General features: G+C 43.3%; 44 protein-coding genes, 1 tRNA gene and 2 pseudogenes (1 of these 47 running past the window's edge). 10 read left to right on the forward strand and 37 right to left on the reverse strand.

Annotation, left to right across the window (positions count from 1 at the left end):
• From ACJV7B_RS04275 to ACJV7B_RS04305, 7 genes are all read right to left on the reverse strand, one after another.
• Positions 1-376, reverse strand: the 5' portion of a protein-coding gene (locus ACJV7B_RS04275) for a hypothetical protein (RefSeq protein ID WP_419389041.1). The gene continues 770 nt to the left of window position 1, outside the view; the window shows 376 of its 1,146 coding nt (coding positions 1-376); its start codon is at positions 374-376; its stop codon lies off the left edge, out of view.
• Between the two features lie 92 nt (positions 377-468).
• Entirely contained in the window at positions 469-966 is a 498-nt protein-coding gene (locus tag ACJV7B_RS04280) for a hypothetical protein (protein WP_410296090.1), read from the reverse strand.
• Positions 967-1,103: 137 nt separating this feature from the next.
• Positions 1,104-2,210 (reverse strand): hypothetical protein, encoded by a 1,107-nt coding sequence (locus ACJV7B_RS04285; protein ID WP_410296711.1) that lies wholly within the window; start codon positions 2,208-2,210, stop codon positions 1,104-1,106.
• The gene (locus ACJV7B_RS04290; protein WP_410296092.1) at positions 2,200-3,591 is read right to left on the reverse strand and encodes a replication-associated recombination protein A; all 1,392 of its coding nucleotides are present in this window, start codon (positions 3,589-3,591) and stop codon (positions 2,200-2,202) included. The genes ACJV7B_RS04285 and ACJV7B_RS04290 overlap by 11 nt, the downstream gene beginning before the upstream one ends.
• A 77-nt stretch (positions 3,592-3,668) precedes the next feature.
• Positions 3,669-6,197 carry a DEAD/DEAH box helicase gene (locus ACJV7B_RS04295; protein WP_419389042.1) on the reverse strand — a complete coding sequence of 843 codons (2,529 nt, stop codon included), beginning with the start codon at positions 6,195-6,197 and terminating at the stop codon, positions 3,669-3,671.
• 58 nt (positions 6,198-6,255) lie between these two features.
• The gene (gene der / locus ACJV7B_RS04300) at positions 6,256-8,448 is read right to left on the reverse strand and encodes a bifunctional cytidylate kinase/GTPase Der (protein ID WP_419389043.1); all 2,193 of its coding nucleotides are present in this window, start codon (positions 8,446-8,448) and stop codon (positions 6,256-6,258) included.
• Positions 8,445-9,218: a pseudouridine synthase gene (locus tag ACJV7B_RS04305; RefSeq protein WP_419389044.1), complete on the reverse strand. Its 774-nt coding sequence runs from the start codon at positions 9,216-9,218 to the stop codon at positions 8,445-8,447. The genes der and ACJV7B_RS04305 overlap by 4 nt, the downstream gene beginning before the upstream one ends.
• Positions 9,219-9,455: 237 nt before the next feature.
• Between ACJV7B_RS04305 and ACJV7B_RS04310 the strand changes: the two genes are divergently transcribed.
• Positions 9,456-10,403 carry an MIP/aquaporin family protein gene (locus ACJV7B_RS04310; protein WP_119521179.1) on the forward strand — a complete coding sequence of 316 codons (948 nt, stop codon included), beginning with the start codon at positions 9,456-9,458 and terminating at the stop codon, positions 10,401-10,403.
• A 3-nt stretch (positions 10,404-10,406) separates the two neighbouring features.
• Here ACJV7B_RS04310 and ACJV7B_RS04315 read toward each other — a convergent pair whose 3' ends face one another.
• The 15 genes from ACJV7B_RS04315 to ACJV7B_RS04385 form a co-directional block, all read right to left on the reverse strand.
• On the reverse strand, positions 10,407-10,724 hold the full coding sequence (locus ACJV7B_RS04315; protein ID WP_032841794.1) for a hypothetical protein: 318 nt from the start codon (positions 10,722-10,724) through the stop codon (positions 10,407-10,409).
• 141 nt (positions 10,725-10,865) lie between these two features.
• On the reverse strand, positions 10,866-12,581 hold the full coding sequence (gene purH / locus ACJV7B_RS04320; RefSeq protein ID WP_419389045.1) for a bifunctional phosphoribosylaminoimidazolecarboxamide formyltransferase/IMP cyclohydrolase: 1,716 nt from the start codon (positions 12,579-12,581) through the stop codon (positions 10,866-10,868).
• A 25-nt stretch (positions 12,582-12,606) separates the two neighbouring features.
• Positions 12,607-14,019, reverse strand: coding sequence for a cell division protein PerM (locus tag ACJV7B_RS04325; protein ID WP_419389046.1), 1,413 nt, complete (start codon positions 14,017-14,019; stop codon positions 12,607-12,609).
• Positions 14,020-14,109: 90 nt separating this feature from the next.
• A complete protein-coding gene (locus tag ACJV7B_RS04330; protein WP_004137300.1) occupies positions 14,110-14,691 on the reverse strand; it encodes an adenine phosphoribosyltransferase in 582 nt (193 codons plus the stop codon).
• A 119-nt stretch (positions 14,692-14,810) separates the two neighbouring features.
• Positions 14,811-15,242 (reverse strand): preprotein translocase subunit YajC, encoded by a 432-nt coding sequence (gene yajC, locus ACJV7B_RS04335; protein ID WP_004137302.1) that lies wholly within the window; start codon positions 15,240-15,242, stop codon positions 14,811-14,813.
• A 68-nt stretch (positions 15,243-15,310) separates the two neighbouring features.
• Positions 15,311-16,363, reverse strand: a complete 1,053-nt coding sequence (ruvB, locus tag ACJV7B_RS04340) for a Holliday junction branch migration DNA helicase RuvB (protein ID WP_419389047.1) — start codon at positions 16,361-16,363, stop codon at positions 15,311-15,313.
• Positions 16,364-16,400: 37 nt separating this feature from the next.
• Entirely contained in the window at positions 16,401-17,024 is a 624-nt protein-coding gene (gene ruvA / locus ACJV7B_RS04345; protein ID WP_419389048.1) for a Holliday junction branch migration protein RuvA, read from the reverse strand.
• 90 nt (positions 17,025-17,114) lie between these two features.
• A complete protein-coding gene (gene ruvC, locus ACJV7B_RS04350) occupies positions 17,115-17,696 on the reverse strand; it encodes a crossover junction endodeoxyribonuclease RuvC (RefSeq protein WP_004137308.1) in 582 nt (193 codons plus the stop codon).
• 6 nt (positions 17,697-17,702) lie between these two features.
• The gene (locus ACJV7B_RS04355) at positions 17,703-18,461 is read right to left on the reverse strand and encodes a YebC/PmpR family DNA-binding transcriptional regulator (RefSeq protein ID WP_004137310.1); all 759 of its coding nucleotides are present in this window, start codon (positions 18,459-18,461) and stop codon (positions 17,703-17,705) included.
• Between the two features lie 61 nt (positions 18,462-18,522).
• On the reverse strand, positions 18,523-19,179 hold the full coding sequence (locus tag ACJV7B_RS04360; RefSeq protein ID WP_004137312.1) for a CDP-alcohol phosphatidyltransferase family protein: 657 nt from the start codon (positions 19,177-19,179) through the stop codon (positions 18,523-18,525).
• Between the two features lie 288 nt (positions 19,180-19,467).
• Positions 19,468-21,498 (reverse strand): threonine--tRNA ligase, encoded by a 2,031-nt coding sequence (gene thrS / locus ACJV7B_RS04365; RefSeq protein ID WP_419389049.1) that lies wholly within the window; start codon positions 21,496-21,498, stop codon positions 19,468-19,470.
• Between the two features lie 172 nt (positions 21,499-21,670).
• A complete protein-coding gene (locus ACJV7B_RS04370; RefSeq protein ID WP_116794056.1) occupies positions 21,671-22,531 on the reverse strand; it encodes a metal ABC transporter permease in 861 nt (286 codons plus the stop codon).
• The gene (locus tag ACJV7B_RS04375; protein WP_419389050.1) at positions 22,532-23,464 is read right to left on the reverse strand and encodes a metal ABC transporter permease; all 933 of its coding nucleotides are present in this window, start codon (positions 23,462-23,464) and stop codon (positions 22,532-22,534) included.
• A 5-nt stretch (positions 23,465-23,469) separates the two neighbouring features.
• Entirely contained in the window at positions 23,470-24,192 is a 723-nt protein-coding gene (locus ACJV7B_RS04380; protein WP_116794058.1) for a metal ABC transporter ATP-binding protein, read from the reverse strand.
• 133 nt (positions 24,193-24,325) lie between these two features.
• Entirely contained in the window at positions 24,326-25,507 is a 1,182-nt protein-coding gene (locus ACJV7B_RS04385; RefSeq protein ID WP_419389051.1) for a metal ABC transporter substrate-binding protein, read from the reverse strand.
• A 317-nt stretch (positions 25,508-25,824) separates the two neighbouring features.
• On the opposite strand from ACJV7B_RS04385, the gene ACJV7B_RS04390 reads away from it, so the two are divergent.
• The 5 genes and pseudogenes from ACJV7B_RS04390 to ACJV7B_RS04410 all read left to right on the forward strand — a co-directional run bounded on the left by ACJV7B_RS04390 (position 25,825) and on the right by ACJV7B_RS04410 (position 29,955).
• Positions 25,825-26,829 carry an ADP-dependent NAD(P)H-hydrate dehydratase gene (locus tag ACJV7B_RS04390; RefSeq protein WP_419389052.1) on the forward strand — a complete coding sequence of 335 codons (1,005 nt, stop codon included), beginning with the start codon at positions 25,825-25,827 and terminating at the stop codon, positions 26,827-26,829.
• Between the two features lie 40 nt (positions 26,830-26,869).
• Entirely contained in the window at positions 26,870-27,520 is a 651-nt protein-coding gene (locus tag ACJV7B_RS04395; RefSeq protein ID WP_419389053.1) for an HAD family hydrolase, read from the forward strand.
• Between the two features lie 111 nt (positions 27,521-27,631).
• Positions 27,632-28,564: a LysR family transcriptional regulator gene (locus ACJV7B_RS04400; RefSeq protein ID WP_004129177.1), complete on the forward strand. Its 933-nt coding sequence runs from the start codon at positions 27,632-27,634 to the stop codon at positions 28,562-28,564.
• 317 nt (positions 28,565-28,881) lie between these two features.
• Positions 28,882-29,331: a Panacea domain-containing protein gene (locus ACJV7B_RS04405; RefSeq protein ID WP_419389054.1), complete on the forward strand. Its 450-nt coding sequence runs from the start codon at positions 28,882-28,884 to the stop codon at positions 29,329-29,331.
• Between the two features lie 342 nt (positions 29,332-29,673).
• Positions 29,674-29,955, forward strand: a pseudogene (locus ACJV7B_RS04410) (type II toxin-antitoxin system YafQ family toxin).
• A 201-nt stretch (positions 29,956-30,156) separates the two neighbouring features.
• On the opposite strand, the gene ACJV7B_RS04415 reads toward ACJV7B_RS04410, so the two are convergent.
• The 3 genes from ACJV7B_RS04415 to lepA all read right to left on the reverse strand — a co-directional run bounded on the left by ACJV7B_RS04415 (position 30,157) and on the right by lepA (position 33,881).
• On the reverse strand, positions 30,157-30,612 hold the full coding sequence (locus ACJV7B_RS04415; RefSeq protein ID WP_116794068.1) for an SLC41A family transporter: 456 nt from the start codon (positions 30,610-30,612) through the stop codon (positions 30,157-30,159).
• 69 nt (positions 30,613-30,681) lie between these two features.
• On the reverse strand, positions 30,682-32,004 hold the full coding sequence (gene hemW, locus ACJV7B_RS04420) for a radical SAM family heme chaperone HemW (protein ID WP_419389055.1): 1,323 nt from the start codon (positions 32,002-32,004) through the stop codon (positions 30,682-30,684).
• Positions 32,001-33,881, reverse strand: coding sequence for a translation elongation factor 4 (gene lepA, locus ACJV7B_RS04425; RefSeq protein WP_419389056.1), 1,881 nt, complete (start codon positions 33,879-33,881; stop codon positions 32,001-32,003). Before lepA ends, hemW begins: the two co-directional genes overlap by 4 nt.
• 239 nt (positions 33,882-34,120) lie before the next feature.
• Here lepA and rpsT point away from each other — a divergent pair, with 239 nt between their 5' ends.
• Positions 34,121-34,381 (forward strand): 30S ribosomal protein S20, encoded by a 261-nt coding sequence (rpsT, locus tag ACJV7B_RS04430; RefSeq protein ID WP_004127335.1) that lies wholly within the window; start codon positions 34,121-34,123, stop codon positions 34,379-34,381.
• Between the two features lie 134 nt (positions 34,382-34,515).
• On the opposite strand, the gene ACJV7B_RS04435 is transcribed toward rpsT, so the two are convergent.
• The 3 genes from ACJV7B_RS04435 to ACJV7B_RS04445 all read right to left on the reverse strand — a co-directional run bounded on the left by ACJV7B_RS04435 (position 34,516) and on the right by ACJV7B_RS04445 (position 37,495).
• The gene (locus tag ACJV7B_RS04435; protein WP_116794070.1) at positions 34,516-35,235 is read right to left on the reverse strand and encodes a trimeric intracellular cation channel family protein; all 720 of its coding nucleotides are present in this window, start codon (positions 35,233-35,235) and stop codon (positions 34,516-34,518) included.
• Between the two features lie 199 nt (positions 35,236-35,434).
• On the reverse strand, positions 35,435-36,604 hold the full coding sequence (locus ACJV7B_RS04440; RefSeq protein ID WP_004137340.1) for a branched-chain amino acid aminotransferase: 1,170 nt from the start codon (positions 36,602-36,604) through the stop codon (positions 35,435-35,437).
• Between the two features lie 270 nt (positions 36,605-36,874).
• A complete protein-coding gene (locus tag ACJV7B_RS04445) occupies positions 36,875-37,495 on the reverse strand; it encodes a 50S ribosomal protein L25/general stress protein Ctc (protein WP_415704168.1) in 621 nt (206 codons plus the stop codon).
• Between the two features lie 328 nt (positions 37,496-37,823).
• Between ACJV7B_RS04445 and ACJV7B_RS04450 the strand changes: the two genes are divergently transcribed.
• Complete coding sequence (locus tag ACJV7B_RS04450) at positions 37,824-39,875, forward strand: AMP-dependent synthetase/ligase (RefSeq protein WP_004135148.1); 2,052 nt, start codon at positions 37,824-37,826, stop codon at positions 39,873-39,875.
• Between the two features lie 284 nt (positions 39,876-40,159).
• Complete coding sequence (locus ACJV7B_RS04455; RefSeq protein ID WP_419389057.1) at positions 40,160-44,359, forward strand: hypothetical protein; 4,200 nt, start codon at positions 40,160-40,162, stop codon at positions 44,357-44,359.
• Between the two features lie 149 nt (positions 44,360-44,508).
• Here ACJV7B_RS04455 and era read toward each other — a convergent pair whose 3' ends face one another.
• From era to ACJV7B_RS04480, 5 genes are all read right to left on the reverse strand, one after another.
• A complete protein-coding gene (era, locus tag ACJV7B_RS04460) occupies positions 44,509-45,504 on the reverse strand; it encodes a GTPase Era (protein WP_419389093.1) in 996 nt (331 codons plus the stop codon).
• 142 nt (positions 45,505-45,646) lie between these two features.
• Positions 45,647-47,206, reverse strand: coding sequence for a hemolysin family protein (locus ACJV7B_RS04465; protein WP_119521218.1), 1,560 nt, complete (start codon positions 47,204-47,206; stop codon positions 45,647-45,649).
• A gap of 67 nt (positions 47,207-47,273) precedes the next feature.
• A complete protein-coding gene (gene ybeY, locus ACJV7B_RS04470) occupies positions 47,274-47,828 on the reverse strand; it encodes an rRNA maturation RNase YbeY (protein WP_004135153.1) in 555 nt (184 codons plus the stop codon).
• 136 nt (positions 47,829-47,964) lie between these two features.
• Complete coding sequence (locus ACJV7B_RS04475) at positions 47,965-48,342, reverse strand: histidine triad nucleotide-binding protein (RefSeq protein ID WP_419389058.1); 378 nt, start codon at positions 48,340-48,342, stop codon at positions 47,965-47,967.
• 113 nt (positions 48,343-48,455) lie between these two features.
• Entirely contained in the window at positions 48,456-49,253 is a 798-nt protein-coding gene (locus ACJV7B_RS04480; protein WP_102694700.1) for a 16S rRNA (uracil(1498)-N(3))-methyltransferase, read from the reverse strand.
• A 93-nt stretch (positions 49,254-49,346) separates the two neighbouring features.
• On the opposite strand from ACJV7B_RS04480, the gene ACJV7B_RS04485 reads away from it, so the two are divergent.
• Positions 49,347-50,393, forward strand: a complete 1,047-nt coding sequence (locus ACJV7B_RS04485; RefSeq protein ID WP_004137357.1) for a succinate dehydrogenase/fumarate reductase iron-sulfur subunit — start codon at positions 49,347-49,349, stop codon at positions 50,391-50,393.
• 1 nt (position 50,394) lies between these two features.
• On the opposite strand, the gene ACJV7B_RS04490 is transcribed toward ACJV7B_RS04485, so the two are convergent.
• The 4 genes and pseudogenes from ACJV7B_RS04490 to ACJV7B_RS04505 form a co-directional block, all read right to left on the reverse strand.
• Complete coding sequence (locus ACJV7B_RS04490; RefSeq protein WP_004137359.1) at positions 50,395-51,198, reverse strand: LOG family protein; 804 nt, start codon at positions 51,196-51,198, stop codon at positions 50,395-50,397.
• A gap of 85 nt (positions 51,199-51,283) precedes the next feature.
• Positions 51,284-52,522, reverse strand: a pseudogene (locus tag ACJV7B_RS04495) (Na+/H+ antiporter NhaA); the annotation flags it as partial.
• Positions 52,523-52,654: 132 nt separating this feature from the next.
• A tRNA-Arg gene (locus tag ACJV7B_RS04500) sits at positions 52,655-52,728 on the reverse strand.
• A gap of 120 nt (positions 52,729-52,848) precedes the next feature.
• Positions 52,849-53,087, reverse strand: a 239-nt coding sequence (locus ACJV7B_RS04505; RefSeq protein ID WP_419389059.1) for an ATP-dependent Clp protease proteolytic subunit, incomplete at its 5' end; no start/stop codon positions are given.

The following is a 53,087-nucleotide window of genomic DNA, read 5'->3' on the forward strand; positions in this document are numbered from 1 at the left end:
CGCAATTAAATATTGAATAACCATCTTTATTTATTGCAGCTGTTACAATCAACTCAGGAATTTTGTCATTGTTTATATCCCAAAGCGAATAGTAATATTTGAAAGAATCTGGGACATTTTTAAACTTATACTTTCCATGAATATTTTCAAGCACCTTTTTGTACTCTTTGCCTGCTTGAGAAAGAATATCGTCAGTATTGCGAGTATGCGGTTTCGTAATGGCGCTTATGGTATTGCTCGCAACATGATTCAGCGAAAAACCGCTGTTTTGCACAGTGTCTACAGTGAAGCGAACATACACAACCCATGCTGTAAGCATGCAAATAAGCACAAGTGTTGATACGCAATAATACAGAAAAGCATTATTCTTCTTCATCGCAAACATCTCTACTTTCGACAAGCTGCACAACAACTAATAGTTTTTATGCAACGCAGGTTATATAAGGTTTGTACGTGTTATACGTAAATTTAGTCACCGTAATTGGAAGAAACATCTTTCATTAAACCTGCCATAAGCGAGTTGTTGTCAATGTGAGAAAGATTACTAGCATCTCCAACAATCATCACATCGCCAGCAGTAGTTGGGAAAATTATTACAGAACATGGGTCACTAACAATAAAAATATGATTGTCATCACTCATATCGAAGGGGCTACCATTTTTGTAAAGTATATTCTCTAATTTTTTACGATTTTTTTCAGCGGACGGAAACTCATTTAGTACGCATGATGCATCTTTTTCAAAAGCGTCGCCTGTTCCAACTTTTACAATCGCTTTAGCCCCACCAAGAGCATAGCTATGCTTTATTGGCAGATTACACTTTTCGCTAATAGCGTTAAGATCTGGCTTTATATTAAGAGCATTTCGCACGCCACTAAAAGATCCATTGTGCTGAACGCAATAGAATAAACCGGCTAGTATTGCAATTACAACAAATCCACAAAAGTAACTTTTAGCTTTGCTCATAATAAACCTCCATCTTAAGCGTGATACAAAATAAGCATCGCTGACTCAGTCTTCGAATCAACCAATCTCTCTTAAGTAAAATTCTTAACCATGATTCTAGTAGCACGATTTGATAACGCGTAAACCTTCAGTTTCGTTTAGTCTGTAATGATTTTTAGAGCGTTGTAGCTAGGGTCTTCGTAATCTGGTTCTATGGTAAAGTGTATTGAAGTAGCTTTTTTAACTGCTATAGTTACGTTCTTTCCTACATAATCTTTCATTTCTCCGGCTTTAGGACTAACAAAGAAACGTTTGTAAACGTATGTGTCAGGAACTGGAGTACCTTTTCCATCAACTCCAACAGTTATGATGGTTTTGTACGGCATATTTACTGTATAAATAATTTTTTCATGAATATCGAAATAGTAAGAATAATCATCTAAAATCGCATCCGGTTGTGCTGTTTGCTTTACTTCGTCAATATTCATCTCTTGAACATTGCCTGTAAGAATGGTGTATCCATCATCTCGTAAATCTTGAATATACTTATTGTGTTTCTTCTCTTTTTCGCTAAGAGTCATATTATTTATGAGATTGTCTACAGGCTTAAGATTTTTAACATCAACAAACATTGCATCAAGATCGCCTACATTGCTAGGATCTGCCGAATTATCTTCAACACTTGAATCTAATTTAAACTTATAATCTTCAGTAAGCTTATAAGTATCACGACGAACTTTAAGCCCATCAAATAAATGATATACAACTATGCCATTGTGATTATGATCATACATTAATGTTTCTGAGAATTCGCCATCATGAGACGGTTCTAAATCTTCAATTAACTGCGACTCAAAAATTTTTTTGCCATCAAAAGAAAATACTTTAGTAAAACGCGGCTTATCATCATCGTAGCCTAATTTTTTCCTTGCAGTTACAATAAGTTCTGGAATCTTATCATTATCCAAATCCCATAAATCGTAGTAATATCCGAAGGAATCTGGAACATTTTTGAACTTGTATTTTCCGTGTAGATTTTCAATCACGTTTTTATAAGCACGACCTGCTAAAGCAAGAGCATTATCTGACTTATTTGGTTCAACTACAGCTGTTACAGCATTGTTGTTCATAACATTTTTCAGCGAAAAACCACTGTTTTGCACAGTGTCTACAGTGAAGCGAATATACACAACCCATGTTGTAAGCATGCAAATAAGCACAACTGTTGATATGCAATAATACAGAAAAGCATTATTATTTTTCATTACCAACATCTCTACTTTCTTTAGACTCATGAAGTATATTGCGAATTTGAGATAAGCGTTGAGTTAGCTCGTGCTCGTAGCCACGATTCGTTGGATGGTAGTATTCGCGGCCAACAAGCTCGTCTGGCATGTACTGTTGGGATGCTACAGCTCCTGGATAATCGTGCGCATACTGGTATCCTTCGTGGTTTCCCCAGCTTTTCATTAGTTTCGTTGGAGCGTTTCGCAAATGAAGAGGCACTTGACCAATATTTCCAGCATCAACATCTTGCAAAGCCTGATTTATAGCATTGTAGCTTGCGTTTGATTTAGGCGCGGTTGCTACAGCAATCACAGCTTCGGAAAGAATAATGCGCGCTTCCGGCATTCCGATTAAAGCTACGGCTTGAGCTGCTGCAACAGTTACTTGCAAAATTTGTGGGGCTGCCATACCAACTTCTTCGGCAGCAGCAATCATAATTCGCCTTGCAATAAAACGCGGGTCTTCCCCAGCTCGAAGCATTCGCGCTAAGTAATGCAAAGAAGCGTCAACATCGCTTCCGCGCATCGACTTAATAAAAGCAGAAATCACATCGTAATGATCGTCGCCATCTTTGTCGTAGCGAACTGTGGTAGTGTCCATTACATTAGACACAATATCTGCAGTAATAACAGGTTTCTTTTTGCCATGCTGCAGCGCTAAATCTCCTGTTATTGCTCCTGCCGCAGCTTCTAAAATAGTAAGAGTTTTACGAGCGTCTCCCCCGCTTAAACGAATAATTGAATCTATTGCGTCTTCGTCGATTTTAAGCTGATTGTTTAGCCCATTTTCGCTAGTTACTGCTCGTTCTATAAGAGTATGCAAATCTTCAACACTAAGAGAGTCAAGTTTAACAACAACAGACCTACTTAAAAGCGGCTTAATGATTGAAAAACTTGGGTTTTCTGTGGTTGCTCCAATAAAAGTTACGTCACGATTTTCTACGCTTGGGAGCAGAGCATCTTGCTGCGATTTAGAAAAACGATGAACTTCGTCAATAAACAGAACCGTTTCTTGACCTTTGCTAACTAAACGCTCATGCGCGCGGTCAAGCACGGCACGAACATCTTTAACACCAGAAGTTACAGCAGAAAGCTCTTCAAACACGCGACCAGACTGGCGAGCAACAATATATGCTAACGTAGTTTTTCCAACTCCTGGAGGGCCAAAGAGCACAACAGAACTTGGAGCAGTAAGAGAACCTTTCGACTGAGGATTCGCAAGCCTTCGCAAAGGAGAGCCTTCTTTTAGAGCGTGATTTTGCCCCAACACGTCTTCAATGCGGCTCGGTCGCATGCGCACAGCTAACGGACGCGTTACATCGCTAGGCGCGCTACTTGCTGCAAATAAATCCTGCTCCATAAATACCAGCTTACAATACGTATAGAACAAACGTTCGATTCTAGTTGTTGGTTACAAACTAAAACAAGTTTACAACACTAGACGTGCGAAACTTGGTAATCGAAGAACACAACTTCGCCTTCATCTTGCGTTGTATCTAAATCAACAATGCCAGTAATAGCCCAATTATGATCCCCGTCAGAATCGTCTATAATCTGCCGCACTTTCCACGAGTGCTCACTCTTCTCTAGCGAATCGTCAAGAATAAACAAGTCGCCGCTTCGAGCTTTGGCGTCTATTCCAACATACTCATGCTCGTCGTAATAGTCGTCAAGCACATCATTCCACTCGTGAACGCCGTAACCCCAAGCCTTGTCAAGCTCTCCTAAAGCTTCCGCATCTTCCAAATCCATAAGTTGCACACGTCGGAACATTGCGTTTCGAATCAAAACAATAAGTCCACGACGATCTTCAACTACAGATTCAGAAGTTCCAGGCGCAGCTGTAGTTACAGCATTAGCTTCAGCGTCCGATCCTCCTGCACTCTCCCACTCGTCAACAAGACTAGAATCAATAGAGCGCACAACAAGACGAAGCCACGAAATAATATCGCGCAATTCTTCGTTAAGCATGTCTTCTGGCACAGTGCGAGCGAGCGAACGGTAAGCGTCCGAAAGGTAGCGAAGAAGCGTTCCCTCACTTCTAGCAATGCCATAACGAGAAATGTAGCCAGTAAAATCAGAAGCCGTTTCAACCATGTCTCGAAGCACAGATTTAGGCTTAATCCAGTAGTCGTTCGCCCACGGCACGTCTTTGCGATACTGCGCAAAAGCAGGAGTTAGCAAGTCTTCAAGAGGCTTAGGATAGCTAACTTCAGCTAAGCGTTCCATGCGCTCCTCGTAGTCAATGCCATCGTCTTTCATACCAGCCATTGCAGCATCGCGAGCTTTGCGCTCTTGAGCACGAAGCACAGGCTTAGGATCATCCAGAGTTGCTTCAACCATAGAAATTACGTCAAGTGCGTAGCTTTGAGACTCTGGATCTAACAATTCCAAAGCAGCAAGCAAGAACGGAGAAAGCGGCTGATCCAGCGCAAAGCCTTCAGGCATTGCAACATCAAGCTCATAATCGCAAGAACCGTCCGCGCGCTCTATGCGTTCAATAACTTGAGTATCGAGCAGAGTTTGGAAAATATCGTCGCAACGTTCAAGAAGTTTTTCTTTATCTTGCGGCTTTTGAGCGCTATCTTCAATAAGTTTTTGCACACGCGCTTTAGCATCTCCACCTTGCGTAACTTCGTTCAAAATCATTGAGTGAGTTACAACCATATGAGGATTCAAAGTTTCAGGCGCGCTTTCAATAAGCTTAGTAAACGTTGGCTCGCCCCAAACTACAAAGCCTTCTGGAGCCTTCTTACGCTTAACTTTTTTAAGCTTTTTAGGATCGTTACCAGCTTTTGCAATAGCTCGCGCGTTTTCAATCTCAAACTCTGGAGCCTCGCTAACAACTAAGCCCTCGGTATCAAATCCCATTCTGCCTGCACGGCCTGCAATTTGATGAAACTCGCGAGCGCGAAGCTTTCGACTACGATTCCCATCAAATTTTGTAAGAGCCGTAAGCACAACAGAATGAATTGGCACATTAATACCAACACCAAGAGTGTCTGTGCCGCAAATAACTGGTAGCAGTCCTTGCTGAGCCAGCTGTTCTACGAGTCTGCGGTAGCGTGGAAGCATACCAGCATGGTGAACTCCAACGCCGGTTCTAAGTATTCTTTGCAAAATTTTGCCAAAGCCTGTAGTAAACTTTGTGCCTTTAATTGCTTGAGCAATTTTATCTCGCTGCTCTTTGCTTGAAACTCCCGTGCTTGCGAGCGCTTGCGCTGTTTCAAGAGCTGCATCTTGCGAAAAATGAACTACATAGATTGGCGTTAAACCCTTGTTGAATAAGAGTTCTACAGTTGTGGCAAGCGGCTTATCCGTGTACTCGTATTCAAGCGGGATTGGTCTTGGCGCATCTGCAATAATATCAACGCTTCTTTTTGTTGTTTTTTCTAAGCGTTCCGCAATCTCCGTTACGTCTCCAAGAGTTGCGCTCATAAGTAAGAATTGCGTATTTGGAAGCGTAAGTAGAGGCACTTGCCAAGCCCAGCCGCGTTCAGGGTCACCATAGTAGTGGAATTCATCCATTGCAACGCAGTCAACTTCTGCGTTTACGCCTTCTCTTAACGCTTGGTTTGCTAAGATTTCCGCCGTGCAGCAGATTATTGGAGCATCCGCGTTAATATGCGAGTCGCCAGTAATCATACCAACATTGTCTCGCCCAAAAATAGCAACCAAGTCGAAGAATTTTTCGGATACAAGCGCTTTAATTGGCGCAGTATAGTAGGAGCGTCTGCCTGTAGTGAGTGCAGCGAAATGCATGCCAAGGGCGACTAGAGATTTCCCGGAACCTGTTGGAGTGTTTAAAATAACATGGTCTCCTGCAAGCAAATCCATAATGGATTCTTCTTGATGCGGCCACAAATCTACGTGTTTGTTATCTTTAACCCAATCAACAAATGCTTGAAAAATCTCGTCTTCGCTAGCATGATGCAAATCAAGAGCTAATTCGCCCAATTCAGTCATACTACGCTCCTACTTTACTTACGCTTTAATCGCGCTTTACTTACGACTTAATTACGCTTTATTTGCGCTTCTTTTTATCTCGCACTTTTACGGAGATTTGAATAGGAGTTCCCTCGAATCCAAACTCTTCGCGAAGAGATCTCTCAATAAAGCGACGGTATCCGTGCTCTAAGAAGCCTGTTGCGAATATTACGAAACGTGGAGGGCGAGTAGATGCCTGGGTTGCAAACAATATTCGCGCCTGCTTTCCGCCTCGCAAAGGATGCGGATGAGCAGACTGAATACGACCTAAGAAAGCGTTGAGCTTTCCTGTTGGAATGCGCTTATCCCAGCTGTCTAAAGCTGTTCGCATAGCGCGAGCAAGTCGATTCGTATGCCAGCCTGTTTTTGCAGAAAGATTTACGCGCTCAGCCCAAGTAACGCGATCAAACTCAGTCTTCCACAAGCGTTCCATGCGCTGCCTGGAAAACTCGTCCATCAAATCCCACTTGTTAAACACAAGTACGATTGCGCGACCTGCGTCAACCGCTTGGCTCATAACTTTTAGATCCTGCTCCGCAATAGGAACGGAAGAATCAAAAAGAATCAAAGCAAGCTCAGAACGCTCAATAGCAGCCTGCGTTCGTAGCGAAGAATAATATTCGGCGCCAGTAAGCTTATGAGGCCTGCGCTTAATACCAGCCGTATCAATAAACAGCCAGTCTTCGCCGTCAACTCGCACAACCTCATCAACAGGATCTCGAGTAGTTCCAGCCAAATCGTTTACAACAGCACGCTCTTCGTGAGCTAAATGGTTCAAAAGCGAAGACTTACCAACGTTTGGACGCCCGACTAAGGCAACCCTACGAAGACCTTGTGGAGTTAAGAATCCTGAAGTTTTATTCGCTTTTTTCAAAGAGCTAATTGCCGCGTCAAGCAAATCTCCAACGCCTCTGCCGTGCATTGCAGAAATTCCGTACGGCTCGCCCATTCCAAGCTTCCAAAACTCTGCAGTCAAATATTCGCTTCTAGCGTCATCAACCTTGTTAACAGCCAAAGTAATAGGCTTTCCTGCAGCACGAAGCATTGAAACAATGCGCTCGTCGGTGGCTGTTAAACCAACTTGACCATCAACAAGGAAAATTACAGCGTCGCTTAAACGCACTGCTACTTGAGCCTGCTGAGCAATAGAAGAATCAATTCCTTCAACGTCTGCTTCCCAGCCGCCAGTGTCAACCAGCTTAAAGTTAGTTCCAGCCCACTCAGCATCGTAGCTTACGCGATCTCTCGTAACACCTGGAGTATCTTCAACAACAGCAACTCTGTGACCTAAAATACGGTTTACAAGCGTTGATTTTCCAACGTTTGGTCGGCCAATAACGGCGATTACACCAACTGCTTTAGTGTTTTTCGCATCGTCCTGATTTGCTACGTCACCTCGAAGAAGCGCGCGGTCTTCATCGTCAAGATCGTAGCCTTCAAGATTTGCAGCGTAACGATCGTACTCGTCCTGCTCAATAGCAGCATCGACAATCTCAACAAGCGCGTCAAGAGTCTGCTCAAAAGTCAAATCTGAATTATCGAGCGTTGTAACGCCGTCTGCAGCTTGAAGAAAATGCGTAACTTTAGCATCTTTAGCGTCACGAGCGCGAATATCATCTTCCTCTAAAGATTGATTATTTTGCAAACTTTCTTTAGAAATCTCCTGCTTGTTTCTGCGAGCTTGACGCACTTCCTCACGAGCTGTAAGAAGCACTCGAACTTGCGCATTAGGAGCTACAACAGTAGTAATATCGCGGCCTTCCGCAACAATGCCCTCACCTTTAGAGAAAGAGTCTTCTGTAGACTCTGCTGCAATATAGGCGCGCTGTGCTGCAATAAGCATGCGGCGAACTGCAGGAATTGAAGAAACGGTAGATACGTGCGAAGAAACTTCACAGCTGCGCAACTCTTCGCTAATATCCTCACCTTCGACAGTTACTACAGGATTTTTAGGATCCACACTAAAGTCGGCATTGCTTTCAGTAAATAATGCTCCAACGGCTTCAACAATTTGGTTAAAACGTTCGAAATCAGCATGATTTACAGACTGACCTTCATCGTCTAATTCAATCTGAGTGCTTAAATCAATACCCTGCTTTAAGCACCACCATGCAGCAGCTCGATACATAGCTCCCGTATCTAAATACGCAAAACCGTAGTATTGTGCTAAAGCGCGAGAAGTGGAAGACTTACCTACTCCTGCTGGTCCATCAATTGCTACACAAATCACAGGCCAACCTCCTTAGAAAGAGAACGCACTTCTGTTTGAGAAAGCACTCTGTAAGATCCAGCTTTTAAGTCCCCCAATTTAATAGGGCCGATTTGCGTACGAACCAAGCGCTTTACAGGGAATCCAACAGCTCCAAAAATTCTACGCACAATACGATTCTTACCAGAGTGCAAAACGACTTTTACCATAGTTGTGTCGTGATTTTGGTCGATTATTGCGCAACGGTCTAGCTTAATCCAACCGTCTTCAAGATTTACGCCTTGAGAAACCAAGCGGCGGCAAACCATGCCGTTAATTTTGCCTTCAAGCGTTGCAATATAAGTTTTTTCAACCTCATACTTTGGGTGCATAACATGCTGGCTTAACTCGCCATCGTTGGTCATTAAAATAAGACCTTCAGAATCGTAGTCCAAGCGACCCATGTGGAAGATTCGCTCGTACTTGTCACCAACAATATCCCTTAAAGTAAAACGACCTTTAGGATCGTCCATTGCGCTCAAAACTCGCTTAGGCTTATGCAATGCGAGAGTTACGAGCTGCGTGTTGAACTTTACTCGAGATCCATCAACGCGCACTTTCTGACGCTTCGGATCTACGCGAATACCAAGTGTTGTAACCAATTCGTCATCTACTTCAACACGCCCATCGAGAATAATCTCCTCACATTTGCGTCTTGAACCAAATCCCGCTTCAGCAAGCAGCTTCTGCAGTCGAATGGCGTTGTTGTCATCTGAATGCGCCTGATTGGCGCGGGAATATGCGTTTGGCATCGTTCTCCCAACGTGACCTCATGAATTGTTTAACAAAACATGCGCAAATAAGTTATTTTTAAGCGCTAAATCAAACAATTCGCTATTACTTATAATTTTGTATTACTTTCGCAATTTGTGATAAATAAGAAAATTACCACTTTTTCTATGCTACCGTATGGCATGGCCGTGATACTATAGCAGTTGTTTTAATAAGTTGCAAACTATACAGCAACACGTATTAAAGTAAGGAAAACTATGATTGAAGCACCGGAAACAACTTCTGAAGAAGCTAAAAGTGACTCTCCACTTGCTATTAAAATAGCAACCGAGTTTATTGCTACAGCGCTATTAATGTTCACAATTTACACTTTTTATTCACTATCAACAGCAATGTACGGCATTAATTTGCTTATGATTGCAGTAGGCACAGGCGTTGCGTATGCTGCAGCAATTTCTATTGCATCCAAAGTTTCTGGCGGACAACTTAATCCTGCTGTAACTATTGCATCCATGTTTACAGGACGCACATCGTATTTGGAAGGCCCTTGCTATATTATTGCGCAAGTTCTTGGCTCCATTTTGGCAGCGGGCGCTTTTGTGTTCATTTTGCCTCAAACAAAAATGGTGAAAGATGCTAACTGGTTCGCTCCTGTTGTAAACGGTTTCGAACAAGGCTCTATTTCTGCAACGCAGCTAAAGAGCGTAAACTCTTCCTTCGGCGTTATTACGGCCTTATTGGTTGAAGTAATTGCAGTTGCAATAATTGTTGCTACAGCAATGAATTACACAAAAGATAACGGCAAGACCAATTGCGGTTATTCCACTCACATGGGCATTGCTTACGCAGCTGCAACTCTTATTACCTACCAGATTACAGGTTCGGGTCTTAATCCTGCACGTTCTACAGGCATTGCGATTTTTGCAAACTTTAAAGAGCTTGAAGTTAAGCCATTAACTCAGTTGTGGGTTTTTTGGATTGCTCCAATTTTTGCCGCCGCGCTTGTTGGTTTTATTATTCTTTTAACAAAGCTTCTTGCTGTTTCGGAAGATAAAACTTTAGCAGGGTTTGAAAATGACACTAACGCTTTGTATCAAAAGCATCATTCTCTGTCCAATATTGAAGAGCCTGATGCTAAATACAGCGAACATGAAATCAATATTGATTTCGATAAAACTGCTGCTGAAGCAAACCAAAATAATTAGCTTTTACAGCAATAATGAGATTGAAGCATAAGTTATAAATAAACCAATGCCTAGCGCAATACTTATGAAAGAATCAAATCTAACAGATCTGACCTTCCAAGGACTGCGTTGACGCATTAATAAACGAATAACACCGAGAGTAACAGCCGTCACAGCAACAACAACTGTGGCGGCTGTTGCGTATCCAAGAAAAGCTAGTATTGCGCTTGTTGCAACAATAGCTGCAACAATCCACTCAGCGTAAGGTTTTCCTTCAGACTTTTCCGACACATACGGATGTTCAGTTTTACTATCCTTAGTCTGCTGCTCGCTATTTGTCATACTTGTATAATACATAACTTGCAATAATAAAACACAAGTTGTTTTACAGAAAAACAAAAAATGCAGCGCTTGAAGTTATCAAACGCTGCATTTTTAGAATATGAATTTACTTATTTTACTTACTTACTAAATTACGAGAATTTAGTGGAAGAAGTGACGAGTGCCAGTTACGTACATTGTTACTCCGGCAGAACGTGCAGCTTCGAACACTTCCTCGTCGCGAATAGAGCCGCCTGGCTGAACAATTGCACTAACGCCCGCTTCAATAAGAATCTGAGGGCCGTCAGCGAACGGGAAGAACGCGTCGGAAGCTGCAACAGCTCCCTTAGCACGCTCAACGCCGTCAGCCAAAGTGTTAGCGCGTTCAACAGCCAAATGGCAAGAATCCACGCGATTAACCTGACCCATGCCAATGCCAACAGTAGCATTGTCGCGCGCAAGCAAAATAGCGTTAGACTTTACGCAACGAAGCGAGCGCCACGCAAATTGCAAGTCGCGCAATGTATCAACGTCTGCAGGATCACCGGAAACCAAAGTCCAGTTTTCTGGATTGTCTCCAAAAGCATCAATCTTATCTGCCGACTGCACTAAAGCACCGCCGTCAATAGGATGCACTTGCAAATCCAAAACAGGTGGAGTTGCAACCTTAAGAATTCGAAGATTCTTCTTCTTAGTGCGAAGCAATTCCAAAGCTTCTGGCTCATAGTCTGGAGCCACAATAACCTCAGTGAAAATTGGTCGCACACTTTCTGCCATTTCCAAAGTCACTGTGGTATTAGCGGCAATTACACCACCGTAAGCGCTTACAGGATCGCAAGCGTGAGCCTTTTTATGAGCTTCAGCTGCAGTAGATCCAATTGCTAAGCCACAAGGATTATTATGCTTGCAAACAGCAACAGCAATTTGTGGAGCAAAATCCCAAACCGCACGCCAAGCAGCATCAGCATCAACGTAATTGTTGTAGCTCATTGGTTTTCCGCCAAGAAGCTCAGCTTGAGCGAGTCCACCCTTATGCAATGGGTCAACATACAATCCAGCTTGCTGGTGAGGATTCTCACCGTAGCGAAGCTCATGTTCCAAACGCCAGGTGCGCGTGTAGTTTGAAGGAAGCGAAATGCATTTCTTTGCTGCTTCAGTATTGCTTGCAACATTGTTTTCTGCATTGCTTTCAGTATCTTCCTTAATTGCGCTAAGACTTTCTGGCTTTGGCCATGCAGTTGTAGTCCACTGAGAAATAGCAGCATCGTAAGCCGCAGTATGCTCAAAAGCTTTTGCAGCAAGATACTCACGCTCTTGCAAACTAAAACCTTCTCCGGAAATAATACGGTCTGCAAGAAGCTGGTAGTCTTTAGGATCCGTAATAACTGCAACAGATTTGTGATTCTTAGCAGCAGCCCTAATCATAGAAGGTCCACCAATATCAATTTTTTCAATAATAGAATCTCGATCTGCGCCGCTCATTACCGTATCCACAAATGGGTAAAGGTTAACAACGACTGCATCAAACGGCTTTATATTAAGATTTTCAAGCTGCTTTACATGATCCGCATTATTCATATCCGCTAAAATTCCTGCATGAATATGCGGATCCAAAGTTTTTACCCTACCATCTAAGCTTTCTGGAAATCCAGTGACTGCAGAAACTTCGGTAACTTTTACACCAAGTTCTATAAGCTTTGACGCTGTTGAACCGGTTGACACTACTTGAGTACCTGCCTGAATAAATGCTTTAGCGAGAGTTTCAAGTCCTTCTTTATGAAAAACCGAAACAAGAACTCGTCGAACCGACCTTCCCCCTGTGGTTATCAGAACATTTGCATTTGATTCTTGGCTATGTGTCTGTTGCACGGCGGTCATCCTTCCTAAAATAGTAGTGAGGAATTTATTTTATTTTGGTCTTTGATGAAACCGTTCTAGGAGCGGCTTTTTTCAAAGACAAAGGTGATTTTCGTTGTATTAATTCGGTATCTGTTTTATTTGTATTATCTTCTGCAGGATCAGAAGTAGTTTCAGCTTCAACATTAAAAGTTTTGTTTTGCGCAGAATTTTTATTAAGCAGCATAGAAAAAAGGCAACGAATTGCGCAAGATAACAATATTCCAAGAACTGCAATAAGCCACGCTGCACAAACAGCATAAAGAGTAAGATGGCCTACAGCCCTAGTGCTTTCAACAATGTCAACTCCAACAAAAGAAAGCCTGTACTCTCCTAAAGATCCGTTGGCTAAAGCAAAAACAATAGTAAAAATAATTGTTATTAAAGAAGCGATGCAAATACTTACTGCAGCTGCCTGAGCTAAACCTATAGCGAAAGCTTTAAGCTCTTCTTTATCTTTAATATTTTTCAAACGCAAGCCACAACCGCGTTTATGCAATATTGCTAAAAGTATTACCGCAAAACAAATTATTGGAATAATACTCAATATTGCGTTTCGGTATAAAGAATCGGATACTGATTCGGGAAATATTCCAAAAACTGGCACAGGTGGCAAAGATTTATGCATTGAGGAAGCCAAAGTAAAATGCGCAACTTTCCCAATACTAAATCCTGCTCCGCAAATCCAAGACAAAGCCCAAATAGCTATATTTGGCAACCACACTAGGCATGCAATTGACGTAAGAATACGCGAACCGTTTTGCATACCGAGTTTTATGAAGAAAGAATTAACAGAACCGATATTCGTGCAGCACCAAACTATTACAGTTACTAACGCTACAGCCGAGTATATTGCAAATAAAATAACTGATGATCGTTTAATTATGCGAATATTTTTTTGCGCAAATTCAGGACACACTTGTTTATAACGCTGCTTAAGAGTTTTATAAACTAAGCTGCGAGGGAAAACAGCAATAAACAAAGATATTAAGTATATTAAAGCTGTTTTGAAAATAATAACAGGAACAGAATCAACCAAAGTTATATGCGTATTTTGCGAAAGAATTACGTTAATAGCAACCCAAAATACGGTACCTGTTACGTATGCTGTAGAGCCGCCTTCAACTTTTCTAATTAGGCTAGAAAGGGAAGCTATAAGCAAAATTGTTAAACCTAAAGGAGTTATTGTTAGCACACAATTGTCAAAAGTAAGACCAATTCCTTGAGCGAACATAAATACAGCCCAAGTCATAGACATTGCGGAATCAGAAAGATTACCGGTTCCTTCTTCAATAGAAACTATAAGTAAAGTAAGAGATAAGAAAAGTCCTATTGTAAGAGAAAAAACAAAAATTACAATAAACGGAGTAATTACACCTTTAGATACACTGATTAAGGATGACTTAAGTTTTTCAACCATAGCTTCTCCTTTCAGTACTATTTCAAACGTGCAAAACTAATCTTAGTAAAATAATCCTACTGCTTTAAATTGTTTATATTTTGCTAAACCCTACGCAGGCATAGTCATTAAACTGCTGCACGGATAATCCTCTAAATCGTTCATTCCACTAATGCCAGTAAGTTCAATCACGAAACTAAATCCTGCAACTTGACCTTTAGCTTTTTTAACAATATTTGCAGCTGCTTTAGCAGTTCCTCCAGTTGCAATAAGATCATCTACAATAAGAACACGCTGGCCAGGTTTAATAGCATCATTTTCGATTTCAATACTAGCCTGACCGTATTCAAGCATATAAGATTCGCTAATAACTGGAGGCGGAAGCTTACCAGCTTTACGAATAGCAAGAAAACCTTTGCCTAAACGTTCTGCTAAAAGTGGGCCGAAAAGAAAGCCGCGAGCTTCAAGACCTGCAATTAAGTCGATTGAATCAGGCTCAGTAGGCAAAGCGTCTACTAAAGAGTCAACAAGAATACGAGAAGCGCGTGCGTTAGAAAATATTGGTAGAAAATCGCGGAATATAATATGCGGATTTGGAAATCCCGGAACGGTACGAATTAATGAAGCAAGATAATCTGAATCATCTTTACTTACTGTTCTCAACGATTTTGCTGTAATATCCGTTGTTGTCATAATCCTAACGTTCTTTTCGTTGCAACCTGTTTTTAAGAATATGAGGAAAGTATACGCATGTTCGTGTGATGTGTGAAGCATGAACCGCATCACACATCACAACTTCAAGTATTACATAATTAATTTATAGCAGTCGTCATGAGAGCCGCTACTGCGCTGTCTTCTTCAGTGGACTCAGCAGTTGGCTTAGAAACATCTTGTTTATCAGTTTCTTCGATATCAGCTTTGGCTTCCATTTTTTCGTTTGCTTCAGCTTCTTCGTCGCTAATAAATGCAGGACGTACATACAACCTGTTTACAGCTCTAAAGGACACGCGCATTAAGCTACCTTCAGAATCAATAACGATTTCTTCGTACTGCATATCTACGCTTACAATCTTGCCAATAATTCCGCCGATTGTAATAACCTCAGTACCTGGCTGCAAAGATTCATGGAATGAACGCATTTCATTCTGACGCTTTTTAGCATTGCGAGTTTGGAACCACATCATAACAACCATTACTACGATAAGCGCAATAAGAAGACCGTACTGCTGGAAAAATTGAGGCACAATAAACTCCTTAAGTGTCCAACCATAAGACGGCCGAAATGCCGTCCAAGACAATTATTTTAAGCCATCTAGCTGACATTACTAGGAGCTTTCAAACCCAAATGCTCCCAAGCTTTAGCAGTTGCAACACGACCTTTAGGTGTACGAATTAAGAATCCTTCACGAACCAAATACGGCTCGCAAACAGTTTCAACAGTTTCCGCTTCTTCACCTACCATTGCAGCCAAATTATTAAGACCAACCGGTCCTCCATTAAATTGGCAAACCATTGCTTTTAGAACCGCAATATCGAGCCTATCTAAACCCTGAGTATCAATTTGATACAATGCTAAAGCTTCAACAACAGCATCTTGATTTACACAATCCAAGTCGTGAACAATCGCCCAGTCGCGCACTCTCCTAAGTAAACGATTCGCAATACGAGGAGTTCCACGAGATCGCAAAGATAATTCTTTAGCAGCCTGATCTTTAAGATTAATTCCAAGAACTTTAGCCGAACGTTCAATAAGCTTTTCTAGCTCTTCGTGAGGATAAAAATCAAGGTGAGCTGTAAAACCAAAGCGAGCGCGCAATGGAGAAGGAAGCATGCCTTCGCGAGTAGTAGCGCCAACTACTGTAAAACGTGGCAAAGTAAGCGGTATTGAAGATGCTCCAGGACCTTTACCAACCATAACGTCAACGCGAAAATCTTCCATCGCAATATAAAGCAACTCTTCGGCAGCACGCGGAAGACGGTGAATTTCGTCAATAAATAAAACTTCGCCAGTGTCCAAAGCGCTGAGAATAGAAGCTAAATCTCCAGCATGCTGAATAGCAGGACCGGAAGTAATACGAATAGGAACTTGAAGCTCGTTTGCAACAATCATTGCAAGAGTAGTTTTGCCCAAACCTGGAGGACCAGCCAAAAGCATGTGGTCAGGCGGAACGTCGCGCTTTTTGGCCGCATCCAAAAATAGTTGCAACTGTGCTTTAAGTAAAGGCTGGCCAATAAAACCTTCTAAAGCGCGCGGACGAAGCTCCTCATCACTAAGCTGCTCATTAGCTAAAGGAGCAGAAGAAACCATGCGCAAAGAATCTTCCGAAACACCAGTATTTAGTGCAGATGCATATTCATCACTCATTTCAACTCCCCCAATGCTTTATTTTTAAACAACATAATCATCTGCCCCTATCTAACAAAGTTAATGCCATGCGCAAAACATTAGGCATATCTGCTTCAGTTACAGGAGCAACAATATTATTTTCAGCGCAAACTTGTTCAACAGCTTTTTGAGCATCCGATTGACGCCAACCAAGAGAAACAAGACCATCAATTACGGCGCTAATACCAGTATCAATAGTTTTGCCGCTTGAAGCGTCAGAGACGTCTGCAGATAAACTGTTAAGATCAATAGAACCTTTAAGCTCCAGAATAATCTTCTGAGCACCTTTTTTACCCAAGCCTGGTGCGGAAGAAAGAGCAGTAACATCTCCTTCGGAAATAGCTTTCAAAAGACGATCAACATTAAGAGTAGAAAGAATTGAAAGCGCAACTTTAGGACCAATACCACTTACTTTTTGAACCTGCAAAAACATGCGTTTAGCAGCTTGAGTTGTAAAAGCGTATAAAGTTATTGAGTCCTGAGAAACCTGCATAGAAGTATAAACACGAACTTCCTGCCCCTCGTGCAAAGAAGATAAATCTTGAGAAGGCATATAAGTTTCGTAACCAACGCCTGAAACAACAATAAGAGCAGTGCGAGCATCAACAGACGCTACTTGACCAACAAGCATACCAATCATAAACGCTCACCTTCCAGCAATAAAAGCCCACAGCACAACGCAGCAAACAAGTCAAAAAACAGACAATAGAACATCTGTTCTATTGGTATCCTACATGCCTCGAGAGACAGAAGATACACCGCGAGCCGCACGCTGAGCTAAAGCCCACTGTTTTTGAGCTGGCGTTAAATGCTGCTCGCGCTCGCCGCCTTGCAAAGCCCCTTCCGGACGAAGAGCATGACAAATTGCCTGAGCTAAAGCATCAGCTGCATCAGCCGGAGTTGGAAGCATATTAAGACCAAGAAGACGAGCAACCATGCGCTCAACCTGAGGCTTTTGCGCCTTGCCGTTGCCAGCAACAGCAAGCTTAACCTCAGTAGGAGTATGCAAAGCGACTGGAATATTGCGTTGAGCGGCAGCCAGCATAGCAAGACCAGCGACTTGAGCAGTGCCTAGAACAGTATTTAGATTTTCCTGAGCGAAAACACGCTCAATAGAAACAGCATCCGGAGAAAAACGCTCAATCTTTTCAACTAAACCATTGTAAATCTTAAGCAAACGCAAATCTTGAGAAAGATTTGGATCAGATCGCAGTACATCGACGTGAATAAAAGAAAGCCGACGCGAAACGCCGGCTTCAATCACGCCGACCCCGCAGCGTGTAAGCCCGGGGTCAACGCCCAAAATCAACATATGAAATTATTCTGCTTCCTCAAGCTGAGCCATAACTTCATCCGATGCAGTCCAGTTGCTGTAAATATTCTGAACATCATCAAGGTCGTCGAGATTATCAATCAAACGAGAAACCTTCTGAGCATCTTCAAAGCTTAACTCAACTTCGTTATTTGGATGCATAATAATATCTGCAGAATCGTAGTCGAAACCAGCATCCTGCAAAGCCTTACGAACGGTAACCAAATCGCTGGAATCAGTGTAAACGGAGTACACATCACCATCGTCAGCCACATCCTCAGCACCTGCTTCTGCAGCAACTTCGAAAAGCTTATCGTAATCAACGCCTTCGGATGGAACTTCAATCAAGCCCTTACGCTCAAAGTTGAAGCTCACAGAACCGCTTGTTGCCAAAGAGCCGTTACCCTTAGTAAGAGTGGAACGAACGTCAGCAGCAGCACGATTACGGTTATCGGTAAGGCATTCAATAATCAAGCCAACACCTGCAGGAGCGTAACCTTCGTAAACAATCTCCTCGTAGTTAGCGCCGCCAGCTTCTTCACCAGATCCACGCTTCACCGCGCGCTTGATGTTGTCGGCAGGCATAGAAGCCTTCTTAGCTTTAACGATGGCATCGTACAACGTAGGGTTACCATCAGGATCTCCACCGCCCAAACGAGCAGCGATTTCAATGTTCTTAATAAGCTTGGCAAAAAGCTTGCCACGCTTTGCGTCGATAGCGGCCTTCTTATGCTTGGTAGTCGCCCACTTGGAATGACCTGACATGATACTCCTAAAATGTACAATTAATCAAACGAAACGATTTTATTGCGCTTTCGCGACAATTTTACTTATCTTTTTGTTGAAGACCGTGCTTTACTTCGAGAATACGCTGAATAACAGTCACAATACCACCAATAGAAAGCAATATCATTGCGCAACTTAACCAGAAAAGTTGATTAGTTATACCAGATAATCCAATAGCAACAAGAATTAGAGCCACACGATCTGCTCTAGTAATCAATCCACTTTTAGGATCAACCGAAATTGACTGACCGCGAGCGCGAGTGTACGAAGTTACGAAAGCAGCCATAAGCGCAATCAAACAAGTAAATAATCCAGCGTATTTTAACGACATTCCAATAACGGACGGCATCCAAATGCACACGTTTTTATTATTTGCACGCCACAAGCAAATGAACACTGCCATAAATAAAGACCAGTCTGCAATACGGTCAAGAGTTGAGTCAAGAAATGCGCCGAAACGAGTGCCACCAGTAGTTAGTGCAGCAACTGAGCCATCCAAACCGTCTGCAAGTACGAAAATCGTAAGAAATATTGCTCCTGCAAAAAGTTGTCCTGTAAAAGCCGTTACGAAAGATATAACAACTACTGCTAATGTGCCAACAACTGTTACAGCGTTAGCGCTTACGCCTAGGCGAACCAACAATTTTGCAACAGGATCAATAACACGCTTAAAACCACTGCGTAACGATTCCAACATTGAATCAACCTTCCTGCGCTCGCAAATAAAACTTGTGTTCAAACAACACTTTTATACTAACCATGCGGCTGTAAGAAGATACAAGCACCGTTACTAACTCAGCCAACCAACTGAGAAAATAACGGTAATAAGCAAAACACCGTTACTAACTCAGCTAACGAACTGAAAAAGTAACGGTGTAGAGATTTAGATATAAAGAAGCCCACACAACGTTAAGAAGTGTGGGCTTTTTAGTTAAAGATTCAGCTTACACCGAAACTTACGTTAGAACCTAAGTTATAACTTAAATCACTTAGTGTAACGTTCGAAATCTTCAGCAGTATTGACCTGAACGCGCTGCTTAATAATGGAAAGAATCCACTCTTTAGCTTGAGCAACAGGAACGCCGTTCAATTGGCTGCCATCGCGGAAGCGGAAGCTCACAGCATTGTTGTTCACATCCTCTTCGCCAGCAATCAAAGTGAAAGGCACTTTAGACTTGGAAGCGTTACGAATCTTCTTACCGAAGCGATCGTCGGAGCTGTCCATTTCGCAACGAACCATGTTCTCTTCCAAATCGCTAATAAACTTTTGCAAGTGTGGAGCGAACTCGTCTGCAACAGGAACGCCAGTTACCTGAACTGGAGCTAACCATGCTGGGAACGCGCCCGCGTAATGCTCAAGCAAAATCGCGAAGAAGCGCTCAATAGAGCCAAAGAGTGCACGGTGAATCATAACCGGGCGCTGGTGGCTACCGTCAGCCGCAATGTACTCCAACTTAAAGCGCTCAGGCAAGTTGAAGTCAAGCTGAATAGTAGAAACCTGCCAAGTGCGGCCGATTGCGTCACGAGCCTGCACAGAAATCTTCGGACCGTAGAATGCAGCTCCACCTGGATCGTCCACGAGTTCCAAACCAGATTCTTTAGCAACCTCAGCCAAAGTGTTTGTTGCTTCTTCCCAAATCTCGTCGGAACCAACGAACTTGTGCTCATCCTTAGTGGAAAGCTCCAAGTAGAAGTCGTTCAAACCGAAGTCTTTAAGAAGGCCAAGCACAAAGTTGAGCAAGCTCTTCAACTCGTCTCGCATCTGCTCGCGAGTGCAGTAAATATGCGAATCATCCTGAGTCAAGCCACGCACGCGAGTTAAGCCATGCACAACGCCAGACTTTTCGTAGCGATACACGGTACCAAACTCGAACAAGCGCAAAGGAAGCTCACGGTACGAACGCTGGCGAGACTTGAAGATCAAATTATGCATTGGGCAATTCATTGGCTTCAAGTAGTAATCTGCACCTTGGCGAGTTACGTTACCGTTTTCGTCGCGCTCTTCGTCAAGCTTCATTGCAGGATACATGCCATCCTTATACCACTGCAAGTGGCCTGAAGTCTCATACAATCCACCCTTAGTAATGTGCGGAGTTTGCACAAAGCTGTAGTGATGCTTGCGATGCTGCTCGCGCGAATAATCTTCCATCGCGTTAATAATTGCAGCACCCTTTGGATGGAACACTGCTAAGCCTGGGCCAATCTCATCTGGGAAGGAGAACAAATCCATCTCTTGGCCGAGCTTACGGTGGTCGCGCTTAGCGGCCTCTTCCATGCGAGTTGTGTAAGCCTTAAGCTCTTCCTTGCTAGGCCATGCAGTACCGTAAATGCGCTGAAGCATAGGATTCTGCTCCGAGCCACGCCAGTAGGCTGCAGCCACACGCTCAAGCTTAAAAGCCTTAATATAGCGAGTGTTTGGCAAGTGAGGTCCGCGGCACAGATCGCTCCAAACTTTATTGCCTTCGCGATCCAAATTGTCGTACATGCTAAGCTCGTGCTTGCTAATTTCGCCAGCAGCAGCTGGATCAAGAGCAGCTTCCTTATCTCCAATCAACTCCAACTTATAAGGTTGATTTGCTTCTTCAGCACGCGCCTCGTCTTCTGTTACAACGCGGCGGCGGAAGCTTTGAGATTCTTTAATAATGCGCTGCATATGCTTTTCGATTTGCTTCAAATCGTCTGGCGTAAATGGAGTATCAACATCGAAATCGTAGTAGAAGCCGTCTTTAATTACAGGACCAACGCCCAACTTTGCGTCTGGTCTAATTTCTTGAACAGCTTGAGCCATCACGTGAGTAGCGGAATGACGCATGATTGCGATGCCATCTTCACTATCAAGTGCTACTGATTCCACGGTATCGCCGTTATGAAGAGGCGTGTACAAATCACGCAACTCGCCATTTAAACGCACGGCAATAATATTCTTATCTTCCGCGAAAAGTTCAACGCCAGTGAAGCTTGCATCCACCTCCTTGCGTTCCTCGTTTACGGTGATGGAGATGGTATTTTCAGCCATAATTGTCCTTTTCTATCGGGGTCTTGCGTTACTAATGTGCAGACCTGGACTTGTGTGGCGTCGAATTTCATGCGGTTAAAATTTTATTAAATTAAACGCAAAAAACGACGTCAATCGCGCGCATTTTTCACGCGCAATTCATTGATACTTTAGGACACTCGTAAGACTTCAACTATGCTGTAACAGATTTGCACTTGCAAATGCCGTAAACAATCCGCTCAACAAGTTTAGTTAGAAGGAAGAAAGCTCCAGCGCAAATAGCAATAGTTCCTCCTGCTGAAAGCTTTAATATTACGGCAAGAGCTAAGCCAGTGAGCGCAATTAAAATAGACGAAAGTACGCAAGCTAGCACAAATTTATTGATAGAGGCGATTCTTGATTTTAAAGCTGCGGCAGGAGCAGCAATAAGAGATACTGAAACAACCGTTCCAACAGCTGGAATAATAACAGAAACTGTAATAATGATTAAAGCTAAAACCATGCCTTGTATAAAACCAGATTTTCCGCCTGCAGCGCGGTAATTGATAGGATCAAAAGAGCAGTGCACAAGATTAGCAGAATTAAAAATCCACAATCCTAAAGCAAGCAAGAAAGCTACAGAGGCTGAGGCAACGTCTGCAGGAGTGCAATTAAGCAAAGATCCGGTTAAAAATCCTTCAATACGAAGCGGTAGAGGCGCAAACCACTTATTCAAAAAATATCCGCTAGCAAAACCAACAGTAAGAGTAATTCCAGCAGCAGCCTGAGAAGAAATACCTTTAATATGCGAAAGTGCGTGCATTACTAACGAAAGAAATACGCACGCAATTGCAGCCCCAATAAATAATCCTAAGGAAAGCACATTCTGATCGATTGTATATAAAGATGTGCAGACTACTCCAAGAACAGCTCCAGGAAAAGCTGCGTGCGTAATAGATTCAGTAAAGAATATGCGCTGATTTAGAAGAGCTAAAGACCCTACGAAACCACATAATGCGCCAACTACAATCGCCTCAACAATCGGGAGCGCAATAATTTGCCAAATACTTACCATTTAAGCTCCCTGCTTTTTTAAGATTGATTTATTTGATTCATGCGCCGGAATTATTGAGGAAATAAAGCGGAAAGCCCATCGCAATATAAGCACAACAACAAACATTGCACACATGCTTAAAGCAATTGCAGCCTGCGGAGAAACAGGATGATCCAGCTCAAGATTCATAGCGTACATTCCAAGAAAAACGCCTGCAATACCAACAACAATACCAACAGCTACCATGCCAGAAACAGTGCGCGAAACTAATCGAGCGCTAGCACCCGGAATAACAAGGTATCCAATAACAAGAAGAACACCAACCGCAGAAGATGCTGAAACAACAACTGCCGCGATTCCAACGTTTAGCACAATGTCAACAAGCAAAGTGTTAGCGCCCATAAGAGGAGCGCTTGCGCGATCAAAAGCAACTATAATCTGCTGCTTCCATGTGGCTAACATAACAATAATTGCAAAAATACAAATCAACATAGCTTGAGTCATGCGCTCGTCTGTGACGTCAAGAAGTCTGCCAAACATAAGTGCTTCAAGCTGCCCAGACATATCGCCTTTTTTAAGCGAAATTACTACGCCGAGCGCAAAGAAAGTCGTAAGAACAGTAGCAATAACAGACTCGTTAATTCTAGCCGAGCGAGAAGCCCATACAAGAGCTGCAACTAAAAATATTGCGCAAATTGCAGCACCCGGAATAATACGATTAATGCCACCGTATAAAGCTCCGACCACAATTCCGGGGAAAATGCCGTGAACTATAGCTTCCGCATTAAATTCTGCACAACGAAGATTTACAAATACTCCAACAATTCCGCTAGCTATGGAAAGAACTATAAGAAGACAGAATGGGCGGAAAATGTAAGGAGCAGAAGCAATAAAATCAAAGCCTGGAATTGATTCCAACGATTGTCTTAATAACTCGACTAATTGGGCAAGCATTTAAATCAGCCTTCCGCAATTTCCGAAAAAGTAAGACCTGCAGAAGCAGCAGGCATGCTTCCGCCGTATGCGCAAGTAATATTTTCTTTAGTCATAACTTCTTTAAGCGGACCAAACGCAACTTGGCGACCAGCCAAAAGTAACGCTTTTTCGCAAATAGCATCCGCAATTACCAAGTCGTGAGTAGAAACAACAAAAGCTATTCCCTCTTGCTTAGCGGCTTTCATAATATTAAGAAGCTCACGACGATTTGGCTCATCTAAACCGTTAAATGGTTCGTCAAGAAGAATCAAAGTTGGCTTGGCAACAATAGCACGCGCAAGTAAAATGCGCTGGCGCTGACCGCCAGAAAGATCACCAAAACGAACATCCGCACGGTTAAGCAATCCAACGTGATTAAGAGCGTCCTCAACGGCTTGTTTTTGATCTTTTTTAAGCAAACCGAGGAATCCAGTTTTTCTGCTCAATCCCATGGCAACAACCTGACGAGCAGTAATCGGGAAAGTCAAGTCCAAATCAACCTGCTGAGGCACATAGCCAATAGACAAAGCTTTTGGCATGCTAAGTTCGCCGTGACTTACGCGCACAATCCCAATAATGGCTTGCAAAAACGTTGTTTTTCCAGAACCATTAGGCCCTATTAAAGCCAAAGCCTCTCCAGGCTCAACACTACCGTTAATACCTGTAACCACGGTTTTATAACCGTAAGCAAGGCTGCAATTTTTCATTGCAAGGACGCTCTTATTCACTATAATTCCAGTCTTTTCAGTTTATTAATAATAAGTATTCGTAACAGTAACTTCTTGCTTTCGCGACTAAAGTTACTGTTACGATACTGTTATTTTTACTGTTATTTGTATGTTACTTCTTCAATGCAGTTTTGACTGAATCTGGAAGTTCAGGAACCTTACCGTTCCAAGCCTTCACCAATGTTTCAACATTGTGAACAATGGAACCGATGTAGGTTTCACCAGCAGATCCGACTGGTCCAAGAGAATCTCCATAAAGTGCATCGTCGCCAATAACAGCCTTTACACCTGCAGCGGAAGCCACAGCCTTAATTGACTTGGAATTGTTGGAGTTTTCGGCAAAGATTGCCACAGCGCCAGACTTTTTAACATCTTCTGCAGCCTGCTTAATATGATCTGCTGTTGCATCCTGCTGGCTGTTAAAGTCAGAAAGTGCTGCACCAATAAACTTCACATTATAGTCACGAGAGAAGTAACCGAATGCGTCGTGAGAAGTAAAGAGTACGCGATGCTCTTGTGGAACACTGTTCAAAGCTTTAGTTGCCCAAGCGTCCAAATCCGTCAAAGCCTTAACGAACTTTTCAACATGCTCGTCGAAAATCGGCTTGCTTGCAGGAAGAGCCTTGCCTAAGAATGCACCAATATTCTTAACCTGAATCATAGTATTCTTGGTACTTGTCCAAATATGCGGATCGTACTGGAATTCTGGCTCCTTCTCGCCTTCTTCTGGCGGGAATGGCCACTTTTCGGCATGAACTTTAGCAATACCGCGGTCAACCTTATAAGGAAGATTCTTTTCTTTAGCAGCTTGCGCCTTTGGATCTTTGATTTCGTCTGCGGTAAGAATACCGGATGTGACGCCCATTGTTCCCTTAAATCCGGTTGCTTCTACAGCCTGATCCAAGAAGTGCTCAAGATCAACGCCAGAAACAAGCATCAAATCAGCCTTTGAAAGAGCCTTAGACTGCGCTGGAGTCATTTCGTGCTCGTGAGCAGAAGCATTTGGTGCAAGCAAGCAAGTCAAGTTAATTGTTGACTTTGCTTTGTTTGCTGGAGCTCCAATTACAGACTTTTTGCCCTGAGAATCGGTTTTATTAAGGCTTAAACCAGAATTTGCGTCTGCAGTTGACGCGATTTGGGTTACGTAATCGCAAATTTGCGTTGTTGTTGCCACTACGTTTACTTGATTGCCTTTTGTATTGTTTTCTGCAGTTTTAGAAGAGCCGCAAGCGCTCATAGAAGTAGCTAAAAGTGCAACCGCAGCGGCAGTTGCGAAAATTCGTGAAGTTTTCACACTCGTTCCTTTCGGGAATCTTTACTGTTATTGCATGGGTTGATTGCGTAAAGTAGCCATGAAAAATTGTTCATGAGAAAAATAATCATTCGCAATAACGCTTATAGCTTAAATAAAATATGCACGAGGGTCAACAATATTTCAAAAATTTCTTTATATTTTTTATAAAAGCGCGTGTCGCAAAATTTTTGTCTGTTATAATCACGATTTTTCTTGCATTCTGACGGCACATAGTGTATACACAAACGAATTACAATCGAATATACAATCGATAAAACATAGCGCACCAATCGCAAATACTTACTACAATCATATATATGAGCTCACTTGTAAATTTAGCAACAAAAGATGCTAGCAAATGCCTAAAAATACCGGATCAGTCGAGCAATAAGTATTCTAGAGGAGTTTTAGGCGTAATCACTGGATCTAACGAGTATCCGGGAGCTGCTGTATTAAGCACTCGCGCAGCGGCATATTCAAATATTGGAATGGTTCGTTATTCAGGCCAGCTTCGCGCACAAAACTTAGTATTACAGGCTTCACCAGAAGTAGTAGCATCGCAAAATTTGCAAGGAAAAATTGACGCAATAACAGTCGGCTCTGGCATACCTGACGCCGAACATTGCAACAGCGAAAGCGCACAAGAACAAAGAGAACAAATTGCGAACATACTTAAAAACTATGAAAGCGAAAGCCAATCAAGCAATATTCAATCGCAATCACAATCGCAATCACAAAGTGCACTCCCCCCAATATGTGTAGACGCTGGAGCTTTAGATTTACTTCCTAAAAAAGTTTGCACAAAAGTAGTTTTAACACCACACGCAGGCGAATTAAGCTCACTGTTTAAAAGATACGATTTAGAAATAAGCGCTCAGGAAATATTGCAAAATCCTGTTGAGTACGCTCAAAAAGCAGCAGATCTTACTGGAGCAACCGTGCTTGTTAAAGGCGCTAAAACAGTCGTTGCCTCTCCAAGCTACACTCATACGCCAATATACGTTGCTCAGTACGGCCCAACTTGGCTTGCAACTGCAGGATCTGGGGATGTGTTAGCAGGAATTTTAGGGGCTCTACTTGCACAGCGCGAAAAGCAAGACGAAAGCCGCACAAACTACGCATTTATTGCAGCAAGTGCAGCAGTAATTCACGGAATTTGCGCAGTATTTGCTTCTAGAAGCAGCGGAGGAAATAGCTACGCTCAGCTCGTGCAAGATATGTTAAAAGCAAAAAAGCCGTTGGCTTTAGAACACCCAATTGTGGCAAGCGACATAATTAGCGCACTTCCCCACGTACTTGGGATTCTTATAAATATAAAGTAACTTGCAAACTAGAAACTACTAAAAGAAAGCACATATCAGTATGAACAACACAAAACCGTTTAAAATTCACGACGTTATGTTTGATTATTGCCGAGTTCTACTCGAATGGAATTGCCGCAATTGCTTGCAAAAACAGTTCCCGAATTTAGTTGACACAATCTGCCCTAACGGAAGCTTTGGAAAAAATGATTTAGCAGGATTCTACGAGTTTGAAGACCGCATGGACGGTGGCGAGCTTTTGAAAGATCTTATGCCAGAATATGAACGCAGATTTGGAAGCGAGCTTGCCGAAGCATTCCGTTGGTATTGCGCAAATTATGATCAGGTTTTAACGCGAATGATGCCAGGAATGGTTGATTTACTTCACGATTTACAAAAAGCAGGCTACGGAGTGTGGGGACTTACGAATTGGTCGAGTGAAACTTTCCCACTGGCCCTTAGAAAATTCCCGGAACTTTCAACGCTTTTGCAGGGCACTATTATTTCTGGAGTTGAACATTTACACAAGCCACAGCCGGAAATTTTTGAGCTTGCAATGAGCAGATTTAATCTCGAAGCCGAACACACAGTATTTTTTGACGACAAGCCTGCAAATATTGACGGAGCCCACGCTGTTGGCATGCACGGTTTTGTTTTTACAACAGCCGAGCAGGCGCGTAAAGATTTAGCATCAATTGGCGTTGAACTTTAATTTTTGCAAATTCGCATGGCGATGCCTTTTGCTAAATTCGTTACCGGCTCTTATTTAACTCACTACTACTACTACTACTCAACTTACAAAAGTTTATAAAGGAAGCTCAATATGACTTTGCTACAGCTGAAATATATTGTGAAAATCGTCGACTGCGGTTCAATGAACGAAGCAGCGCGAGCACTTTATATTTCACAGCCTGCACTGAGTTCATCTGTAAAAGAGCTTGAACGTGAGCTAAATATTGAGATTTTTACAAGATCAACTCAAGGAATTGTTTTAACTTCCGACGGTGCAGAATTTTTAACATACGCACGACAAGTCATTGAGCAAGCTGATTTGCTTGAGGAACGCTACAAAAGCACAAAGCCACGCCCACAATTGTGCAGCGTTGCAACACAACACTACATGTTCGCTATTGAAGCATTTGTTGATATGATTCGTAGCATAAATTCCGACGAATACGAGTTTTCTATTCGTGAAACGCGCACAAAAAATATTATTAAGCAAGTAAGCGATATGCGCGCAGATCTTGGACTTTTGTACCTTTCGGACTACAACAAGGATGTAATTGGCAAGCTGCTTCGCGAAAAACATTTGGAATTCCACCCTCTTTTCCGAGCAAAATTGCACGTTTTTCTTTCCAGAAACAATCCTCTTGCAGCTCACAAAAGCCTGAGCTTGGAAGACTTGAAACCATACCCGTTCATTCAGTACGAGCAGGGAGAAGAAGGAAGCTTCTTCTTTGCAGAGGAAGCAGTGTGGCCAACTCGTCCGCCGAAAAAAATCAACGTTTCCGACCGCGCAACAATCCTGAACTTTATTATTGGACTAAACGGCTACACAATTTGCACTGGAATTAACAACGGCGACTTGAACAACGAAAAAATCGTTACAATTCCGCTAGAATGTGACGACACTATGCTTGTTGGCTGGATTACCAACGAAAGAACTAAACTTTCTAAAGCCTCACTCGCCTACCTTACTCAGCTTAAGTCTGTAATAACAAGGCATGGCTACACGCTTATTGATTCGCAAAATTAGATATAAACATATGCATTGCGCAATCAATTACATTTACATTGCGCAATCAATGCAAAACAAAGAGAAGCAACTCAAAGTAGTGTAATGTATTGTAGTGTACGCAGCGCGAGGTTAAGACGCACAACACATAAATACGCTCGCAGCTAATACGTTATGCGTTAACTGCGCGCGATTAATTTTAGCAATCAGCAATCAGCAATCAGCAATCAGCAATCAAAAACGCTAAAAGTTATCCACATTTCTTTAATCGAATTGACGCCCACTTTTGCTATTCATAAAATCTCTATTAATTCGCTGCAAAGAAAAGGAGGTGCGCGATGAGCATTATTAACGTAGCGGCAAAAATATTGGAAATTATGGGGCCAATGACAACCATGAAACTGCAGAAGCTTGTATATTATTCTCAAGCGCACAGCTTAGCAACAACTGGATTGTCACTATTCCCTGAAGATTTTGAAGCTTGGACGAACGGTCCAGTTTCATTGGAATTATTCAACAGGCATCGTGGAAGATTTACAATTCATAGAGAAGAACTACTGATTTCTCTTCCAGAAAGATGTGCAGATTTGGAAGATGAGCAGGTGAAAATCATAAAGGAAGTGTGTGCGAAGCTTGGACATTTTACAGGAAATCAGCTCAGCGAAAGAACGCACAGTGAAGACCCGTGGATTCGAGCAAGGATCGGCATACCAGCAAATCAAGGCAGCGAGGAAATAATTTCCAAGAAGTCTATTCACGACTATTACGTAAATCATCCTGTTGTGTAGGCGTGGTTTGGCGAGGAGCGGTTTGCGAGATGAGTGGTTTGCGAGATGAGCGGTTTTCGAGATGAGCGGTTTGATGCGTAGACATTGGCGGCTTAGTGCGTAGCGCGGTTTGGCGCGTAGGCGTACTTATCACGAGACTTAGTTTGCTGGATACACAAAGTTTTTAACGTGAGATTCAAAAACTTGCCAAAATACAAAAGTTTTTAACGTAGGATTCAAAAACTCGCCAAAATACAATAAAGAAACAATCGCCGCGTTTAAGGAATATGACTACATGAAAGCGCATCCAGAAGAGTACAAGCGCTACGACAATGTTACCGAAGCATTGGAGGACGCACTAAAATGAGCCTAAAAGTCGTATTATTAAATTCATTCAAAAGAGATCTTAAACGTATGAAAAAGCTCGGATACGATATAAGACTCTTAGATAGCGTCGTGCGAATGATTGCATCACAAGAAAAGCTTGCTGAAAGATACTGCGACCACGCACTTACAGGAAACTATTTAGGATTCCGTTAATGTCATGTAAAACCCGACTGGCTGCTTATATATCGCATAGATAACGATGACGTAGTGCTTGTACTTTCGCGCACGGGAACACACTCCGACGTATTCAACGAGTAAATTCTTAAGAAGCAACAAAGCGGAATACAAAATAACAAGGCATAGAAAAAACAACAAGACACAGAAAACAACTAAGGCGAGCACGTTGTGTTACGAGTGCCCGCCTTAATTATTAAAAATAGTTTTATTTATTTATTTATAAACGCGCCTAAATTGACCTAACTTAAATCAACTTAAGTCAACTTAACAACCTAAATCAACCTAAAGCGCAGTTCCATGCTCGTCAAGATGAGGATTTTGCTTAGCGTTGCTAAAGCTAAAGAACAGCCCAAATACGCCCAAAGCAAACAGCACTGCAATAGTTATAACGAGCGCAATCGGCTGGCTTGGGAACCACATAATCACCAAAAATGCTAATGCAGAAATCAAAATCACAGCCCAAGAGCAAACGCCAACAACCTTGCGAACTGCGTTCCAAGTGTCGTCGCCTGATTCAGCTCGGCGAATGTTTCGTGCAATTTTTTCTTCTTCAGCCGTCACGTTAGAAGTTGGCTTCCAAGGGCCAGCACCCTTTTCTTGAAGCTTGCGTGAACGCTCTTGAAGATTATATTCGTCAATCATTCCGCCGCGAGCGCGACCCTTTGTTTCATCATACTGCGAAGGAATACCCCTACGATTCTGCTTATCCCTTGCGCGACGCTCCTTGCGGTTTGCCATGATTGTTCCTTTCTACGCTGAAATTTTCGCATACAACGCATCTATTGCACAAAACTTACACAATACGCACTATTTTAGCACGGTAAGACCTTCTTCACACGCGTCAACAATTCTTTCTATTAATAAATCGTTGAGCAGCCTACCTTTGCGTGTTGCAATAATGCGATTTTCGTGCAACACTGCCAAATCTTCATTGCATACTTCGCGTATCACTTTTTGCAAATGCGAATCGTCAAATCCGCGATTAGTCTTTCGCATCTTTGCGCACAATTCATCAACACTAAGCCCTTGACTAATACGCAACCCAAGCATTACTTCTTCTATTAGCGCGTCTTCAACGTTTATGCACTCATAGTTTTGCCACGGCACGTTACCTGCGTTAATCGCCTGAGCCCAGCGTTTTGGGTGCAAAATATCCCATGCGCGCAAATTGTATTCTTGATTAGGATTCGCCTTTTTAGCATCCGAATCAACACTTTGCTTGCTAAGAGCGCTTGCCGCATTGTAGTGAGAGTGCGCTCCAGGTCCAATTCCAGCCCAATCAATGTTCTTCCAATATCCAAGATTGTGACGGGACTCAAAACCTGGGCGCGCCCAATTAGAAATCTCATACCACTCTAGGCCAGCAGAACTAAAAAGCTCGTCTGCTAACTCGTATTTTGCTGCTTCATCATCGTCGTTTGGTGCTTGAATTGTTCCAGCAGCAATTTGACGACCCATTTTTGTGTGCGGCTCTACCGTTAGCGCGTATGCAGAAACGTGGTTTACGCCCAGCTTCAAAGCCATTTCTACCGACTTTCGCCAATCGTCTAAACTCTCCCCCGGAGCGCCATAAATCAAGTCAACACTTGAACGCAAACCACAAGCATTTGCAGCTTTAACTCCGCGCTCTACGTTTTCCGGAGTATGCGTGCGATCAAGCGTTTTTAGCACATGCGGCACAGCTGATTGCATTCCGAAAGATATTCGCGTAAATCCACCTTCTGCAAGCTCCTGAATATAAGACTCATCTGCAGTATCTGGGTTTGCTTCAGTAGTGATTTCCGCACCAGTTTTCAATCCCCACAAGTTTCGTATTTCTTGCAAAATTCGAACTAAATCTTGCGCTTTAAGAACAGTTGGAGTGCCTCCGCCGAAGAAAACAGATTGCGCTTTAGGCTCGAAAATTCCGTGAAATTCCTGCCATTTTTTTACAAGACGCATCTCTTGAATCGCAACATCAGCATAACCTTCGCGACTTGCTCCCTCACCCAAATCGAGCGCAGTATACGTATTAAAATCGCAGTAGCCGCAGCGGCGCAAGCAAAACGGCACGTGCACGTACACTTCAAAAGACATACTTGTAGTTTGCGTAGCTGATTTATTTAATTCAGCATCCAACTCTAAACTCATCCTTCAGACTTTTGCGCTGCGCGAATCTTATCTTTAGTATCTCTGTCATTTGCACTCTCATCAGTAGCCAAAGCCGCAACGAATGCTTCCTGCGGAACTTCAACATGTCCGAGCATCTTCATGCGCTTCTTACCAGCCTTCTGCTTTTCCAAAAGCTTGCGCTTACGCGTAATATCGCCACCGTAGCATTTTGCGAGCACGTCTTTTCGAAGCGCGCTAATAGTTTCGCGAGCAATAATACGCGAGCCGATTGCCGCCTGAATTGGAATCTCAAACTGTTGACGAGGAATAAGTCCGCGAAGCTTCTTCGTCATCATAACGCCGTAAGAATAAGCCTTATCTCGGTGCACAATCGCACTGAAAGCGTCAACCTTATCTCCCTGAATAAGAATATCAACCTTCACAAGGTCAGCAGCCTGCTCTCCATCCTCGTGATAGTCAAGAGAAGCGTAGCCTTTTGTGCGGCTTTTAAGCTGATCGAAGAAGTCAAAAACGATTTCCGCAAGAGGAATCCTGTAGTGCATTTCCACACGGTCGGCACTAATGTATTCCATTGTGCCCATTTCTCCGCGATGCTCCTGGCACAAATCCATTACAGCACCAATAAATTCTTTAGGCGTAATAATGTCAGCCGCAACCATTGGCTCAATAATGCGCTTAATTTTGCCTTCTGGAAACTCGCTAGGATTCGTTACGTGATGTTCGCTGCCGTCTTCGCTAGTAACGTCGTAAGTTACGTTTGGGGCGGTAGAAATAAGATCCAAGCCAAACTCGCGGCTTAAACGCTCGGAAACAATCTCCATATGCAAAAGACCCAAGAATCCACAACGGAAACCAAATCCCAATGCAACCGACGTTTCTGGCTCGTAAATAAGAGCAGCGTCGTTAAGTTTTAGCTTGTCAAGAGCATCTCGAAGTTCCGGGAATTGCGCGTTATCAATTGGGAACAAGCCTGCATAAACCATAGGCTTAGGGTCGCGGTATCCATCCAAAGGTTCAGATGCGGGATTTACTGCGCTGGTAATGGTGTCGCCAACTTTAGACTGGCTAACATCTTTAGCGCCTGTAATTACGTAGCCGACTTCGCCCGCTCCAAGCGCCTTTGTTGGAGTCATATCTGGGCTAATAACGCCGATTTCAATAGGATCGTGCGTCATGCCGATGCCCATCATGTGCAACTTTTCGCGCGACTTAAGTTCGCCATCAACCATACGAATATAGGTGACGATTCCGCGATACGAATCGTAGACGGAGTCAAAAATAAGTGCGCGAGCAGGAGAATCAGGATTTCCGCTTGGTGCTGGAACTTCCAGAACAATTTGGTCAAGTAAGTCTTTAACACCTTCGCCGGTTTTGCCAGACACGCGTAGAACATCTTCCGGCTTGCAGCCGATTAAGCCCGCGATTTCTTCAGCATGCTTGTCTGGCTCTGCGCTTGGCAAGTCGATTTTGTTAAGCACAGGAATAATCGTCAAATTGTGGTCGATTGCCATATAAAGATTAGAAAGCGTTTGCGCTTCAATGCCCTGAGTTGCGTCAACAAGAAGCACCGCACCTTCGCATGCTGCCAGCGCGCGCGAAACCTCGTAAGTAAAATCGACGTGACCAGGAGTATCAATCATGCCGAGAGAATACTCTTTGCCCTCAAAAGTCCACGGCACTCGAACAGCCTGAGATTTAATAGTAATTCCGCGCTCTTGCTCAATATCCATGCGATCAAGGAAGCGGTCTCGCATTTCGCGCTCTGGCACGATTCCGGAAAGCTGCAAAATGCGGTCAGCTACGGTAGACTTGCCGTGATCAATATGCGCAATAATGCAGAAATTGCGTATCACCGATTGATCCGTAAATCCTGGCTGGTTATGCGGTGTAATCAAAGCAAGCATCTCCTTATTAAATACGAGGATAGTATTAAATTGCGCAAGCTACGCAAGTAATTAATCTTACCAACTCTACTACCCTAGTCTAGTAAAACAAACGCCGAAAAATTACGCGGCAAATGTGGTCAAATACAGCCGAAACGACAACAAACGCCATCGACAGTAAAGTTATCCAATAATCATGATATGCTTACGCTTTGTATGTCCTTATATAGCAAACGTCGTTTGGAGTAACAGTGGCAAACATTAAGTCGCAGAAGAAGCGCGTGCTCACCAACGAGAAAGCACACAAGCGTAACGTAGCAGTAAAGTCTGCTTTGAAGACCGCTATTCGTGCAACTCGTGAAGCCATCACCGCTGGTGATAAGGCTGCAGCACAGGCCGCTTTCGCAGTAGCCGCTCAGAAGCTTGACAAGGCTGCAGGCCGTGGCGTGATTCACAAGAATCAGGCTGCAAACCGCAAGTCCGGTCTTGCTGTAGCGATTAACGCTCTGTGAAGTTTGTGCAGGTAACTGCATAACACAGCATGTAAGGAAAATCCCCAGTACCAACAGGCGCTGGGGATTATTTTTATTCGCAATTAAAACTCATTTAGATTATTCGCACTTAAGATATTTAAGACTATCTAAAACTATCTGCGCTTGCGATTATTTAAGTTTAAGCGGCGAATGCGCGGACGTCGCACTTTAATCGGCTCAGTGCGATTCATTGCTCCGAATAAAGTCAAGTCAAATTTTACAGATAGCAAACGCATTGCAACTACCAGCGCAACAATAAGCACATCCAAAATAATCTCAACAGTTACGCCAAATAAACCAGCGTGTTTTGCTTTAAATACAAAAACCGTAAGAACGCAACCAGCTGCAGCCGGAACAGCATACCAATGTTTATCTCGCACAATAACCGGAACCTGATTCAAAATCATGTCGCGAATAAGACCGCCTCCCAAAGCGGTTGCCATTCCTAAAAATACTGAAGTCGTGCCAGACATATGAAAATCTAAGCCTTTTGCCGTGCCGTTTACAGCAAACAACCCCAATGCGAGCGCGTCAATCGTAAGCATAAACCAACGCCACTTATCAATCTCTGGATGCGCAATCGCAACAATTATGCCGGAAAGTAGGCCAGCAATCACAAAACCATGATCCGCAATTCCAACTGGCGGTAACGCTCCAAGTAAAACATCGCGCACAATTCCGCCGCCCAACGCAGTAATCCAAGAAGTGGTAATAATGGCAAAAACATCGTACTTTTTACGAATAGCCCACAGTCCGCCAACCATTCCGCAGCATCCCACAGCAACATATTCAACAATTAGAAAGAAGATGTTATCCCCTAATGCGCCTTCCACAGAATATCCCTTCAAAAAATAATTATTACGATTACGCAAAACAGATTGCGAAAAACAGATTACGCAAATAAGTGACGCGCCGTACCTTATATGAATCTACATACATAGAGCACGACGCGCCACACGCAATTATTTATATTAAATTATTTGCAACTTGCGTAAGCGTTTGCAAACTATTTATTAGCTTATTATTAGCTAATTAGTCGCAAACTTTCCACATCCAGTTGTGCTTGTCTTCAACATCGCCAAGCTGAATGCCAAGTAACTCGTCGCGCAAAGCCTGAGTCAACTCACCAACGCCACCGTCAGAAACCTTAAGATCGAAGTCGTCTGACTTAAAGCGACCAATTGGCGTGATGATTGCAGCAGTACCGCAAGCAAAGACTTCAGTTACCTCGCCAGAACGAATGTCGTCAAGCAAGCCTTGAAGCGGAATCATAGTTTCAACAACATCATGGCCAGCCTCTTTAGCAAGCTGAATCAAAGAACGACGCGTAACGCCTGGAAGAATGCTGCCAGTAAGAGATGGTGTTTCCAAATGACCGTCCTTGTGGAGCGCAAACATGTTCATGCCGCCAAGCTCTTCCAAATAAGTCTTAGTTGCAGCATCCACGAAGCAAACCTGCTCGCAACCATGCTCAATACCCTTGTATTCACCAAGCAAGGAAGCAGCGTAATTTCCGCCGCACTTAGCAAAACCGGTACCACCAGGACCAGTGCGGAACCACTGGTCTTCAACCCAAATGCTAACAGGCTTCAAACCACCCTTGAAGTATGGGCCGGATGGAGAAGCAATAACGCAATATTCAACCTCGTGAGCTTCACGCACACCAAGGAATGGCTCGGAAGCAAACATGAATGGACGCATGTAAAGCGTATACTCGCGGCGGCTTGGAACCCACTGCTTATCTCGCTTTACCAAAGCTGCAACAGAACCAATAAAGTCGTCAATAGAAAGATCTGGCAAATACAAACGCTTAGCAGAATTCTGGAAGCGAGCAGCGTTAATATCTGGACGGAACAGCCAAATTGAACCGTCGGCACGCTTGTACGCCTTCAAACCTTCGAAGCATTCCTGAGCGTAATGCAAAACGGATGCGCCTGGATCCATTTTCAATGGTCCGTAAGGCTCAACGCGACGATCCGACCAGCCTTCGCCTTTAGTCCAAGACATGTGAACCATATTGTCGGAGAAAATCTGACCGAAAGCAGGCTTATCAATAAGTTCGTTGCGCTTTGCGTCCGAAACAGGATTATCGTTAGGCAGAACTTCAAAGTTGCCAGCTAATTTGTTCAACAGAGCAGGATTGCTATGATCATCGGATTCATAGGCGTCCGAAAACTCTGGAGCGATTTCTAAATCAGCCATTATGTCTCTTTTCTATCTGTAATATTTTTTATTGCCTTTTAACGCAATTAACGTATAGGATAATACGATTCTTGCGTTTAGCAAAACTTACACGCCAAAATATTTTAAGAAATATTTCAAAAAATATGGTTGAAAGTAAAAATTATTTAGCAAATTTATTGATTTTATACAAAAAAGCCGCATAAGTCAGTTCTTATGCGGCTTAAAATTTTAAACTATTTATAAGTTATAAGTTAATTCGTAATTAAATACGATAGCTTACTTTATAACTTACTTTTCTTCTGCAGCTGGAGCATCAGCTGGAGCGGCGGCAGCATCAGCAGCAGGAGCAGCAGCTTCGGCTGGAGCAGCATCTTCAGGAACGGTGACGCTAACAACAGACTCTTCGCCATCCATGTCGAGCACAACGCCCTTAGGAAGCTTAACGTCCTTAGCAAACACCTTGGTGCCGTCGGTCAAGCCGTCAACGTTAACAACAACACGCTCTGGCAAGTTGGCAACGTCTGCGCGAACCTTGAGTTCCTGAACGTCAACGAATGCAACAGCAGCACCCTTTGGAGTACCTTCAACGAAGACTGGAACTTCAACATCAATCTTTTCGCCAGCCTTAACCTCGTAGAAGTCAATGTGCTCAACAATGCGCTTAACAGGATTGCGCTGAACATCCTTAACAACTGCAATACGAGATTCCTTGCCAAACTTAATAGTGAACAAAGCATTTGCGTGACGCAAAGCCAAAGTGGTCTCACGCATTGGAAGAGTGACGTGCACTGGATCAGCACCGCCAGCGTAAAGGCTTGCTGGAATCAAATTTGCAACACGCAAGCGGCGAGCAACGCCCTTGCCAAACTCGTTGCGAACTTCGCCTTCAAGAGTAATCTTTGTAGCCATATCGGTCTCCTTATGGTCTGGATAGTTTTGTTTGTTAATCCAGCTTCAGGCGCACCGACGCGCCGAAAACCATAAGTGGCTATCAGCCCAGTCGATAACGGAACTTTGCCAACAATCAGTCAGCATATTCCCTCGCCAAAGCAACTTTTCTAGTGTAACCACAGAGCAAGACTAATTTTAAATCTCAATTATTTAATAAATAAAATAAAATAATATGCAAACACTTACACAACTTGAGCACACAAACGATTATTATAGATAACAGCACTAAGCGCACTTTGAAACTGTGCGCTTTTAAGAGCCGCTAAGGCATGATTAAGGAGCAGATGTGTCCGTCTTTAATGCACTCCAACAGCAAGCGTTTAATCTTGCACGTAAAGCATTGCGTATTGGCAGCAATTTCGCACACCCAGTCAGCGACGATCGCGCAGGCGAACCAGGCTACCCAAATGAAGAACAAGAATCTTCAACAAATACTCTACTTTCGCAAAATAAGCGTCTTCCACTCGTAGAAGAGTGGGGCGCAGGAATGCCAACAACCACGTTTATTGACCCAGAAACAGGTTTGCTTACCACAAAAACGGAAAGCGCTGCCCCACTGGACGAAGGCACAAGCATTTACGACTTGTACGCAGACCGTGCTGCACGAATGGGAGACGATCCGCTTTACACTTACAAAGAAAACGATAAGTGGGTTACTAAAACAGCAAATCAGTTCCTTAAAGAAGTTAGGGATGCAGCAAAAGGCTTAATTCACTACGGTTTGCACAAGGGAGACGCTATTGCTCTTATGTGCAAAACGTCGTACGAGTGGGATGTTACAGATGCTGCTGTTATGGCTTGCGGCGGCGTACTCGCCACTATTTACGACACGGATTCTGCAGAGCAGATTCGCAACATTGTTAATAATTCCGACTCGCGTTTCCTTATTGTTGGAACTACAGAAATGCGAGATAAAGCAGACGGCGCTATTGAAGAATGCCCAAGCTTGGAACGTATTATTTGCTTAGAAACCGGCGGATTGGAAGAGCTTAAAGCTTTTGGATCTACCGTTAGCGACGAAGAATTGGACGCGCGCATTGATTCTGTAAAGAAAACAGACTTGTGCTCAATTGTTTACACTTCCGGCTCCACAGCCGCGCCTAAAGGCGTTGAAATGACACACGAGCACTACTGCACAACCGCACTAAACCTGCCAATCTACCTGCCAGATTTGTTAAGCGAAAAAGACGGTTCTGTGCTTCTGTTCCTTCCACAAGCACACTCTTTTGCGCGCGCAATCAACTACATTGTTGTGGCAAGTACATTGCGAATTTACATTGCTCAAGGAATTTCTACTTTAATTTCTGATTTGCAGGTTGCAAAACCTACGGTTATGATTGTTGTTCCTCGAGTTCTTGAAAAAGTTTATAACGCGGCTTCACAGAAGGCCGGTCACGGCGCTAAAGGCTTGGCTTTCCAGGGTGCTGTTGTGACGGCTCAGCAGTATATGAAGGAAGTTCAAGAGTTTGGTGATGCTAAAGCGCTTACCAAGGCTCGCCGAACTGCTTACGATCCGCTTGTTTACCGCCCGCTTCGCCAGGCTCTTGGCGGACGCGCGCACTGGATTGTTGCCGGCGGCGCTCCACTCGACCCTGAACTACTTTCATTCTTCCGCGGCGCAGGAGTTCCAGTGTACGAAGGCTACGGTCTTACTGAAACCACTGCCCCATGCGCGTTTACACCAATTGGAGTTCCTTTCCGAGAAGGCTCTGTTGGAATTGCGTTCCCAGCCTTTACTTTGCGCATTGCAGAAGACGGCGAAGTGCAAATTAAGGGCACATGCGTGTTCCATAAGTACCATAAGAACGACGAAGCAACTGAAACTTCGTTCACCAAAGACGGCTGGTACGCAACAGGCGATTTGGGAAGAATTGACGACGAAGGCATGCTTTATATTACCGGCCGCAAAAAGGATTTGATTATTACGGCTGGCGGTAAAAACGTTGCGCCTGGACCTATTGAAGAGATGATTAAGAGATGCGAGATTGTGTCTCAAGCATTAGTACTTGGAGATAAGCGTCCATTTATTTCCGCACTTGTTACTTTAGACGAGGAGATTTTGCGCAACTGGCTTAAGCTTAAGGGATTAGACGAAACCATGAGCATGAGCGAAGCCGCAAATAATGCTGTTGTGCGCGCCGAAGTACAGAAGTTTGTTGACAGTGCTAACGAGGGCGTGTCTCGCGCAGAATCCGTGCGAAAGTTCATTATTTTGCCAGAAGAGTTTACGCAAGAAAATGGCTTAATGACAGCATCTATGAAGATTATTCGCCCACGTGTTATTAAGCATTACGCAACGCTGCTTAATACGCAGATGTACACTTCGCGAAAGAAGTAAGCGTAAGCGCTCGCAAGAAGCGAACGTTTGCAAGTTTTGTATGTGGATTCGCGTATGTTTAGTGCGACTTGCGCGAATCCATAAATTTTTCTTAATAATCTATGGGTATTTGATAGAATTACCGTGAAAAAACTTGATACCCCCCCCCCGTTGGAGAATAAAATATTTTCTTAGCACAAGTTAAAAGAAAAGCTACATTCACAGCGATGCTGCTTTTCTAAAAAGCTTGGCAAGAGATATGAAAATCTTCTGATTTCCATTAACAATTAAGAGGAGAGGTTAATATGAACGCCAAACTCGCAGTAGCAATCTCATTAGGCGCAAGTTCCCTTGCATTATTCGGCATGGCAAATGTGGCCAATGCTGCAACAGTAACAACTACCGACACTGGCGCAAATCAGCCTGTTGTTAAGCCAAGCACTGAGAATCCGGTAGAAAAAGCTAAAGGCGAAGCTAATAAAGCTATTGAAGATGCTAAAACGCAGAAAGAAACAGTTACTAAGGAAGTCGAGGATGCTGAAAGCGAAGTTACTGATGCTTACAGCAAAGCCACTGATGCTAACAATGAAGTAACTGAAGCTCAGAAAGACTTAGAAAACAAGCAAAAAGAAGCTAAAACAGCTGAAGAACAGCAAAAAGAAGCCGATAAGGAATTAGCTGAAAAGAAGACTGCGGCAGAAAACGCTGACAAAGAGGTTAAAGATACGCAAGCTGCGTTTGATAAAGAAACAGAAAATCAGAAAGCTGCTGAAAATAAGCTGAAAGCAACTCAAGAAGAAAAAGATACAAAAACTACAGAGCTTGGAACTGCAGAAAAAGAAGTTCAAACTAAAACAACAGAACAGACTCAAGCTGGAGAAAAAGTAAAAACTGAACAAGGCAAACTAGATGACGCTAATACCCAGCTTGAAAAGGCTAAGAAAGATAAGGAAACAGCTGAGAATAAAGCTAAAGAATTAGAAAATGATGCAAAGCAAAAAGAGCAGAAACAAAAAGAAGCAGAGCAAGCTGTAACGGATAATGAAAACCAGCAGGAAGAAAAGAACAAAGAAATAAAGCGTTTGCGAGAGCATAAGTCTGCAGACGAAGATCCAAATGTAAAGAAGCTCAAGGGCGAAGCAGAGCAAGCTCATGAAGCTTATACTAAAGCTCAAGGCGAGTTAAATCAAAAAACAAATGACATTGCAAATGATAATAATACAATACAAAGCGAAACTGAAAAGCTAAATAATGCGAAAACTGCTCTTGAGCAAAATGAAGACGGAAAGAAGTTCAAGAACGCCCAAGATAAAGTAGAAGAAGCGCAAAAAGAAGCAAAAGAAGCTGAAGACGCCTATAACAAAGCTAACACCGAGAAACTCGATGCTAATGTTCAAAAAGGTTTCGACGGTTTCCTAGATTACATAATCTCCAAATATAAGAATGATGATTCTGTAAAAGGTAAAGCTATATACGCGGATGCTTTAAGAGCAAAGGATATACTTACTGGAAAAGATGTTGTTATCCCTGACACGGTTACAAAAACTGCAGATGGAGGAGAAATAACACATAAAGGACGCACAATTAAAGCGCCAATGTGGTATAAGGATTTGGTGAAGCTTAAGCGAGTAGGTGGTGCTGATTCCTTAAAGAATTTGCAAGATGCTGAAACGTATTATGAACCTCTTAACGAAGAACGAAGAAAAAACAAACTAAATCCTCTTAATGTGAACCTTAGCATGATTGCTGAGAGTATTGTGAATTCATACTATTCAGGAGCTGTTATTGAACATTCTGCAAACCATGATGATTACAATTCAGCTTCATCTATGAATACTCATCCTTATTTGGATTCGTCCGAAAATCTTGCATGGGGTTCATTCGATAAGTATGATTCTTCCACACGCCTTAAGAGAGAGCACACTAGAAATGATTCTAACAACGTTGGCAACGCAATGGACGGCTGGTATGATGCCGAAAAAGCGATTTATGACAATGCTATAGAAAAAGGAACCTGGTCTAAAGGCGGAGTTACTTACACTCTTACAAACAACGATAAAGAATTCTTAAAAAATCATCGATACGACTTTACGCATCAAACATATAGTTCTGATGCAGTTAACAGTGATTTTGAATTAGCAGTTGGCCATTACCTAAACTTTGTTGATAATAAAATTAATTCTTGCGGTTTTGCTGACAGCAATAATTCCGTCGCATTGAAACAGAGTGGCGAAAATGTTGTTGTATGGCATGGCAGTAAGCAAGAATCACAGCTTAGTGTAAAAGAGTTTACAGAATCTCTAAATGATTACATAACCAATATTACTGGTACGAGAGATTCAGCAAAGAAACTTGAGCCATCAAATGCAGAGAATTTGAAGTCTCTATCTGCAACGATTACTGAGAAAAATAAGAAGCTATTTGACGCTAAGTATGAGCTTCGTAAAGTTCAGTATGATTTGAATATGACTCCTGATGGAGAAAATACTCCTTTGCAAACTAGAGAAAAGGATGATTTACAAGCTCAAAAAACAAAGATAGAAAATGCTAAAAAAGATTTAGATGATAACATAAGCGAGATAGAGAAGTTCGTTCAAGAATATGAAGCAAATCCTAATGGCAATTGGCCACCAGACACAAAAAAGAATTACGAGCATGATGTGAAGTCGTATCTTCCTTGGGCTAAAAACAAGTCCGAAGCTTATGCTGGAGAGATTAGCAGCATTAGCTCTGAACTCGAAGAACTGAACGCAAAAATTGCTTCCTCTAGCGCAAAAGGCAGTGTTGTAACATCTCTTGTAAAAAACATTAAAGACGCAAACACTAAACTTACAACTGCTAAAGCAAAATTAGCTGAAGATACAAAGGCTAAGGAAGAGACAGTTGAGAAGGCTACTGAGCTAAAGAGCGCTTGGGATACTGCTCAGCAGAAATATCAAGAAGCTGAGCAGGCAGCAACTCAAGCATCTCAAGAAGACCAAAAGACTCGCGAGCAGAAGATTCAGAAGCTTCAGAACGACCTTAACGGCTTGATAGCAAAAGCAGTGACTTTGAAGTCACAGGCTGAAACTGCAAAGCAGACTGCTAAAGCAGCTCGAACTGCTGCCAAGGCAAAGCAAGAAAAAGTTGATGACGAACTTACCAAGGCTGTTAACGAAGCTCAAGTAAGGTTTGATACAGCAACTCAGGCTGTTAAAGAAGCCAAGGCAGATAAAGCTAAGGTTGATCAAGAGCTTAAAGCGGCTAATGAGAAGGTAACTAATCTGAAGCAGACGATTCAGACTCTTGAAGCGCAGATTGCAGCTGAGAATCAGAAAGTTACTGAAGCTAATGGCAAAGTTCAAGCTGCTCAGATCGCTCTTGATGGTGCTAAAGATACTCAGAACACAGTAACAGCACAGCTTAAAGCATTGAAAACAAAAGCTAAAAAGGCTGCTGAAAAAGTTGATGAAGAAAAGGCTGCGGTTAAGACTGCAACCGATGCTGTTGTTGAGAAGATTCAACTTGCTCAGACTGCTGTAGCAAATGCTCAAACTAAGGTTGCTGAGGCTCAAAAGATTGTTGAAGCTGCTAAAATCAAGATTGAAAATATAAAGAAGAATCTTGAAACAAAGAAAGCAACTTTAACTGCAACTGTTACAAATGAAGAATCTAAAACACAGCTTAACGCAATCTTCATGTCAGCTACTGGAGAGCTTGACACATTCATACAAAAAACTCTGACAGGAAAAGTTACTGCGCTGCAAAGTACTGCTAAAACGCTTACACAGTCTGCAGCAACACTCGCGACACATCTGCAAACAGTTGCACCAGACTCTGTCACACCACCAGCTCCTGCTCCAGAGCCACCAGTACCACCTGCACCAAAGCCACCGGTTGTTGAACCAAGTCATGAGGGAGAAAGTGACCACGGCAACACTGATAATACTGGTAACCCTGGCAACACTGGCAACACTGAAAACGGTGGTAACACTGGCAACAGTAATGTTCCATTCATTCCACAAACACCACATGTTAGTGTTCCTGCTGTTGATGTTGAACAACAATCTAACGAGTCTGCTTCAACTACCGCAGAAAATCACGCTACAAAGGCTGTTTCCAAGAGTGAAGCTGGAAAGTCTACTAAGGAAGAACGTGCGAATGCAAAGAACACGAAGCACGCTAACCACACTGCTTCTGCAAATGCGGCAGCAACTTCTAACTCTGGCGTAGCACAAAGCAAGAACGCTAAAGATTCTAAGAATGCTGAATCGAAGGAATCTGCAAAGGAAGACTCCGCAAAGCAAGAAACTCAGGATTCTAATAGCAATAGCAGTGATCAAAACAGCACGCCAAACAGCACTCCAAGCAACGAGTCTAAGAATGCTCAAGCAAACAGCAATGCTGCAAAGGCACAAAACAGCTCCAACAACACGCTTACAATTGGCGCGGTTGTGGCAGTTGTGATTGCTGGAATTGTTGCAATCGGCGGAGGTGTGACTTTCGCACGTCACCGTCGCATGTAGTTGAAACTAAATAAAACAAAAACCGCAGTCGAAATTATATCGGCTGCGGTTTTTTATAAGTGCTGTACTGAACAAGCTAATTAAAACACACCAAGCAAATGCGCTAAGAAAAACGCGCGATTCAAAACGCACTAATCAAAATCTGCTTGCTAGAACCCCAAACGCTCAAGCTTTTTAGGGTCGCTCTGCCATCCTTTTGCAACTTTTACATGCAATTCAAGCACGGCTTTCGTGCCAGTAATGCGATTTACAGCCGTGCGCAAACGCTTCTTTACGCGCACTAAATGCTCCGCACGATGACCAATAATAATCGGCTTTTGCGAATCTCGCTCAACATAAACAGACACAAGCACATGCGCTTTGTTGTCTTCGTATTGAGTATCCTCGCCACCGCCAGGATACACAATATCGTCAACTACAACAGCTAAAGAATGAGGCAACTCGTCGTCCAATTCTTCCAAAAACGCACCGCGAATAAGCTCCGAAATCATGCTTTCGGGGCTTTCCTCGCTAAGCTGATCCGCCGGATACATTTGCGGACCTTCCGGCAAGTTTTGAATCAAAACATTCTTAACTTCGTCAACATTGTCGCGTTCCAACGCACTAACCGGCACAATATCCGTAAAATCAGCAAACTGCTGTATCTGAAGCAAATGCTCAACTAATTCACTACGGCTAAGCGTATCGATTTTCGTAACAATACCAATAAGCGGAACCTTCCAAGTCCAATTGCCCTTCTCGTCTTTTTTAGCAAAATCGGAGCGAAGGCGACTTAAGATTCGCCTATCTCCAGGCCCAATCTCCTGGTCTGCTGGAAGCAAGAATGCAATCGCGTCAACATCTGAAAGCGACTCGTCAACAATATCGTTCAAACGCTGGCCAAGAAGCGTACGAGGACGGTGAATACCTGGCGTATCAACAAGCACCATTTGCGCATTATCAGTAGTCACAATGCCGCGGATTGCCTTACGAGTAGTTTCCGGTCGAGATGACGCAATAGCAATTTGCGTACCAATAAGAGCGTTCATAAGCGTAGACTTACCAACGTTCGGCCTGCCAACTACAGCTACGAAACCGGAACGGTAACCGTTAAAATCCGGAGTCGGAATCGTGGCTCTGGTTGAGGAGTCGAGATTTGCAAACATCTCGTCGTCGAAGTCATCAGTGTCGTCGAAGTCATCAGTGTCGTCGAAATCATCGGTATCGTCGAAGTCATCAGTATTGTCAAAGTTGTTAATATTATTCACGTTATTCTTACCATCCAGTTCTTTATTTCAGCATATTCGTTTACTTCAGTAAATTCGTTTGCTTCATATTACTTGCTTGCTTAAGCGCGTTAGTTTGCTTACTTTCCAGCGTTTGTGTGGAAATTTTTTCCGAAAGTTTTTCCGAAATCTTTTCAGATATTTTTTCCGAAAGTTTTACCGCGCTGCTATTTTCAGACTGCTCGTCTTTAGGCTCTTCTAAGCCCTTAACATCGCGCTCAACCAAAATAGTTGAGACTTTCTTTCGTCTACCAGCAGAATCCACAGCAGTTAATTTTAAGCCTCTTGTAACCGCACTAGATCCCACAATCGGCACGTTACCAAGCAGCTTCGTAAGCAAACCAAACACAGTGTCCACATCATCTTCGTCAATATGAACTTCAAAAATATCCTCCAAATCCGCAATCGGCGTTCTAGCAGGCATCTTCCACACGCCATCGCTTACTTCTTCCGGATCCGCATGCTGCGTGCGATCATGCTCATCTTCCAGCTCGCCCACAATCTGCTCAATAGCGTCCTCAATAGTAACCAAGCCTGCAATACCGCCATATTCGTCAACAACTACAGCAACATGTTGACGGATTCGCTGCATTTCGTGGAATAAATCGTCAACCGGCTTGGACTCCGGCACAAGCATAGGATCTCGGCTAATAGTGTCAACAGCCCTCGAAGAAGCTGCAGGATTAAACACGGTAGCTCTTACTGCATCCTTCAAATAAGCAACGCCAACTAAATCGTCAACCGAATCTCCAATAACAGGAACTCTAGAAAATCCGGATCTTGAGCATAATTTCAGGAAATTTTCCAGCGTTTCGTCGCTTTTTACGCAAATCATATCGGTTCGAGGAACCATGATTTCGCGAGTCAAAGTGTCTGAAAGCGTAAGCACATTGCGCATCATTTCCGAAACTTCAGGGTCAAAATCATTCGCTTCAACAAGGCGATCAATACTCGCCTTCGCTTGATCCAGCTGAATATCTTCCAAAGCCTCATCGTCTGAAAGATCAACATTCTTTTTTCTAGAAGTTACGTCCACATCGCTAGCAATATGCACCAGAGGATTAATCGCCATAGCAATAGAAACAATGCGAGAAAGTCTCATCAACTTTGCCACAGGCTGAGCAGCTCCCACAGAACGCGGGCGAACAAGCATAGAAATAACAGCAACAATCACCGAAACCACAACGCCAACAACCAAAGTAAGCCACATTGGAGCGCCGAAAAACGCCGAAACCGCAGCAATAATAACGCCGTCAAACACATTGCACAGAACGCGCACAAAAGCGCATGCGCTAGAAGTTGCATAACGGTCTGAAATAAGCTTTTTTACACGATGAATTCTTGCGATTCTACGCATACGCACTATTGCGCTTGTGTCATCATCGTGAGTTTGCGCTTCAATCATAAGATTGTTTAAGCTAGCTCGCGTAACCCTAGGCACTGCCCCTTCTGCAGCTGCCATTGCAAGAGACAGCCACACAAGAAGAATTGCAAGCAAAAGCAAAACGGCTAATCCTAGCCACACGTGCAACGGAAGTTCCGGTAACGATATATTTGTAAAAAATGCTTTAATATCTTCCATAATTATGCTCTTACATCTTACAACTGCTTGTTTATGCTTGTTTATGCTTACTTCTGCTTATTTATGCTTACTTGCTTTTGTTATTTTTGCTGCCTTTTGAATCATGCTCAGCATCGTAACGTTCAAGCTCGTTCACAGCTCCTTCCGGAAGAGTAGCGTCATACAATTCCCCAGAACGTGCAGCGAAGAAAGTAAGCAAAAGCTGACGCTGCAAACCAAACATTTGCTTTTCTTCTTCCGGATTTGTGTGATCGTAACCAAGCAAATGCAGTATGCCGTGAATGGTTAAAAGCATCATCTCTTCCATTGTGCTATGCCCCGCCGCGAGCGCCTGCTGCTGAGCCACCCAAGGGCAAATCACCAAGTCTCCAAGCATGCCCTCGGAAACTTTTTCATCGCTTCCAGGAGTAAGCTCGTCCATTGGAAAACTCATAACATCTGTTGGACCTTCAAGGTTCATCCAGCGCTCGTGAAGGCAGGCAATTGGCTCAGGATCAACGAAAGTAATTGATAAATCTGACTGCGTGCTGACTTTCATCTGCTGCAACACCCACATGCCAAGATCGGAGAAGATTTTAGCGTCGATTCGCCACACGGTTTCGTTCATGACTTCAATGCTCATGATTATTTGTTATTCCTCTCGAAGTTTATTTTTTCAAGTGTTGCTAGTTTAGATTTTGCACGATCGCGCAATTTTGTAGAAGCAAGCTACTTTGTAAAAGCACGCGACTTTATAAGATTGCGCTATTTTGTAAGCTTTACAAGCTGCCTTCCACAAGCTTTTCGCCAGTAAGCACATGTGCATGAACATGGAATACTGTTTGACCAGCTGCAAGACCAGTGTTAAAAACAAGCCTGTAGTCTCCATTAAACGCGTCGTTAGCAATATTTTGCGCAACTTCAGCAATATGAGCTAAAGTTTCAGAAGCTTTACTAGCAAGCTCAGCAACATTCTTATAGTGATTGCGCGGCACAATCAGCACATGCACTTTTGCCTGCGGATTAATATCCTTAAAAGCGACTACCGAATCATCTTCATAAACGCGCGTGCTTGGAATTTCGCCTGCAATAATCTTGCAAAAAATGCAGTCTGGATCAGTATGGCTCGCAGCACCGTTCATAGTTGCATCGCTCATGGTTTCTCCCCTATTTTTTATTACGAAATAAAATTCATGCCAAAAGCCAAAAGCAATCGGCATACCACATACTATTTTACACAAACTTGCGCATTTTATTTATGATTTTTTCACTATTCGTAGCGGCCTAAAGCGCGCGAAAGAAGCGAAAGTGCCACAGGGCCTGCAGTGGAAGCACGCAAAATATTGCTACCCAAAACGCAGCTTTTAGCACCAGCGTCAACAAACATCGAAACCTCGTCGTCACTAATTCCGCCTTCTGGACCAACAAGCACGTAAACAGTGCGCTCCTTGCCATCATCCAGGCAGCGCTCTGTAAGAGTGTTTACAGCTTGCTCGATTTGGCTCCAGCAGTCGGTTGCATCCTGATGCAATACCACTACTAGGTTTCCGTAAACGCACGCACGTCTACATATTGCAACAATCTGCTTACTGGACACGCATTCTTGAAGCTCCGGCATAAAAGCTCTTCGAGACTGCTCTGTAGCAGCCTGCAACACCTGATTCCAACGCTTATCCGTGCGACCAGGCTTCCACTTTGCTATTGAGCGGTCAGCGCACCAAGGAATCACTTCATCTACGCCAATTTGCGTAGCCATGTCAATTGCTTGCTCATCGTGGCCAGTTTTTGCTAAAGCCTGCACAAGCGCAAGACGCGTAGTGCGACGCGCTTCTCGAGTGAACGCATCGACGCGAACTAAACCATTTTCAGCATCCGTAACAGTTGCGTGAATTCGCAAGCCTTTGCCGTCAGAAAGTTGCAAAGAGTCACCCTCTAACAAGCGCATAGCGGATATTGCGTGGCGTTTTACGCTGGAAGGAAGCGTAAGAGTCCATCCTTCCTCAATCCCATCTGCAAGCACAGGAGCATTATCGTGGTCAGTATCTAGCAAAAATAAAGCGTCAGTCATAATCTAAAGCCTAACGTGAGGATGCGCCAAGTACTAAAAATATTTCTGTGCAAGTATTGTGGCAAACTAGAACAGTACGTACTGGAGGTTGCAATGAGTAATGAGCTTGGTGATAACACTGCGCTTGTTACTTTGCGTATTTCCCGCTTTGCGCCGTGCGAAGAAACGCAAAATCCGCAAGACGCTACTAAACTCGTGCGAAAACGTAACGAAAGTCCATTTGCTCGAAAAAAGCGTAGCAATCCTTTTGCAAAAGTAGATTCTGCACAAAAGGAAGATAGCGCTGCTGAATCTTCCGTTCCTTCTATAAAACGCATTCAAGGCAAGCATTGGGTTCAAGATTACGTTTTGCGCGTTCGCTCAACGGATACTATTCTTAGCTGCTTGCTAACTATTAAGCGCACAATCGACCCTACTTTGGCTTTTCGCTACTCTTGTGGCCACGGAGTTTGCGGATCGGATGCTGCAAACGTAAACGGCATGCCAACTTTACTTTGCAGCGCAACAATAGGCGCGAACGCTCGTCCAGAAATCACAAATAACGTGCAATCTCGCGGATTTAGAAAAACCGGAACTTCAAGTAGCGGCGAAAGCTCAGCAAAATCGCCAATTCTACAAAAAGAATCTACGCAGACTGTAGCTCAAAAAAATGGAAGTTTCGGTATTATCGAACTTGCACCTCTTGCTGGATTTGCAGTTCATCGCGATCTTATTTGCGACCTTTCACCTATGGTTTCGCAAATAAAACGTTTAGAGCCTTATTTACAAGCAGCAGACGTTTCTGTGCGAAATGCCGAAGGAAAACTTAAGCTTATTGAGTTTTTGCAGCATCCTGAACAGTTACAAAAGTTTGAGCTTTTAAGTAACTGCATTATGTGCGGTGCGTGCGAAGGAATATGCCCAATCTACGCCGGCGGTGAGGCTTTTATTGGGCCTGCTGCTTTGATTAACGCGGCTCGTTTTATTTACGACTCTAGAGACAATGCAACAGAGCGTCGATTAGATTTGATTGACGGCAGCGACGGAATTAGTGCATGCCAGTCGGTTCGTGCGTGCTCAAGGCAGTGTCCGCGCGGAATTGACGTCGGCGAAGAAATTTGGCAACTTACAACACTAGTGAATGAGCGCAAAAACTCTTAGATTATTCAATTCCAGACGCTATGCGCACTGCTTCTAGCGGATCGTCCGTAACAGCAAACAAATGCGGGTCAAGAGACGAAATTAATCCACGAGAAGTAACAGTTGACTGCAGCCAGTTAATCAAGCCCTTCCAATACTCAGTTCCAAACAGCACAACCGGCACGCGCGCAACCTTATGCGTTTGCACAAGAGTTAGAGCTTCAAACATTTCGTCCATTGTGCCAAATCCGCCAGGACACACAATAATTCCGGAAGAATACTTCATAAACATTGTTTTTCTAACGAAGAAGTATCTAAACTGCATTCCGAGATTAATCCACTTATTCAAACCCTGCTCGTGCGGAAGCTCAATACCCAAACCAACCGAAGTGCCACCAGCTTCTGCAGCACCGCGATTAGCAGCCTCCATAATGCCAGGGCCGCCGCCTGTAATAACAGCAAAACCGCGTTTTACAAGCTCCTTGCCCATAGTTAGCGCGTCCACATATTCCGGCTCGCCCTCTTTTATGCGCGCAGAGCCAAAAACGCTAACAGCAGGCCCTAATCCAGCAAGAGCGTCAAAACCGTCAACAAATTCGGCCTGAATTCGAAGCGCGCGCCAAGGGTCTGCACTTCGCCAATCCCACTTGTTATCTCGGTCTGCGCCAACGCCTGCTGCAATCTGTTGAGTTCTATCTTTGCGAAGAAGCGTTTCGGTTGTGCTTTCTTTAGGAATCATAGATCCGCGCATAAGAACCGAACCGCGATGATACGTATTAGACCAAGGTGGAACTTCTGAAGAATAATCTTCCTGACTATTATTCATAACTACTCCCAAAAATAATCCTAAAAATAATCACAAAAGCTAATACAAAAGTTAATACTAAAAGTTAATCTTCAATATCGTCCAATTCTTCTTCCATATGCTTTGATTGCATAGAAAGCAAGAATCCCGAAACACCAGCCGCAACAATAGAAGCAACAAGAACACCAAAACGTGCCTCTGCAGACAAATCTGCGTCCGAATATGCAAGAGAAGCAATAAGTAGCGAAACTGTGAAACCAATACCGCACGCACAAGCAGTCGGAAGCAAATCAACTACACGCAAAGAGTCCGGAACTTTTAAGCCAAGTAAGCGCTTTGAAATCCAAGCAGTTACCATAATTCCCAAAGGTTTTCCAACAACCAGAGCAATAGTAATAGCAATAAGAATTGGAGACAAGAACAGCTCCCAAGTTAGCGTTTCAAAATGCACGCCGGTTGCAAAAAGCGCAAAAATAGGTAACGCTACTAAAGCAGATACAGGCTGAATTTTTTCGCGATAACGCTCAGCTCGCAAAGTTTTTTCTCCGTGAACTAGATGCGCAGGAGTGAGCAATCCTACCATTACGCCAGCTAAAGTTGGGTGCACTCCAGCTTCATACATCATTACCCATGCCACAACACCAACTAGCGCTACAAGAGGCCACGGAACATGTTTAAGACGCACTAAAGTAGTCCAAATAAGACCACACACAACAACGCCAACAAACCAGTACCACGCGTTTAGTGAAGAGAAGAACACTGCAATAAGCGCAATTCCAAGCAAATCGTCAACAGTTGCAAGAGTCATCAAAAACGCGCGCAAAGCATGAGGCAAAGTTTTAGCAAATAAAGCTAATACTGCAAGCGAAAAAGCAATATCAGTTGCAGTTGGGATCGCCCAACCAGCACGAACCATGTCTAACGAAGGTAAAGCGCCGGATGTAAGACGCATAATCTCCTGACCGGCGTGAAGCTCCGAAAATACGGTTACTGTTGCCACAAAAAGCAAAGGCGGAGCAACCATGCCACCAACTGCGCAAATCATTGGCATTGCAGCAGCACGAGGATCAGAAAGAGAACCAGCAATAAGCTCGTGCTTTAAATCTAAGCCAACAGAAAGGAAGAAAATAGTAAGCACGCCGTCTTGAACCCAATGGCTAATCGACATGTGAATATTAGTAAACGGAATACCAATATGAGTATGCGAAACAGCTTCAAATACTGGCGCGGTTAAAGGAATGTTTGCAAGCAATAAGCCAGTAAGAGCAAAACCAAGCATAATTAAGCCAGAAATTCGCTCATTATTTGCTATATTGCGTACTATTATCCAGCTGCGTCGTATCATTTTGTAAATATTTCCTCCCAAAGTTATGCAAAACACATTAATTTTGCAGCACTTTTTAGTATAGCGGAAAGGGATAAACCAAGTAGCTGAGATAAAAAAAAAACGCGAGGCAAATGCTTCGCGTTTTGTTCGTGCGCCAGACAGGATTCGAACCTGCAACCTTCTGATCCGTAGTCAGATGCTCTAATCCGTTGGGCTACTGGCGCATGTTTTCCGTCCACAAGAACAACGCTCTCGTTTTCGGCAACTTGACTAATATACAACCATCACCAACAAAACACAAACCCCGGCGTGTCGACCGGGGTTTGCTTATCTTCTACAAAAAACTACTCGCGATGCTCAAGCACTTTATCTACAAGACCGTAAGATTTAGCTTCTGGAGCAGTTAAGATTGTATCCACCTCAATATCTTTGCGAATACGCTCAACATCTTGACCGGTATGCTTAGCAAGAGTATTTTCTAACCATTCTCGCAATCGAAGCATTTCCTTAGCCTGAATCTCAATTTCAGTAGCCTTACCAAAATCTTGACCCATTGCAGGCTGATGAATAAGCACGCGCGCAT

The sequence above is a fragment of the Gardnerella bretellae genome (genome assembly GCF_048545135.1).
GTDB classification, from domain to species: domain Bacteria; phylum Actinomycetota; class Actinomycetes; order Actinomycetales; family Bifidobacteriaceae; genus Bifidobacterium; species Bifidobacterium greenwoodii.

Bases quoted from the DNA above. Each gene is read 5' to 3' on its own strand.
- ACJV7B_RS04310 (WP_119521179.1), top strand. From the start codon at position 9,456: ATGATTGAAGCACCGGAAACAACTTCTGAAGAAGCTAAAAGTGACTCT.
- ruvB (WP_419389047.1), bottom strand. From the start codon at position 16,363: ATGAGTGATGAATATGCATCTGCACTAAATACTGGTGTTTCGGAAGAT.
- ACJV7B_RS04415 (WP_116794068.1), bottom strand. From the start codon at position 30,612: ATGGCAAACCGCAAGGAGCGTCGCGCAAGGGATAAGCAGAATCGTAGG.
- ACJV7B_RS04290 (WP_410296092.1), bottom strand. From the start codon at position 3,591: ATGGAGCAGGATTTATTTGCAGCAAGTAGCGCGCCTAGCGATGTAACG.
- ACJV7B_RS04355 (WP_004137310.1), bottom strand. From the start codon at position 18,461: ATGTCAGGTCATTCCAAGTGGGCGACTACCAAGCATAAGAAGGCCGCT.
- hemW (WP_419389055.1), bottom strand. From the start codon at position 32,004: ATGAGTTTAGAGTTGGATGCTGAATTAAATAAATCAGCTACGCAAACT.
- ACJV7B_RS04490 (WP_004137359.1), bottom strand. From the start codon at position 51,198: ATGAATAATAGTCAGGAAGATTATTCTTCAGAAGTTCCACCTTGGTCT.
- ruvC (WP_004137308.1), bottom strand. From the start codon at position 17,696: ATGTTGATTTTGGGCGTTGACCCCGGGCTTACACGCTGCGGGGTCGGC.
- ybeY (WP_004135153.1), bottom strand. From the start codon at position 47,828: ATGAGCATTGAAGTCATGAACGAAACCGTGTGGCGAATCGACGCTAAA.
- ACJV7B_RS04455 (WP_419389057.1), top strand. From the start codon at position 40,160: ATGAACGCCAAACTCGCAGTAGCAATCTCATTAGGCGCAAGTTCCCTT.
- ACJV7B_RS04315 (WP_032841794.1), bottom strand. From the start codon at position 10,724: ATGACAAATAGCGAGCAGCAGACTAAGGATAGTAAAACTGAACATCCG.
- ACJV7B_RS04330 (WP_004137300.1), bottom strand. From the start codon at position 14,691: ATGACAACAACGGATATTACAGCAAAATCGTTGAGAACAGTAAGTAAA.
- ACJV7B_RS04405 (WP_419389054.1), top strand. From the start codon at position 28,882: ATGAGCATTATTAACGTAGCGGCAAAAATATTGGAAATTATGGGGCCA.
- ACJV7B_RS04370 (WP_116794056.1), bottom strand. From the start codon at position 22,531: ATGGTAAGTATTTGGCAAATTATTGCGCTCCCGATTGTTGAGGCGATT.
- ACJV7B_RS04305 (WP_419389044.1), bottom strand. From the start codon at position 9,218: ATGCCAAACGCATATTCCCGCGCCAATCAGGCGCATTCAGATGACAAC.
- ACJV7B_RS04395 (WP_419389053.1), top strand. From the start codon at position 26,870: ATGAACAACACAAAACCGTTTAAAATTCACGACGTTATGTTTGATTAT.
- ACJV7B_RS04485 (WP_004137357.1), top strand. From the start codon at position 49,347: ATGAGTAATGAGCTTGGTGATAACACTGCGCTTGTTACTTTGCGTATT.
- ACJV7B_RS04390 (WP_419389052.1), top strand. From the start codon at position 25,825: ATGAGCTCACTTGTAAATTTAGCAACAAAAGATGCTAGCAAATGCCTA.
- ACJV7B_RS04295 (WP_419389042.1), bottom strand. From the start codon at position 6,197: ATGACTGAATTGGGCGAATTAGCTCTTGATTTGCATCATGCTAGCGAA.
- ACJV7B_RS04400 (WP_004129177.1), top strand. From the start codon at position 27,632: ATGACTTTGCTACAGCTGAAATATATTGTGAAAATCGTCGACTGCGGT.
- thrS (WP_419389049.1), bottom strand. From the start codon at position 21,498: ATGGCTGAAAATACCATCTCCATCACCGTAAACGAGGAACGCAAGGAG.
- ACJV7B_RS04380 (WP_116794058.1), bottom strand. From the start codon at position 24,192: ATGAAAAATTGCAGCCTTGCTTACGGTTATAAAACCGTGGTTACAGGT.
- ACJV7B_RS04440 (WP_004137340.1), bottom strand. From the start codon at position 36,604: ATGGCTGATTTAGAAATCGCTCCAGAGTTTTCGGACGCCTATGAATCC.
- purH (WP_419389045.1), bottom strand. From the start codon at position 12,581: ATGACCGCCGTGCAACAGACACATAGCCAAGAATCAAATGCAAATGTT.
- ACJV7B_RS04475 (WP_419389058.1), bottom strand. From the start codon at position 48,342: ATGAGCGATGCAACTATGAACGGTGCTGCGAGCCATACTGATCCAGAC.
- ACJV7B_RS04285 (WP_410296711.1), bottom strand. From the start codon at position 2,210: ATGAAAAATAATAATGCTTTTCTGTATTATTGCATATCAACAGTTGTG.
- ACJV7B_RS04480 (WP_102694700.1), bottom strand. From the start codon at position 49,253: ATGACTGACGCTTTATTTTTGCTAGATACTGACCACGATAATGCTCCT.
- ACJV7B_RS04325 (WP_419389046.1), bottom strand. From the start codon at position 14,019: ATGGTTGAAAAACTTAAGTCATCCTTAATCAGTGTATCTAAAGGTGTA.
- ACJV7B_RS04375 (WP_419389050.1), bottom strand. From the start codon at position 23,464: ATGCTTGCCCAATTAGTCGAGTTATTAAGACAATCGTTGGAATCAATT.
- ACJV7B_RS04465 (WP_119521218.1), bottom strand. From the start codon at position 47,206: ATGGAAGATATTAAAGCATTTTTTACAAATATATCGTTACCGGAACTT.
- ruvA (WP_419389048.1), bottom strand. From the start codon at position 17,024: ATGATTGGTATGCTTGTTGGTCAAGTAGCGTCTGTTGATGCTCGCACT.
- era (WP_419389093.1), bottom strand. From the start codon at position 45,504: ATGTTTGCAAATCTCGACTCCTCAACCAGAGCCACGATTCCGACTCCG.
- ACJV7B_RS04445 (WP_415704168.1), bottom strand. From the start codon at position 37,495: ATGGCTACAAAGATTACTCTTGAAGGCGAAGTTCGCAACGAGTTTGGC.
- ACJV7B_RS04360 (WP_004137312.1), bottom strand. From the start codon at position 19,179: ATGTTGGAATCGTTACGCAGTGGTTTTAAGCGTGTTATTGATCCTGTT.
- ACJV7B_RS04280 (WP_410296090.1), bottom strand. From the start codon at position 966: ATGAGCAAAGCTAAAAGTTACTTTTGTGGATTTGTTGTAATTGCAATA.